The sequence below is a fragment of the Amycolatopsis sp. NPDC102389 genome (assembly GCF_044765885.1).
GTDB lineage: Bacteria > Actinomycetota > Actinomycetes > Mycobacteriales > Pseudonocardiaceae > Amycolatopsis.
Genome location: NZ_JBIWKX010000028.1, coordinates 1 through 57,359, shown reverse-complemented (window position 1 = coordinate 57,359; position 57,359 = coordinate 1). Strand labels below are relative to the sequence as shown.

Here is a 57,359-nt window from a genome sequence, read left to right as displayed (position 1 = left end):
CGTGGACAGCGCGGTGAGCACGGCGTGGGTGGTGTCCTCGCCGAGGTCGATCCGGTGGTGCCGCGCGGTCGCCACGGTGTCGCGCGCGGGATCGAGCCGGGTCCGGCCGAGTGTGGTCACCGGCGCCGCGGCGACACCCTGCCAGTACCGCATTTCGTCCTCTCGATGCGGCGCGGCGGCACGCAACGACCGCGCCCAGCCCAGGAACGACTGCCCGCGCCGGTGCAGGGTATTGCCATGGAAGGCCTGTTCGACGTCGTCGAGCAGCACGCGCCAGGTCACCGCGTCGGCGACCAAGTGGTGCGCCACCAGCAGCAAACGTCCGGGACGATCACCGGCGTCCACCAGCACCGCCCGCAGGAGCGGTCCGGTGCGCGGGTCCATCGTGGCGACGATCCGCTCGACCTGCGCGTCCAGCGCCGCGCGCGGATCACCGGAAACGCGGACGGCCGTGAGCACGTCCCCACCGGTCACGGCGCCGACGTCCGGAATACGCAGCGCGTCCTCGACCAGGTGCGCGCGAAGGACGTCGTGGCGGGCGAGAACGGCGTCGAGTACCGCGGTCCAGCGAGGGACATCGTCCACCGAAGGCACGCAGATCTCGGTCCACTGGCAGAACCCGTCTGCCGCCTTTCCCGCGCGCCGCAGCAGATCCCGCATGATCGGCGTGAGCGGGGCGTCACCGACCGCGTGGGCTTCCTCGGCCCGTTCGGGTTCACCACAGCGCGCGGCGATCCCGGCGACCGTGCCGCCTTCGAGGACGTCCCGCGCGGTCAGGTGCAGTCCTTCACGGCGGGCACGGGAGACCACCCGCAGCGACGCGATGCTGTCCCCGCCCGCGTCCAGGAACCCGTCGTCCAGGCCGACGTCAGGACCGAGCAGCTCACGCACCACCCGCAGCAGCACCGCTTCCGCCGGGGTGGCTGGTTCCCGGCCACCGTCGGAACGGGCTTCCAGCGCGGGCAGCGCGGCTCGGTCCAGCTTGCCGCTCGGGCCGAGCGGAAGCCGGTCCAGCGGCACGAACGCGGTCGGCACCATGTACGCGGGCAACTCCGCGGCGAGGTATTCGCGCAGTTCGGCTGGGTCGGGTTCGGCTCCGTCCACGGGGACGACGTAGGCGACCAGCCGGTCCTCGCGGACGATCACCGCGGCGGCGCGCACGTCGTCGTGCGCCGTCAGCGCGGTCTCGATCTCGCCGAGTTCGATCCGGAATCCGCGCAGTTTGACCTGGTGGTCGGCGCGGCCGAGGAAGACGATCTGCCCGTCCGGCCGCCAGCGGACCAGGTCCCCGGTGCGATACATCCGCTCCCCCGGCGGGCCGAACGGGTCGGCGACGAACCGTTCGGCGGTGAGAGCCGCCCGGCCGACATAGCCCTGCGCGAGCTTCGGCCCGGCCAGGTACAGCTCGCCGGTGACGTTCGTCCCGACCGGGAGCAGCCCGCCGTCGAGCACGTACGCGCGGACCTCCGGGTCCGGGCGGCCGATCGGCAGCGGACCGGGATCGGCCGGGTCGTAATGCCAGGTGACCGAGTTGATGGTGACCTCGGTCGGCCCGTAGGCGTTGAACAGCGCGCGCCGGTTCCCCCAGCGCCGCGCCAGTTCCGGGTCGAGCCGTTCGGCGCCGACGACGAAGAACACGTCCGGGTCGACGGTCGCGTCGTCGGGCATCGCGGAGAGGAACGAAGGCAGCAGGTTGAGCCCGGTGACACGGTGTTCGGCGGCGTAGGCCAGCAGGTCGTCGCCCGAGACCCGCACCTCCTCCGGCGCGATCACCGAGGTGCCGCCGGACAGCAACGGCAGCATGAACTGCCAGAACGCGACGTCGAAACTCGTCGAGGCGAAATGCAGGTACCTCTCGGCGGTCCCGATCCCGACGATGTCCTCCTGCAGCGCGATCAGGCTCGGGACGCCGCGATGCGGTACCGCCACGCCTTTCGGTTTGCCGGTGGTGCCGGAGGTGTAGATGACGTAGGCGATCGCGTCTTCACACGACGGCACGGCCGGGTCCGAGTCCTCAGTGGACAGTTCGGCCGGGTCGATCACCGGGAGGCCTTCGACGTCCGAAGTGGACACGACGGCCGCGGGCCGGATGTCGCCCAGCATGTAGGCCAGCCGGTCCGCCGGGTAGTCCGGGTCCATCGGCACGTGCACCGCACCGGCCTTGATCACGCCGAACAGCGCGACCACGAGGTCGACGTCGCGGCGCAGCAGGACCGCGACCGGATCCTGCGGTTTCACCCCGGCGTCGATCAGGGTGTTCGCGAGCCGGTTGGCGCGGCGGTCCAGTTCGGCGTAGGTCAGGCTCCGGTCGCGGCACACGACGGCTTCGGCGTCCGGGGTCTCCCGGACCCAGCGCCCGAACTCCGCCAGCATGCCGCCGCGTTCGCGCTTCGGTTCGGGTCCTTCGCCGAGCCGCAGCATCGCGCGTTCTTCCTCAGCGTCGAGCGCCCGCAGCCGGGAGACCGGCCGCGCCGGATCGCTGACGATCTCGTGCAGTACCGCGCGCAGCCAGCGGCCGTAGGACTCGGCCTCTTCGCGAGTGAACGCCTGGGGTTGATAGCCGAGGCCGACGGTGAACTCGTCGCCCGGCAGCACGATCACCGTGAGCGGGTAGTGCGTCGCGTCGGTGATGTCGACCCCGACGAGGTCGAGGCCGGGCGCCAGCGTGGTGCGGGCGCGGCTGGAGAGCGGGAAGTTCTCCATCACCAGCATGGTGTCGAACAGGTCGCCGACGCCGGCCGCGCGCTGGATGTCCGGCAGCCCGGCGTGATGGTGGTCGGTGAGCCGGACGCTTTCGGTGTGCACACGCTCCAGCACGGTGGCCGCGGTGTCGGCGGCGTCGAACCGCACGCGCACCGGGATCGTACTGCCGAGCTGGCCGATCATCCGCTCGACGCCGGGGACGTCGGCCGGGCGCCCGGAGACCGGGCAGCCGAAGACCACGTCGCGACGCCCGGTCAGCCTGGCGAGCAGCACACCCCAGGCGGTCTGGAACACCGTCGTCGGGGTGATCCCGCGTTCACGGGCGAAGCCGCGCAGCCGCTCGCTGAACTCGCCGCCCAGTTCCACGGTGACCCGCTCCGGACGCTCCACAGTGGACTCGACACTCGCCGGGGCGAGCCGGGTTCCTTCGTCCAATCCGGACAGTGCCTCGCGCCATGCCTCCAGTGCCGCGTCCGGGTCGCGTTCGCCGAGCACGCGGTGGTACTCCGAGAGCGGCGGCGCGACCGGGGCCGCCGGGCCGCCGCCGAGTTCGGCGTAGGTGGCCAGCAGGGTGCGGCCGACCAGCGGCATCGACCAGCCGTCGAGCAGCGCGTGGTGGTTGGTGAGCACCAGGCGGTGCTCGTCCGGGCCGAGGGTCAGCAGCAGGAAGCGGATCAGCGGCGGGGTGGCCGGGTCGAACGGCCGCGCGAGTTCGGCGCGGCATTCGTCCGCGACCTGCTCCGGTGACACGTTCGCGTGCCGCCAGTCCAGCGTGACCTCGGCGGGCACCACCTGGACGACCTCGCCCGCGTCGGTGGTGTGCAGGTGAACGCGCAAGGCGGGGTGCCGCCGCAGCACCTCGGCCGCGGCCTCGCGCATGCGGACGGCGTCGAGCGCCCCGCTGAGCAAGGTGACGGCCTGCACCACGTAGACGTCGGTATCTTCGGTGCCGCGTGCCAAGGTGTGGAAGGAAAGCCCGGTCTGCAACGGGGTCGCGGGCAGGACGTCCTCGACCCGCCCGAGGCGTTCGAGCGTGTCGATTTCGGCCTGATCGAGGTGGACCAGCGGCAGATCCGACGGCGTGAGCCCGCCGCCGTCCGGACCGATCCGGGCGGCGTGCGCGGCCATCGCCTCCAGCGCTCGCGACCACGCTTCTTGAAGCGCCGCAACGCTTTCCTCGTCGAGCACCTCGCCGGCGGCGGTCCATTCGACCGCGAGCCGGGGACGGCCGTCCTCGCGCACGAAGCAGTTCAGCGCCAGTACCTGTTCCAATGACTTGGCGTCCGGTTCGGTGACCGCGAACGGGTCTTCCTCCGGCAGCCGCCAGCCGGTGCCGGGCAGCGCCGCGAACCGGCCGAGGTAGTTCAGGACGACGTCCGGCGGCGGGACGGCGGCGAGTTCGCCCCGGGTGAGCGGGTCGAGGTACCGCAGGACGCCGAAGCCGACACCGTTGTCCGGGATGGCACGTTTGGCCTCTTTGACGGCCCGCAGCAGCTTTCCGGCCGCCTCACCGCCGTCGAGCGCGCTGTCGAAGTCCGTGGTCGCGGCTACCGCTCCGGCCGGTACGCGCAAGGGATGTTCGGCGGTGAACCAGCCGACGGTGCGCGAGAGGTCCAGGCCGTCCTGATCCCGGCCGTGTCCTTCGAGGGACACAGTTTCGGCCTCGACCGAAGCACCTCGCCACGCTCGGAGAGCGAGCACGAGCGCGGCGAGCAGGACGTCGTCCGGTCCGGCGCGGTAGGCCGCGGGCAGGCCGTTGAGCACCGCGTCGGTCTGCTCGGGTGAAGCGAGCGTGACCGAACGCCGCGCGGTCGCGACCGTGTCGGCGGCGCGGTCGAGCGGCCGGTGGCCGAGACGCGGGCCGTCGAGAGCGTCGCGCCAGTGTTCGAGTTCGCCGCGCCGGGCACCCGATTTCCCTTGCTCCGCAAGAAGAAGCGCGTGCCGTCGCCACGACGTCCCGACCGGTTCGAGCGGTTCACCGGCACAGGCCGCACGCAGATCCGGCAGGAGGATCCGCCAGGAGACACCGTCGATCGCCAGGTGGTGGAGCACGATGACGACGTGATCCGGCAGCAACGCGACCTTGAGCACGCCAGCTCGGAGATCGAGGGACTCCGCGAGTTTCGCCGCGACCTCGGCCGGTTCGCCGGTCGTCTCGATGACGACGTCGGACGCCCTCACCGCGCCGCGTTCCCGGACCCGCATTTCGTCCTCTAAATGCAGGCGGAGGACGTCGTGATGGTCCAGGAGCGTTTGCACGCCTTCGGTCAGCAGAGCGGGCGGAAGGTCCTCGTCGAGCCGGATCGCGGTCCATTGGGTGTAACCGGCGATCGCCGTGACGTCCGGATGCGGGTCGAGCAGGGCGCGGACGATCGGCGGAGCGGGCACCTCACCGGTGGGTTCATCCGGCGCGGCCGGGCCGCCGATCTCCGCGCTCGCCGCGGCCAGCGCCTCGAAGCTGCGGCGGGCCAGCAGATCACGCGGCCGCAGGTCGAGGCCGTGCGCGCGCAGCCTGCTGCTGACGCTGATCGCGGTGATGCTGTCGCCGCCCAGCGCGAAGAAGTCGTCGTCGACGGCGACCTCGTCGACGCCGATCACCTCGGCGATGGTCGCGCACAGCAGCCGTTCGCGTTCGGTGGCCGCGGCGCGCCCGGCCGCCGCGCGCGGGGCGGGCAGCGCGGCTCGGTCGATCTTCCCGTTGGGAGTCAACGGAAGCGTGTCGAGGACGACCACCGCGGCGGGCACGAGATGTTCCGGCACCCACCCGGCGAGTTCGGCGCGGACCTCGTCCGGGACGACCTCGCCGACGACGTAGCCGACGAGCCGCGGTCCGCGCACGGCGGCGGCGGCCGCTCGCACTCCGGGAACGGCGGCGAGCGCGGCCTCGACCTCGCCGAGTTCGACGCGGTGGCCGCGCACCTTCACCTGCCCGTCGCGGCGGCCCAGGTACTCCAGCCCCCGCCCGGGTACCCAGCGGGCGAGGTCCCCGGTGCGGTACATGCGGTCGCCGGGCGCCCCGAACGGATCGGCGACGAACCGCTCGGCGGTCGCGCCGGGACGCCCGAGATAACCGCGCGCCAGATGCGGTCCCGCGAGGTACAGCTCGCCCGGGGTTCCGGCGGGCGCCGGACGCATCGCGGCGTCGAGCACCCGGACCGCCGTGCCCGGTACCGCGGTGCCGATCGTCGGCTCCCCGTCGTCGAGCCAGGATCCGGCACCGTCCACAGTGGCCTCGGTCGGGCCGTACATGTTGCGGGCGCGGACACCGGACTCGGCGACGCGGCGCCACAGCGCGGGCGGCGTCGCCTCTCCGCCGAGGACGAGCAGCGCGGGCGGGGCGGGGCCGTCGAGCAGCCCGGCGTCGATCAGCGGCGCGGCCATCGAAGGCGTGGTGTCGACGACGTCGATCCGGTCGCGGGCGAACGCGGCCAGCAGTTCGTCGGCGTCCCGGGCGACGTCGGTGCCGTAGACGTGGAGTTCGTGCCCGAACAGCAGCCACATCAGCTGGTCGAGCGCGGAGTCGAAGGCGAACGAGTAGGTGTGGGCGACGCGTAGCCGCCTGCCCGCGGCGCGTTCGGTCTCGGCCACCGTGGTCGCGCGGTGATGGCGCAGCAGGGTCGCGAGCCCGCCGACCCGGCCGAGGACACCCTTGGGGCGACCGGTGGAGCCGGAGGTGAAGATGACGTAGGCGAGATGTTCCGGATGACGCGGAACATCCAGGGGCGAAGAGTCCAGAGTGGACAGATCAGTGCCGCCGAGCAGCAAGTGGGGTCCCGGCACGATTTCCGGATCGTGAGTCACCGTGAGCACCGCACCGGCTTCGGCGGCGAGTTCCCGCAAGCGCTCGACGGGATGCGCGAGATCCAGCGGCAGGAAGGCGGCCCCGGCGTCGAGCACCGCCAGCAGGGCGACGACGAGATCCGCGGACCGCGGCAGGGCCAGCGCGACGACGTCGTCGGCTCCGACGCCGCGACCACGCAGCACCCGGGCGAGGCGGTGTACACGCGTGACGAGTTCGCCTGCGGTCAGCCGTTCGTCGCCGAAGACCAAAGCGGTCTGACCTGGGTCAAGCCGGGCGATAAGTTCAGGTACACCAAGGAGTTCTGAGGACGGAGCGGGCGTGGACCACGCCGCCAGCAGGGTGTCCCGCTCCCCCGGCGGCACCAGATCCGCACCGGCGACCACCGGGCCGCCCGGTTCGGTCAGCGCGGTGATCAGGCAGCGCAACGCGGTCAGCTTGGCGTCGACGGCGGCTTGGTCGTGTGTGCGCGCGTCGACCTCGAAGCCGAGCAGCAGCCCACCGTCCGAGGTCGGGAGCACGGACAGGCCCATGTCCTCGGGCGGCCCGCCCGCGACGTTGCGCATGGTGCCGCGCGAGCCCGCGAAGTCGAGCTTCAGGTCGAACGCCTTGAGGTTGATGCCGCGGCCGTGCAGCAGCGCCCCGGCGCCGGGCACCGCCAGATCCTGGGGCAGGTCCTCACCGCGGTACCGCTGGTGGGTGCGCATTTCCTTGAGCGCACCCGCGACCCGTGCGGTCAGCTCGGCCCCCGAGTCCTGTGGGAACACCGAAACCCGCAGCGGCAGCACGTTGACCGCCATCGCCGGGGTCCGCAGCGCCGCCCCTTCGCGGCACATCAACGGCATCGCGAACACGACGTCGGTCCAGCCGAGCACGCGGTGCAGGAAGGCGGCGTAGCAGGCGATCAGCGCGTCGCCCCACGTCGTCCCGGCGCGTTTGCCCAGCTCGCGCAACCGGGCCACGTCCGAAGCGGGCAGGACGGATCGGGCGGTCACCGTGTTTCCGGGAGGCCCCGACGCGCTGCCGCCGTCGTCGATATCCGGCAACGGCGTGAACCGCTCGCGCCAGTACTCGCGGTCCTGGTGGAACCGGTAACTGGTGCGGTACTCGCGATCGGCCTCGACGAGATCGGCGAACCGTGCGAACGTCGAAGGCGGCACTTCCTTGCCCTGGACCGAAGCGGTGTAGTGCGCGGCCGTCCGACGGGCGAGCATCGCCGCGGTGTAACCGTCGAACACGAGGTGGTGCCCGAGCTGGGTGAACCACACGTGCGAATCGGAAAGCCGCAGCACGAGATGGGCGAACAACGGCCGGTCCACCATGCCGCGGCAGGCCTCGGCGACGCGGCGTCGTTCGGCCTCGACCCGCGCGTGCGCGGCGGCCACCGGATCGGCCTCACCGCGGAGATCCACGACCTCGGGAGACGGCACCGCGTCGTCCGACACCACCTGACGAGGCCCGTCCGCCGTCTCGAAGACGCGCAGCCGCAGGCTGTCCGCCTCCTCGGCGGTCGCCCGGATCGCCTCGGTCAGCACGTCGACATCGACCGGCTTCTCGCCGACGATTTCGATGACATCACCGACGACGTAGTAAGGCGAGTCCGGTTCGAGGCGCTGCGCGGTCCAGATGCCCAGCTGGGCACCAGTCAGGTTCAGCATGAGGGCACCACCATCGGGGTTCCGGTCACCGGGTCGGGCACGACGACGCTGGGGAGATCGAAAACCTCCTTCATCAGCTCCGCGTCGACGATGTCGGACGGCGCGCCCTCGGCGACGATCCGGCCGTCCCTCAACGCGACGAGGTGATCGGCGTAGCGACAGGCCTGGTTGATGTCGTGCAGGACGGCGATCACCGTGCGGCCCTCGTCGCGCAGGCGCGCCAGCAACCCCAGCAGCTGGTACTGGTGCGCGATGTCGAGGAACGACGTCGGCTCGTCCAGCAGCAGGTACGGCGTCTTCTGCGCCAGCACCAGCGCCACCCACACGCGCTGCCGCTGCCCGCCCGAAAGCTCCTGCACCGGCCGGTCGGCCAGCCCCGCCACCCCGGCCGCGGTCATCGCCTCGATCACCGCGCGTTCGTCCTCTTCGGACCAGGTGGCGAACAGCGACTGGTGCGGGAACCGGCCGCGCGCGACCAGCTGCCGGACACGGACGTCCTCCGGCGCCACCGGATCCTGCGGCAGGAACCCGAGTTCCCGTGCCAAACCCTTGCCGTGGAAGGAGCCGACGTCCTTGCCGTCGAGCAGGACCTCGCCGTCCGCCGGACGCAGCAGCCGGACGAACGCGCGCAGCAAGGTCGACTTGCCACACGCGTTCGGTCCGACGACGGCGGTGAACGCGCGGTCGGGCACGTCGAGGCTCAGCCGGGTCGACACGACCCGGTCGCCGTAGCGCAGGGTCAGTTCCCGAGCGGTCAAGCGGGCACTCATGTGCGCCGAACCTCCTTGGTGAGCAGCCAGATCAGGTAGCCGCCGCCGATCACGGTGCTGACCACACCGACCGGCAGCGCTTCCGGCGCGAGCAGCATCTGGGCGGCCAGGTCGGCGGCGGTCAGCAGCACGGCGCCGGTGAGGGCGGCGGGCAGCAGCGCGATACCGGGCGTGCGGGCCAGCCGACGCCCGATCTGCGGGGCTGCCAGCGCGATGAACGCGATCGGTCCGGCGACGGCGGTGACCGTGGCCGTGCAGCCGACCCCGATCAGCACCAGCACCAGCCGCAGCCGGTCCCAGCGCACGCCGGTGGTGACCGCCAGCGCGCCGCCGAGCGCGGCCTGGTGCAACGCCGGCGCCTGGGTGAACAGCACGCCGAACAGCACCGCGAGCACCCCGAACGGAATGGCGACGTCGTCCCAGCCGATCCCGTTGAGGGAACCGGCGTTCCAGCCGACGGCCGCGATCGCGATCTCGAGTTCGGCGCGCAGCACGATCCACGAGTTGAGCGCGGTCAGCATCGCGTTGATCGCGATCCCGATGACGATCAGCCGCAGCCCGGACAGGCCGCCGCCGAGCGACAGCGCGTACACGATCGCCGCCGTGATCACGCCGCCGAGCACCGAACCGACGGTCAGCTGCGTCGACGTCCCCGAAAGGACGGTGATCGCGAACAGCGCGCCGGTGTAGGCACCGGCGTCGAGGCCGATCACGTCCGGGCTGCCGAGCGGGTTGCGGGTGACGTTCTGGAAGATCGCGCCCGCCAGGCCGAGCGCGGCGCCGAACACCAGCCCGGCCAGTACGCGCGGCAGGCGCCATTCGCGGATGACCACGCCCGGCCCGCCACCGGATCCGGTGAGCGCGGCGAACACGCGGGCGGGACTCGCCCACGCCGCGCCGTAACAGAGACCGAGCAGCGTCAGCCCGGCGATGACCACGAGCATCGCCACGAAAAACCAGAGGGTGCGGCGTTCGAGCCGAGCGGAGAACCGCCCCCGCCGCAGGACGAGTGTGCTCACAGTGGCGCCGCCCCGTATTTCCGGACGGCCCAGATCAGCACCGGCCCGCCGAGGAACGCGGTCACGATCGCGACCGGGACCTCGCCGGTCGGCAGCAGGACGCGGGAGCCGACGTCCGCTGCCAGCATGAGAACCGGGCCGACCAGCGCGGCGAACGCGATCAGCCACGGGATCGACGCGCCGGCCACCCGCCGGGCCAGATGCGGCACGATCAGCCCGACGAACAGGATCGGCCCGGCCAGCGCGGTGGCCGCACCCGCCATCAGCGTGATCAGCAGCAGCGTGATCGTCCGGACGCGGGCGACGTTCGCGCCGAGCGTATGCGCGACCGTCTCGCCGAGCGCGATCGCGTTCAGCTGACGGCTCACCGCGAAGGCGCCCAGCAGGGACAAGCCGATGATGATCAACGGGACCGTCGTCGGCGCCTGTTCCCGGCCGGCCAGCGAACCCACCGACCAGAACCGGTAGACGTCGAAGGTCTCCGGGAACAGCAGCCGCAGGCCGAGGGTGAGCCCCAGCAGCACGGCGCTCAGCGCGGTCCCGGCGAGCACCAGCCGCAGCGGCGACTTGCTGCCGACCGCGTACACCAGCGCCGAAGCGCCGAGCGCGCCCAGCACCGCCAGGCCCAGTTCGGCGGGCGCCGACGCGGCGAGGCCGAACGACGAACCGACCGCGATGGCGAACCCGGCCCCGGCGGTCACGCCGAGTACACCGGGTTCGGCCAAAGCGTTGCGCGACAAGGCCTGCACGAGCACGCCGCCGACGGCGAGCGCCGCGCCGACCCCGATCGCCAGCACCGCCCTCGGCATCCGGATGTCCAGGACCACCGCCCGGTCACTCGGATCGCCCTCGCCCAGCAGGGCGCGCACGACCTCGCCCGGGGCGATGGCGTGCGCGCCGATGCCGACGCTCAGCACGGCGACCAGGACGAGCCCGAGCAGTGCGGCGCCGAGCAGCGCGGACCGCCCGGTGGTGGTCACTGCTTGAGCAGCGGCGCGAACGCCTGGTCGACGGCGTCCAAAGTGGACGTCGCGGCCCGGTAGGTGGCGGCCTCGGTGAAGCGGAACGGGTAGACCTTGCCCGCCTTCACCGCGGGGAGTTCCTTCCACAGCGGCGAGTCGAGGACGTACTTGACCGGCGCGGGCACGGAACCGTCGGCGCTGACCGAGTACGTGATCGCGTCGGCCTCGGCGAACGCCGTCGGCAGCTCTTCGATCGACGGGTACTCGCTGACGTCCTTGGAGCCGCCGCCCTTGACCTTGACCTGGCCGTAGTAGGTGGCGCCGAGGTCCTGCGCGATGTTGGTGCCCCAGGAACCGTTGAACTCACGCTGGAAGTTGCCCTTGGCGACCTCGCCGTAGGCACCGACGTGCCCCAGCTTCAGCTGCGGCACCACGGCCTTGTACTTCTCGGCCAGCGCCTTGGCCTTGGTGTCGTACGCGGACTTGAGCGCGTCGAACCCGGCGGCCGCGCCGGCGGCGTCGGCCTGCTTGCGGGACAGCTCACGCCACATCGACGGCACCGACGGGCCGATCGCCACGACCGGCGCGATCGCTTCGAGCCGCTTGATATCGATGTCGGCGAGCACCGGCTTCGGCACGCCGATGACGATGAGGTCCGGATCCGCCTGCGCGATCGCCTCGTAGTTCGTCTCCGCCGCCGACTCGCCCGCGACCTTCGCCAGCTCGTCGTACTTCTTGCGCTCCTGCTCGTTGAACAGCGGGATCCCGCGCTTCCAGCTGGACACCCCGACCAGGGGCGCGCCCGCTTCGAGCAGGGCGGGGACCGCGTAGCCGGTGGCGATGACCCGCTTCGGCGAGACCGGGATGGTGATCTGGCCGTTGTCGGCGGCGAACACCCGGGTCTGACCGCCGTCGGCGGCCTTGCCGCCATCGCCGGAACCGCAGGCGGTGGCCGCGGTCGCGACCGTCAGCGCGAGCGCGATCGCTCCGGCGAGGCGTCGGGTTCTGGTGGTGCGCATGGATTTCCTCGTTCTTCTTGGTGGGGATCAGTGATCGTGCTCGTCGTCGAAGTCCGCGACGCCGCGTTTCCAGTAGCCGGTCACGTCGTGGTCGTCCTTGCCGAGGCCGAGGTCGTTCTTGAGCCAGCGGCGCAGCGGTTTGATCTGCCCGGCTTCACCGGCGACCCAGGCGTAAAGCCGTTCTCCGGCGGGGACCTCGATCGTCTGAACCGCGCGGGCGAGCAGGTCCGAGGCGCCCGGTGCGGCGTCGCCTCGATGCAGCCAGTGCACCTCGACGTCTTCGGGCGCGGACAGCTCGATCTCCTCGCTCGCGTCGGTGACCTCGATGAACGCCCAGCCCGCGGCGGTGCGCGGCAGCTCTTCGAGCCAGCGCGCGATCGCGGGCAGGGCGGTGACGTCACCGGCGAGCAGGTAACGGTCGTAGGTATGCGGCACGATCAGCCCGCCGGGCGGACCGGCGACGTGCACCGGGGTGCCGGGAGTGACCTTCTCGGCCCAGCCGGAACCGAGCCCGCCCTCGTGCAGCGCGACGTCGAGATCGAGTTCCCCGGAAGCCGGGTCGTACCGGCGGACCGTGTACTCGCGCGACGTCGGCGAGGGCTTGGGCCAGCGCAGCATGTCGCCGTCCTGCACCGGCAGCCTCGGCTCGGGATCCAGTTCGGGGAACAGGACCTTCACGTGTTCGTCGGGCGAATGCGCCTCGAACCCCGCCGTTCCAGGACCGCCGAGGGTGACGCGGAGCAGTCCGGAGCCGACCATCTCGGTACGAACGACCTCGGCCTGCCGGATGCGGATCGGGTACGGCACCTTCTCCGCGTGCTGCCCTTCGCGGACCTCGGCGATGCGCTCCAGGTGCCGGTGGCGATGGTCGGCGCGGCTCACGCGGCGCTCCCGGTCAAGACCCGCGTCCAGTGGCCGAGGGTCGGTTGTTCGGCGAGGTCGGCGAATTCGAGGTTGTCGGCGCCCTCGGCGCGCCACTGCTCGACCAGGCCCATGATCCGCATCGAGTCGAGGCCGAGGTCGGTGAGATCGGTTTCCGGCTTCAGTTCGGCCGGGTCGCAGCCGAGCAGTTCGGCGACGTCGGCGTGGATCTTGTCGACAGTGAGGCTCATCAGCGCGCTCCGGCGTGGATCGGGGCCAGCGCGGCGAGGGCGGCGGCCGTGGTGGTCAGTGCGCCGCAGCGCTGGGCGACGTATTCGCAGGCCTGGTCGTGGCGCTCACGGGAGAAGTCCGCGACCGCGTCACCGACGAGGAACGGCTGGATGTCGCGCATGAACGCCTCGACGGCGGTGGCTTGGCAGCCGATATGCGCGTAGACGCCGGTGATCAGCAGCTGGTCCCGGCCGGCCTCGGCGAGCTGTTCGGTGAAGGTGCTGCGCTGGAACGCGCTGTAGCGCCACTTCGTCAGGACCGTGTCCCCCGGTTTCGGGGCGAGCTCGGGCACCACGTCCGCGGCCGAGGGATCGTCCTCGATGACCGCGCCGATGCCGTCGCCCCAGAACTCGGTGAGCAGGCCACGGTCCTCGGCGGCCTGGTGACCGGGCTGCGCGGTGTAGAACACCGGGACCCCCGCGGCGCGGGCGGCGTCGGCCAGCGCCGCGATGTTCGCGACCATCTCCGGGATCGGCGCCCCCTCGTACGGCGCGAGGAAGTAGCGCTGCGCGTCGTGCACCAGCAGCGCGGCACGGGCGGCGTCGGGCTTCCAGCCGACCCGGCCGTCGGGCAGCTCGGCCTCCGTCGGCAGGGCGTAGGGCTCGATCTTGGGTAGCGACACGTTCACTTCTCCTTCGCCAGGGCGGCCAACGCCGCCCGCAGCTCGCGTTTGCTGGTCTTGCCGACGCCGGTCACCGGGAACTCCGGCACCACCTGGACCAGATCGGGCACCTTGAACGCCGCCACTCCGCGTTCGCGGACGAACCGGCGCAGCTCCGCGGCGGCGGGCTCGGCACCGGCCGCGGGGACGACGTAGGCGCAGGTCCGTTCGCCCAGATACGGATCCGGCACCGCGACGACGGCGGCGTCGAGCACGCCGGGGTGGGCCATCAGGTGGTTCTCGACCTCTTCCGCGGCCACCTTCTCGCCGCCGCGGTTGATCTGTTCCTTGGCCCGGCCGACGACTTCGAGGTGTCCCGACGGATGCTGCCGCACGAGATCCCCGGTGCGGTAGAAGCCGTCCTCGGTGAACGCGGTCTTGTTGTGCTCGGCGGCACGGTAGTAGCCGCGGATCGTGTACGGGCCCCGGGTCAGCAACGCGCCGATCTCGCCCGGCGTGACGACGTCGTCCGAAGTGGACAGTGGATCGTCCGGGTTCACGAGGCGGATCTCGTCGTCCGGCGAGATCGGCCGCCCCTGCGTGGCGAGGACATACTCGTCCGGGTCGTCGAGCCGGGTGTAGCAGACCAGCCCTTCGGCCATGCCGAACACCTGCTGCAGACGGCAACCCAGCGCGGGCCCGATCTTCTCGGCCAGCTCGCGAGCGCATTTCGCGCCGCCGACCAGCAAGACGTCCAAAGAGGACAGATCGCGCGTGGTCCTCGCGGCGGCTTGCGCCCAAGCGGCCGCGAGCGGTGGCACGAGGCCGGTGATCGTCACGCCTTCGGCCTCGATCAGCCGGAACGCGGTGTCGGCGTCGGGCCGCGGTGCGAACACCGTGGCCGCGCCCGCGTGCAGGGCCCCGAGCAGGCCGGGCGAGCTGAGCGGGAAGTTGTGCGCGACCGGCAACGCGGCCAGGTACACGCTTTCCGGGCGCAGCCCACAGATCCTGGCGCTTTCCCGGACGCTGTAGAGGTAGTCGTCGTGCGTGCGCGGGATCAGCTTGGGCAATCCGGTGCTGCCGCCGGACAGCTGGAGGAACGCGACCCCGGCGGGATCCGGATCCGGCAGGGCGCGCGGAGTCGCCGCTTCGAGCACGGCGAATTCCTCCGTGCCGACGACGAAGACGTTCCGCACCGAGGGGATTTCGGCCGCGACCGCGCGCGCCATGGCCGCATGGTCGAACCGTTCGTGTTCGCCGACGGTCAGGATCGCCGCCGCCTCGCTCTGTTCGGCGAAGTGCCGCAGCTCGCTCGCGCGGTGCGCGGGCAGCGCGAACACCGGCAGCGCGCCCGCCCGCCACAGTCCGAACACGACGGACGCGAACTCCGGCACGTTCGGCAGCTGGACGACCACCCGGTCACCCGCACGGATCCCGGCTCCGGTGAATCCAGCGGCGAGCCGGTGCGCCCGTTCGTCCAGTTCGGCGAAGGTCCAGCGGGCGGTTTCGCCGATCACGGCGAGCTGTTCGGCGTAGGCCTCGGCGAGGCTGGTCAGCAGTTTTCCGAAGGTCTGGCCGCGCCAGTATCCCGAAGCCCGGTACCGCGCGGCGGTTTCCGGCGGCCAAGGCACGTGGTCGGTGTTCATGCCCCTCCCTCCAGGCCGAGCGCCCGCAGCATGGTGCCGAACTTCGCGCCGGTCTCGGCGAGTTCGGCCTCCGGATCGGAGCCCGCCACCACTCCCGCGCCGGCGAACAGCCGCACGGTGCGGTCACGGACCTCGGCGCAGCGGATGGTGACGACCCATTCGCCGTCACCGTCCTGGTCGGTCCAGCCGACGAGACCCGCGTAGTAGCCCCGATCCTCGGGTTCGAGCGCGGCGATCGTGTCGCGGGCGAGCGAGGTCGGGACGCCGCAGACGGCGGGTGTCGGATGCAGCGCTTCCGCCAGTCCGAGCGCCGACGAACCGGCGTCGCCCGGGTCGGCCAGCCGTCCGCTGATCCTGGTGGAGAGATGCCACATCGTGGGCGTGCCGATCACCTCGGGCTCAGCGGGGACGTCGAGGTCGACGCAGAACCGGCCCAGCACCTCGGCCACCTGAGCGGCGACGTGGGCGTGTTCGGCACGGTCCTTTTCGGACGCCAGCAGATCCTTGATCCGGCGGGCGTTTTCGGCGTCGTCGGCCACGCGCGGCCGCGATCCGGCCAGCGGGTTGGCCGTCACGATCCGGCCGCGACGGGAGACCAGCAGTTCCGGGCTCGCACCGATCAGCGTGCGCGGCGCGGGATCCCCCGGCGCGCTGACGTCGACCGCGAAAGCGTGGGCCCCCGGGTCCGCGTGGACGAGACGCGCCAGCAGCCGCGGCACGGCGACGGGGTCGCCGCCGGTGACGTCGAGGCAGCGGGCCAGCACGATCTTGCGGAGGTCACCGTCGCGGATCTCCTCCAGCGCCTCGGCGACGGCGGTGGTGTAGACCTCCGGCGCGGGCCGCGGCGACACCTGCCAGTCCCCGCCGAGCGGGGCGACCGGACCACTCGCCTTCGGTGGTCCTGCCCGGCGCACCAGGGCGGGCACCACCAGGCTGCTCGGCGCGTCGGGCCGGAATCCGATCGCGCCGGCGACGACGGGTTCGGCCACTCCCGCCACGAGGGCTGCGTCGAGGACTTCGGCGGCGGCACGGGCCCGCCCGCCCGGCGTCGCGTGGACCGGGGAGTACACCCCGTCGGCGAGCAGCGATCCTCTGGCGGACGAGTAGTAGAACGATCCGGGCAGGTACGCCGCCAGCAGATCTGCCGCCTGATGGACCGGCCTTGGCCGGGCCGGTGCAGGTGAGGACACGACTGGATTCCCTTTCGCGAATACTACTGACCAGGTCGGCACTCTTGTGCTGCCGCGGTGCTTCATGCCGGCGCGGAACGCGACCCCCGGACGCGCCTTTTCGGTTAGCCTAACCTAATCGTACGGGTCCGAAAAGTCTTCGTTGCGTCATCGAGATCACGCGCGGAGCGTGGCGCCGCCGTCGACGTAGAGGTTCTGCATCGTGATGTGCCGCGCGCGATCGGAGGCCAGAAACAGGACGGCGTCGGCGATATCCGCGGGCTCGGCTATCCGGCCCAGCGGTATGCCGACACGGTATTGCTCCGGATTTCCCGCGATGACACGGTCCGCGCCGTTCTCGTCCGTCCACAGTAGACGTTGCATGTCGGTGTCGGTCGAGCCGGGCGAGACGATGTTGCAGCGGATACCGGAACCGGCGAGTTCGAGGCCGAGACAGCGGGTCAGCATCGTCGCCGCGGCCTTCGAAGCGGCGTAGGCGGCCATCCCGGTGCGCGGGACACCCGCGGCGTTCGACCCGACCGTCACCAGCGCGCCGCTCCGTCGGGGCAGCATCCGGCGGGAAATCTCGCGGAGCACGGTGAAGACACCGGTGGAGTTGACCGCGAAGGTCGCCGCCCAGTCTTCGTCGCTCGTGTCGCAGACGGACCCGGGCTTCAGCACCCCCGCGACGGACGCCCCGATCCCGATCGGCCCGAGTTCGCGTTCGACCTCGTCGACCACTCGCGCGACGGCGGCGGGATCCCCGACGTCCGCGACGAACGAGGTCACCCCGTCCCGGGAAGCGCCTTCCGCCAGGTCCACCGCCGCCACGATCGCGCCCGCCCCGGCGAGCCCGTCCACGACGGCCGCCCCGATCCCGCGCGCGCCTCCGGTGACGAGCGCGACCTTGCCCTCGATCCCTTCCACGCCACAACCACCCTACGTCCCATTTGCTTAGCCTTGCCTAAGCTAGCGGGCGAATCCGGACAAAGCGAGGGACCGACACCGGTGATTCAGGCCACTCCCGACCCAGCCGCACGTGGGCCAAAATGCCGTGGTGCGCATGGACCGGATGTGCGATTCGTGTCGCGTGGGGGGGGGGGGGGGGGGGGGGGGGGGGGGGGGGGGGGGGGGGGGGGCCGCCAACCCCCCCCCCCCCCCCCCCCCCCCCCCCCCCCCCCCCCCCCCCGCGACGCTAGCCAGGCAGCGGGCAAGACAGCGGACCGCGCACGGTTCCCTCGCCCCGCAACGTGATCTGCGCGCTTCCGCCGAGGGAATCCCTGGCAGTGCACACGATCTGGTCGACTGCCCTCGCCGACAGCCCGGCGACGCCGACCGAGAGCGTCACCGTGACCCCGTTCGGCGCGGGCGTCTGGTCCAGCACCGCGGTACCGGGCGGGACTTCGGTGGTATAGCTCCGTTCCCGCTCGCTCTCGTCGGGCCCGGCGGCCAGCAGGTCGACGGGACTCGCCGGCGGCAGTTCCTCCGCGAGCGGGCGCAGCACCCGGACCGGCTGCCCGCCGGACAGGAAGTAGAGCACCGCGCCGTTGGCCGGTCCGGACGGCGCGGGCGCTCCGGAGATCACGGCGCTGGGCCGGACGCCGCAGCCCGCGACCACCGAAACCAGCAGAAGCGCCACGAGCCAGGACTTCCTCATGCCCTCACTCCCTGTCGAGGCAGGCGCAACGTGAACACCGCACCACTGTCGGCGCCGTTGGCCGCGCTCAAGGTGCCGCCGTGCAGACGGGCGTTCTCCCAGGCGATCGCCAGCCCGAGCCCGCTGCCACCGGACCTCGCCCTGGCCGAATCCGCCTTGTAGAACCGGTCGAACACGTGCGGCAGCACTTCGGGCGCCAGCCCGGGACCGCGATCCGAGACCTCCAGCGTGAGCCACTCCCCCGCTTCGGAAAGCCGCAGCGAGACCGGCTTTTGCCCGTGCCGCAACGCGTTGCCGACCAGATTCGCCACGATGACGTCCACCCGCCGCGGATCCCACTCGGCGAAGATCCCGGAGGGCAGGTCCCCCTCCACCTCGCCCGTCCAGCCCCGGATGCGCAGGCTCGCCGCGATCACCTCCGCGACGTCGACTTCTTCCGGTGCCAGCGCGGCGGCCCCGGCGTCGAACCGGGAGACCTCGATGAGGTCGTTCACCAGCCGCGTCAGGTTGTGCGTCTCCTCGATGCTCATCTTCGCCGCGCGCCCGGCGTCCCCTGGCAGGCTCGACGCCTCCTGCTCCAGCACGTCCGCGACCGCGGTCATCGCGGCCAGCGGGGTGCGCAGCTCGTGGGAGACGTCGGCGACGAACCGCCGCGCGTCGGCTTCCATCCGTTCCAGCTCACCGACATGACGCTCCAGCGATTCGGCCGTCTCGTTGAACGTCCGCGCCACGCCGGCGAGTTCGTCCGAGCCGCGGACGCTTATCCGGGCCCGCAGGTCACCCTCGCCCAGGCGCCGCGCCGCGTCACCCAGCTCCCGCACCGGCCGCAGGACCCCGCGCGCGGCCAGCAACGCCAGCCCGATGGCGAAAACGAGCGCCAGCCCGCCGATCAGCCAGGCCCGGGTGGCGAGTTCGTCGATACTCTTCGCCTCCGGCGCCATGCTGCGCGAGATGTAGGCCTCGATCCCCGAATCCCGTTGCTGCCCACCGGGAAGCTGCACCGTGAACCGGGTACCCACCACCAGCATCGGTGTGCCGTCGGACTCGACCCGTTGCCAGGCGACGTTTCCCGACCGGACCCGCTCGCGAAGCTCGGGCGAGATCAGCGCCCGCATCTGCGCGTTCCCACTCGCCTTGTCCGCGTACAGGACCAGGGAACTCAGATCGCGGTCGGACAGTTCGCCGCTGATCCGGCTCAGCGTCCCGTCTCCCGGCGGCAGCGGGCCGAGCGGGTACAGCGCGGTGGCCTTGTCGACCAGGACGCGGGCGGTGGCGTCCTGTGCCTGCTGGAGGATCACGGTGCGGGATTGGACGTAGGCGCCGCCAGCGACCGTGGCCGCGGTGATCACGACCAGCAGGCTGAACGCCAGGAGCAGCCGGGTGCGCAGGCCCCCGAGCTTCACAGGGGCCCGAACCGGTAGCCGAACCCGCGGACCGTCTGCACGTACACCGGCGCGGACGAATCGTCCTCGATCTTCGCGCGCAGCCGTTGCACACAGGCGTCGACGACGCGGGAATCGCCGAAGTAGCCGTGCTCCCATACGCTTTCCAGCAGATACTGGCGGCTGAGCACCCGGCCAGGGACCTGGGTGAGTTCGAGCAGCAGCCGCAGTTCGGTCGGGGCGAGGGCGACCGGCTTGCCCGCCTTGGTCACCGTCAGCCCGGCACGGTCGATGCCGAGATCGCCGTGGCGCTCGATCTCGGCCGGCGCGGGCACCGCGGGCGCCGGTTGCCCGGTGCGGCGCAGCACCGCGCGGATCCGCGCCTCCAGCACCTGCGCCCTGGCGGGTTTGACCACGTAATCGTCCGCGCCGGCGGCGAGTCCGGCCACCACGTCGATGTCCTCGTTCCGCGCGGTGAGCATGATGATCGGCAGATCTCCCGCCGCCCGGATCCGGCGGCAGACCTCGAAGCCGTCGAGTCCGGGCAGCATCAGGTCCAGCACGACGATGTCCGGCGGCCGGGACGCGAGCCGGGCGAGGCCTTCCTCGCCGGTGGCCACCGCGTCGACCGCGTGGCCACGTCCGCCCAACGCCATGCTCAGCCCGTCACGCACGGCTTGGTCGTCCTCGATGAGCAGCACCCTGGGCATGCCGACGACTATCGCAGCGCCGGACGGAATCCGCTCGTCCATGACACGCCATGGTGCCCATTCCGTTTCCGCGGAACGTTCGCGGAATGTCCGCGTTCTGTCACGGCGTGTTCCGTGCGGAACGGTGACATTTTCGTCGGCGTCCGCGCACGTCGCCGCGATCGGGTTCGGACAGGCGGCGGCGAGGGTCGACGGCATGAAAGAACTCGTGCTCGCGGCGATCACCCGCGTCCTCGCGGTGCTGTTGCTGATCCCGGCGTGGCTGGCCTCCCCCGGCCGGGCCCGGCGGCTCGCCTGCGGATGGGCGCTGTCGCTGCGGTTCCCCGCCGAAAACCTCGCCGGGCTCACCCCCGGCACGCTCGCCGCGTTCACCGACGCCAGGACCGAGGCGTTCTGGCGGCATCGCACGCTCCTCGGTGTCACCTCGGGACATCGGGACGCCGCCGAGCAGCACCGGCTGTACCTCGCGGAGGCCGGGCGGAAGCGGGTCCTGCCGCCCCAGGATTCCGCGCACGTCAGGGGCACCGCGCTCGACGTCCGGCCGCGCGAGGGCGCGCAGTGGCTGGAGGACCACGGCGCCCGGTTCGCGCTTTACCGGATCTACGACAACGAATGGTGGCACTTCGAATACCGGCCCGGTGAGGCCCCGCCGGCGCGGCTGCCGCATCCGGGCTGGCGGGCGGGTGTCAGCCGGTGACGGTGATCCGCGGTGCCAGCGCCGCCAGGAAGCCGGCCGCGTCGAAGACCTCGCCCGCCGACACGACCCCGGTCGCCTTGGTTCGCCCGTCGAGCACGCGCTCGGCGGCCTCCACCACCAGCGGCGCCGTGATCGCGTAGATGTCCTGCCCCCGTGCGACGATCCGCCGTTCCTCGCCGCCGGACCGCACAACGACGTCGACGACGAACTCCTGCGAGGACGGGCCGTCCGCGGGCGGCGCGGGTGTCTCGGCGGTCACCACCTCGCGGGCCGCGTTCACCGTCATGTACGTGGTCACTTCGGGAATGTCGAGGTGGCTCGGGACGGTGACGACGTCGGCCATCGTGAACTCGCCGAGCACGGCGCGCGTGCCGAGCGGTGCGGGGAAGTCCCAGTCCAGCGCGGGCAGCGCGTCCTCGCGGTATTCGATCCGGCCGCCGGAGAACCGGATCCGCTTGCCGTCGCGCCGTTCCCGCGAGACCTTGCCCGCCGCGCGGGTCCCCTCGGTCGGATGCCAGCTGCTCAGCGCGTAGGCGATATTCGCTTCGTCCGCCGACGTCCAGTCGCCCATCGCGGCCGTGACCATCAGATCGCCGAGTCCGCCGAAGAACGCCATCGCCGGGACCACCAGCGCTCCCTTCGCACGCTCGCCGAACTCCGCGAAGGTGTCCATGTTCGCTTCGAGTTCCGCGGCCACGTCCAAGTACGGGACACCGGCCCGCAGCGCCGCTTCGATCACCGGGGCCGCGGTGTCGGCGAACGGTCCGGCGGCGTTGATCACCGCGTCCGCCCCCGCGAACGCGCGGTCGAGCGAAGCCGGGTCGTCGACCGACGCCTGCCGGATGTCGAGATCGGTCCACGGCAGGGCACGCAGCTTGGCTTCGTCGCGCCCCACGGCGAGCACACCGAACCCGCGCTCGCGCAACTCCGCCACCACGAACCGCCCGGTGTGCCCGTAGGCCCCGAACACCGCGACGTCGTACGTACCCATGATTTCTCCTGCCCTCGGTTGATCCACTGTGGACCATCCTGTCTGCGGATCCAGCCGATCGACAGTGTCCGGAACGCCATCATGCGTACACTTTCGGACATGAGCACGGTCGCCCTCGCCGCCACCGACGGCATGCTGTCGTTCGAGCTGTCCATCGCCCACGAGGTCTTCGACACCGGCCTGTACGAATTCGGCGTCTACGGCTCGAAGCCGGTGAAGGTCGGCAGGTTCCTTCTCGAACCGGATCACGGGCTCGAGGACCTCGCCCGCGCCGGCACCGTCATCGTCCCCGGCTGGGCCGACATCGACGTCGATCCGCCCGCGGACCTGGTCGAGGCCGTGCGTGCCGCCCACGAAGCGGGCGCGCGGGTCGCCTCCCTCTGCACGGGCGCGTTCGTCCTGGCGGCCGCCGGCCTGCTCGACGGCCGCCGCGCGACGACGCACTGGGCGCACACCGACGTCCTCGCCGCCCGGTATCCCTCGGTGGAGGTCGATCCGGACGTCCTCTACGTCGACAACGGCAGTGTGCTCACCTCGGCGGGCAAGGCCGCCGCGATGGATCTGTGCCTGCACCTGGTCCGTCGCGACCACGGTTCGGCGGTCGCGAACACCGTCGCCCGCCGCCTGGTCGTCCCGCCGCACCGCGCGGGCGGGCAGGCCCAGTTCGTCACCACCCCGGTGCCCGACCAGGACGACCACCCGCTCGGCGGCCTGCTCCCCTGGGTCACCGAACGGCTGGACCGGCCGCTGACCGTCGAAGACCTCGCCCGGCAGGCGAACATGAGTTCCCGCAACCTGGCCCGGCATTTCCGGTCGGCGACCGGGACGACCCCGCTGCGCTGGCTGCTGACCCAGCGCATCCGCCGCGCGCAGGAGCTCCTGGAGCGGACCGACGACAGCGTCGACCTGATCGCGGAGGCCACCGGGATGGGCACCGCCGCGACCTTGCGGCGGCATTTCAACCGGACCGTCGGCGTGCCGCCGGACAGCTACCGGCGCACCTTCCGCTCGGCTAGCGCAGCCGCGCCATGATCAGGTCCGCGACGGCCGCCATCCCGGCTTCGTTCGGGTGATACGGCACGCGGCCCGGCGCGGTCACGTACCGCTCCATCCAAGGGATCGCGGCGCAGGCGTCGTGGTCCCCGCTGACGGTGGCCGCCGGGATCAGCGTGGCCCGTTCGTCGCGGGCGGCCTGGCGGGTCGCCGCCGCGAGCCGGTCCGCGATCTCGCGTTCGAAGGCCAGCTGCGCCGGGGTGAGCGGAACACCGTCGCAGGCGGGCCGGACGCGCGGAACGATCGTCAGGTAGTCGATGACCAGCACCCGTGCCCGCGGCGCGCGCCGATGGACCGCCGCGATGACGGCGCCGATCTTCTCGTGCACCGTGGTGAGCGCCGTGCGGACGGCGTCCTGGTCGACCTGGCCGCAGTTCGCGCCGCCGGTGTTCTGACAGCCGTAGGTGAACAGGCTTCCGACATAGCCGACGTCGTTGCCGCCGATGGTGATCGTCACGAGCCGGGTGTCCCGGGTTACGGCCTCGATCTGCGGTGGTTGCCCGGCCTGCCCGGCGGTGAGGATGTTCGCGGTGGTCGCGCCGCTGCAGGTGACGTCGGTGAGAGCCAGACCGCGTTCCGCGGCAACGAGACTCGCGTAGTTCTTCGTCGAACGTCCGCACGCCGCCGGGGTTCCGGGCCGCTGCGGCGGGATTCCCGGCCCTGCCGCGAAGGAACTGCCCATGGCGACGTAGCGGGCAGGCGCGCTCGCCTGCGCGGGCGGCGTGGCCAGGAGCGCGACCGAGGCTGCGGCGAGTACCGCGGCGGATATCCGCTTGAACATGTCGAACCCCTTATCTCGTAAAGGTGACCGGTTCCGGTCCCGCGATGCCGTCGATGGCACCGAGGGCGAGCAGATCTTCGGGGCGTGGCTTCAACGCGTCGGCGAGGGCGGGGACGTCTTCGGGGCCCTGCTTGAGGATCCCGGCCGCCAGTTCCGGGGCGATGACGGAGAAACAGGCGTCCGGGGTGAGCCAGATCCGGTCGGCCGAACAGAACGCGAGCGCGCCGCCCGATCCTCCTTCGCCGATCACCAAAGTCGTGATCGGCACCGCCGCCGCGGCGATCGTGCCGAACAGTTCGGCGATCGCGTTCCCTGCACCGCCGGTCTCCGCGGCCGGGTCGGCGGCCGCGCCCGGGGTGTCGACGAGCGTCAGTACCGGCAGGCCCAGCCGGTCGGCGAGGCGGATCAGCCGGGTCGCCGTCCGGAAACCGCCGGGTGTGGTCGCGGTCCCGGTCTGCGCAGCGAACGCGATCGGCCGTCCGTTCCTGCGCCCGATCCCGCAGAGGACACCGTCGTCGACGCCGCCGCGGAGAGCGACGCGGGTGTCGAAGTAGTCGTCGAGATAAGCGTCCGCGCGGGGCCGGTCCGCCGACCGGGCGCGCTGAACGGCTCGCCAGCCGTCCGGCGCGGGATCGAGGGCGCCGAGCGCGCGGGGCAGATCCGCCGGGCGGTCCCGGGACGCGGCGGTCAGGAGACCGAGCCAGATCTCCAGCCGGCCGGTGATCGCGTCCTCGGCCACGAGTTCGTCGACATATCCGGCCGCGTACTGGTTTTCCGCCGTATAAGCGGGATCGTCGGCGTACCGCCGCGGCCGCACCCGTCGTCCGGCGAAGCCCACCTGGGCACCGGGCACGGCGAGCACCACATCGGCGTCGGCGCCGAGGGACGCCCACACTCCGCCGGTGGTGGGATGCCTCGCGACGGTGATGTGCGGCAGCCCTTCCGCCCGCAGCAGCGCGAGACCCCGCGCGATCCGCTGCAGTTGACGCAGCGCGGGAACACCCTCCTGCATTCGCGTGCCGCCCGTGGACAGCAGCGACACGACGGGCAGCCGGTGCGCGCGGGCCTGATCGAGCGCCTCTTCGAGCAGCGCGCCGGTGCCGGTGCCGACCGAACCGCCGAGGAAGCCGAACTCGAAGCGGATCGCCACGACCTCGTGGCCGCCGATCTTCGCGCGTTCCCAGACGACCGACTCGTCCGCGCCCGTGCGTTCCCTCGCGCGTGCCAGGGCATCGGCGTAACCGTCCCAGCCCAGCGGGTCAGCCATGGAGCGCCCGCTTGAGGACCTTGCCCATCTCGTTGCGGGGCAACGCTTCCAGGTAGTGGACCACCCGCGGCCGCTTATGCGGGGACAGCAGCCCGGCGACGTGGTCGGCGAGTTCGCCAGCCGTCGGTCTGTCCGCGGTGGGCACGATCCAGGCCACGATGCGCTCGCCGAGGTCGTCGTCCGGTTCCCCGGTGACGGCCGCCTCGGCGACCCCCGGATGCTCCAGGAGCGCGTTCTCGATCTCGCCCGCGCCGATCTTGTAGCCGCCGCTCTTGATCAGGTCGGTGGCGCGGCGGCCCACGATCCGCACGTAACCGTCCGGATCGCGCATCGCCATGTCGCCCGTCTTGAACCAGCCGTCGCGCAACGCGGCTTCCGTGGCGTCAGGGCGATTCAGGTAGCCGAGGAACAGGTTCGGGCCGCGGACCTCGATCTCACCGACGGTCTCGCCGGTGAGCGGTTCTCCGGAGTCGTCGACGAGCCTCAGCTCGACGCCCGGCACCGGCGGGCCGACCGCACCGGGCCGCCGGTCGCCCGTGGCGCGGACACCGCAGTTCATCAGCGTCTCGGTCATCCCATACCGTTCGACGACGCGCTGCCCGGTCACGGCGGTGATCCGCTCGTGATCGGTCGCGGGCAGCGCCGCGGACCCCGAGACGAGCAGCCGCGCCGCGCCCACTCCGGCGGCCAGCGCGGGATCGGCCTCGCAGTCGGCCGCCAGCCGGTGGTACATCGTCGGGACACCGAAGAGCATCGTGCCCTCCCCGGCGAGTTCCTTCGCGGCCGCCTCACTCGAGAACCGCCCGAGGTGGTGCAGTGAACCGCCCCTCCGCAGCGGGCCGACCACGCCCAGGATCAGGCCGTGCACGTGGAAGAGCGGGAGGGCGTGCACGAGGACGTCGGCTTCGGTCCAGTCCCAGATCTCGGCGAGCGCGTCGAGATTCGAGGCCACCGCCCGGCGCGGCAGGAGGACTCCCTTCGGCGGCCCGGTGGTGCCGGACGTGTAGATGACGAACGCCGGGGCCTCGGGGTCCGGTTCGTCGCCGCGCCACGGCGTGCCCGAGGCGTCCAGCTCGATCGGAACCCGCCGCAGCGCCTCGAGTTCCGGCGGCAGCGCGACATCCGGCTCGACCAGGACGAGATCCGGCTCGCTGTCGGCGACGATATGCGCCAGTTCGCGTGATCCGGCCTTCGGGTTGATCGGCACCACCGGGACTCCGGCGGTCAGCGCCGCGACGATCGCGACGCACGTCCGCAGCGTCGGCGTCGCCCACACCGCGACCCGCGTACGACCGGCCAGCCCTTCGGCGAGGGCGCCCGCGACGGACGCGAGTTCGCCGTAGGTCAGGGATTCGTCGCCGAACCGCAGGGCGACGCGGTCACTCTTCCCGGCAACCAGCATGGATTCCTCCTCAGCCCCAGTTGGGCACGACGAACACGAGCCAGGCGACGAGCGGCACGACGGCCACCACGAGCGCCCCGTACACCAGAAGCTGCTTGAAGAACTTGTCACGATCGACGTCCTTCGCGTTGGCGAGGACGAGCGCACCGTTGGTGGAGAAAGGACTGACGTCGACCATCGTCGCCGAGACCGCGAGGGCGGCGATCATGCCGACCGGCCCGATCGTGCCCTGCGCCAGGAACGGGACGGCGAGCGGGATGAGCGCGCCCATCAGCCCGACCGAGGACGCGAAGGCCGAGACGACACCGCCGATGTAGCACAGCAGAAGCGCCGCGAGCAGCGGGATCCCCACGGTGGTGACCGCGTTCCCGACGTAGTCGATGGTGCCGATCTCCTTGAGGACCGCCACGTAGGTCAGCACGCCGCAGATCAGCAGCACCGTCGGCCAGGTGATCTCGGAGACCGCGGAACGGCTGGTCTTGGGCCACGCGACGCTCAGCAGGACGGCGACGGTGATGGCGGTCAGACCGGGGTCGAGGTCGAACACCAGGGTGCCGACCACCAGCGCGACCAGGCCGGTCAGTGTCACGATCTTGGGGCCGTCCAAGGGAATGCGCTGTTCGTGCGGCAGCGGTTCCTCGTCGGTCCCGGCTTCGCCCGCGCCCGCCGTCACGAGCTGGCGGCGCCGCAGTTTGGTGCCGCCGAGGACGACGAAGAGGACGCCCGCGATGGCGAGGTTCATGCCCAGGCTCGCGAAGAACAGCACCACGGGGCTGCCCGCGATGTGGTTGCGCTCGACGATCCCGTTGACGATGGAGCCGTAGACGCTGATCGGCGAGAACCCGCCGCCCTGCGCGCCGTGCACCACCATCGCGCCCATCAGCAGCGGGCTGATCTTGTAGCGGGCGGCGAAACCGAGCGCGATCGGCGCGACGATCGCGCAGGCCGCCGGGCTCACCGCGCCGATCGCGGTCAGCGCGCCGGTGACCACGAACATCACCCACGGGATGAGCGCGATCCGGCCGCCGACCAGCCGGACGGCCGCGGCCACCAGCCAGTCCGTGGTGCCGTTGGCCCTGGCGATGGCGAACAGATAGGTGACCCCCACCAGCACCACGAAGATGTCGCCGGGGAATCCGGCGAAGATGCCGTCGGTGTCCAAGCCACCGGCGAGGGTGCCGACAAGAAACGCGCCGGCGAAGGCTAGCGCCCCCATGTTGATCGAGCGGGTCGTGGCGAGGGCGAAGATCACCACGAGGACGAGGATCGAGATCAGCTGGGCGGACATGACCGTCCTCCTTGACGGCGGGAGCCCCTTGGCGAGTGGCCGAGTGGACTAGTGGCTGAGCCACTTTCCCTGTGACGGCGACCACCTGTCAAGGGACGAGTGGTAAATTGGCTGAGCCACTTGTCCAGCACGAGCGAGGGGGACCGAGTGCCGGAGGCGCTGAGCCGGTTGAACCGGGCGAAACTCTACGAGCAGGTCGTAGAGCGGATCAAGGCGCACGTCGAGGAGTCCGGCCTGCATGCGGGAGACAAGCTCCCCAGCGAACGCGACCTCGCCGAGCGGCTCGGAGTGAGCCGCGCGTCGATCAAGCAGGCGATCGTCGTTCTCGAAGTGCAGGGGCTGCTCGAGTCCCGCCATGGCGGGGGCACCTACCTGCGCAACGATCACCTCGACGTCGAACCGGTCGACGAGCTCGTCGCCCGTCGCAGCCGCCTTCCGGAAGTGCTCGAAGCCCGCGAGGCGATGGAGACCAAGCTCGCGGAACTGGCCGCACTACGGCGATCCGACGAGGATCTCGCCGCCATCGACGCGGCACTGGAGTTCATGAAGACCGAGATCGAGGACGGTGGGCACGGCGCCGAAGGCGACCGCCGGTTCCACGAAGCGATCACCGCCGCCGCGAACAACGCGCTCCTCGCCGAGTTCATGCGCTCGATCGACACGCAGATCGCGGAAAGCCGGAACGAGTCGCTGCGGCAGCCCGGCAGGCCGTGGCGTTCACTGAGCCAGCACCACAAGATCGCCGAGGCCATCCGGGCCGGCGCCCCGAAGGCGGCCGCGAACGCGATGCGGCAGCACGTCCAGACCGTCAGCAAGGTCCGGCTACTGACCTGGGACCCTCAGGCCGACTAACGCACGAGCAAGCCTTTCGTGGCGGCCGACATCCGCTTGACGCGCACCGAATGTCCACAAGGGACCGTTTTCGACTGCGCGGCGTCCGGTTTATAGCACGATCCTGGCCGAGGCCGTGAGTGGCAATGAGGGTTATTGAGCGGAAAGTCAAACGTGTCGTGGCGAGACCGCGGACAAGGAGGCGGTTGACACGAGGCATGGGCGCCAACGGCGCCCTGCTGCGCCTTGAGTATCCACATAGGACCATTGCTGACGCACGAATGCCCGCTTGGTGCTCGATTGACCGGTTTTCCGTGGGGTCGTGAGCGGCAAGTGTCGTTATTTGAGGGGTAAGTCAAATATGGCGTGCCGCGCACCCTTTACGCCTTGGGTTCGCACTGACCGACGAGGGCCAACCGCGCCACGAATGTCCACAAGGGACACTTTTCGAGCCGCAGGTGTCCGATTTGGGTAGTATGCACGGTGCCGCAAGGGGGTCGTGAGTGGCAAGTGGGGTTCTAACCCTCATTACCACTCACGACCTCGGTCAGTATCGTACAAATGGATATAAAACGGACGCCGCGCAGTCGAAGAATGTCCCTTGTGGACACTCAGCGGCGATTAGGTGTCAGCGAAGAGGGTCCACGCCACGTTTGACTTACCCCTCAATAGAACCTCACTTGCCACTCGCGACCCCTCGTGAAACCGCGCAGAACACCCAAGTCGGACACTTGCGGCTCGAAAAGTGTCCCTTGTGGACAGTCACGAGACACACCAGCGGCGTCGTGAAGGACCCCTTCCCCACCATCACGAAGACAGGGCTTTACCCAGCCGCCGCAACCCTTCGGTGATCGTCTCCGGCCCGTGCGCGGCGAACGACAGCCGCAACACCGACCGGTCCGGCTCCCCCGCCTGGAACGCCGAGCCCGGCACGAAAGCGACGTCGTGACGCAGCGCCTCGGGGAGCAGCCTGTCCGTGTCCGCGCCACTGGGAAGGTTGACCCAGACGAACATCCCGCCGTCCGGGTCGGTCCAGGTCGTTCCGGGCGGGGTGATCGCGGGCAGTTCGGCCATCATCGCGTCACGCCGCACGCGGTAGGTCGCGCACAACCTCCGCACGTGCGCGTCGAGATCCGCGACGGCCAGATACTCGGCGGCGGCCGCCTGATCGACGGTCGAAGTGTGCAGATCGGTCGCCTGCTTGAGGATCGCGACGCGGCGCAGGAGCTCACTCGGCGCCCGGAACCAGCCCAGCCGCATTCCCGGGGAGATCACCTTCGAGAAGCTGCCGAGGTAGATCGTGCGCCCGGCGAGTTCCGGACGGGCCGACAGCGGTTCCTCGCGTTCGCCGCGATACCGGAGCTCGTGATACGGGTCGTCCTCGACGAGCCAGAAACCGTGACGCGCGATCACTTTCGCGAGCGCACGCCGTCGCTCCGGGCCGACCGTACGCCCAGAGGGATTCGAGAACGTCGGGACGAGGTACAGCAGCGAGGGCCGTTCCCTGGCCGCGATCTCGTCCAGCGCCGCCGGGTCGATCCCTTCCTCGTCGCCGGGAACGGGCACGATCCGCGCCTCGGCGAGCTGGAAGCACTGCAGCGCCGACAGGTACACCGGTTCTTCCACCAGCACGGTGGCGCCGGGGTCGAGCAACGCGGTGCTCAGGAGTTGCAGGCCCTGCTGTGAACCCGTGGTGATCAGGAGATCGTCCACAGTGGTCGGGAGACCGCGACCGGACAGCCGCTCCGCGAGCAGCTCACGCAGCCGCGGATTCCCTTCGGTGGGCGAATACTGCAGAGCGCGCCGGGCGGGACCGTCGGCGAGTGCCCGGTCGAAGGCGGCGCGGAGGCCGTCCACATCGAACAGTTCCGGCGCGGGAACGCCGCCGGCGAACGAGATCACGCCCGGGCGGGCGGTGAGCGCGAGCAGGTCGCGCACGGGAGAACTGGTGACGCCGTCCATACGACGGGCGAGGGGAAGAGACATGAAGGCTCCTCGGGAGAAACGTGCGGCTCCAGTGCAGCAGCCGGGGATCTTCCCGCGCGAGCAAGCAACTGCCGCCACGATAGCAGTTTTCACCTGTCCTACGCTTGTGCCGTGCCTCTCGTGGAAATCACCTACGCGCCCCATCTTCCCGATGCCAAGCTGCACGAACTCGGCTCGGTTCTGCCGCATCTCGTGTCCCTCGCGGTGGAATGCCCCGAGGAGCCCTACGACGGCGACCTCCAGCCGGGCGACGTGGAACTGCGTTTCCGCACGCCGGGACCGTTCGACCGCTCCGGCCTGGACCTCTTGGTCGAGGTCCGGTCGAAGTGGTTCCCGAGCCGGGCGGACAACCGCCAGGAGCGGGTCGACCTGCTGCGGACGAGCATCGAGTCCGCGACCGGGATCGACGACGTCGGCGTGTATCTCTCACTGCCCGTCGCGGCGTGGTCGCAGTCGGACTAGCGTTCGCCGAACACGTGCCGCCGGACGAACGGGCTCCGGAACTTGCCGTCCGGGTCCAGTTCGGTGGCCAGCGCCCGGAAATCCGCCAGCCGCGGATAATCCGCCGCCCGGTCGAAGAGCTTCCCCCAATGCGGCCGGACGTCGAACGGCGCCAGCAGTTCCTCCATGACGGGCAACAACGCTCGGACCGCGGCCTCTTCCGGCAGCCAGGTGAAGTGCAGTGCCATCCGGTCGCCGCCGTGGAACGGGCTGAGCCAGAGATCGTCTCCCGCGACCGTGCGGATCTCCGAGGTGAGCAGGAGGGGTGCCAAGCGGTCCCCGATGGCGCGCATCGCCTCCATCGCCGCGACGGCGTGCCGGACGGGCACGAAGTACTCGGTCTGGAGTTCGTTCCCGATGCTGGGCGTGAAATCCAGGCGGAAATGCGGGATCCGTTCGTGCCACGGCCCCGTGATCCCGAGCTGCGGCGTGCAGTTGTCCGCCGGGATGCCCGCCGCGCGGGCCGGATGCCGTGGCCCGTCCGCCGCCTTCGCGCCGAAGAAGTCCGCGCCCGGCCGGCCCGGTCCCTTGACCCAGACCTGGTCGACCTCGTCGCGGGCCCAGTTCGTGAACAGGCTGACGCTGTACCCCGCGTCCTGAATTTCGTCGAAGTGCTCGTACACCGACTCCCACGGCAGCCCGTCGAAGACGTCCTGGCGGAGGTCGAAGGACGGCACCAGGTCCAGCGTCAGCCGCATCACCACTCCCAGCGCGCCGAGCCCGACCACGACCCCGTCGTGCCGGGAGCAGGTCTTCACCGCTCCAAACCGGACACGGCCGAAGCCAGGCTCTGATTACGCCGCCCGGAACCGTGGGTCGCCGTCGCGACGGTGCCCGCGACGGTGCAATGAGGCAGCGAGGCGAGGTTGGCCAGCGCGAACCCGGCCGCGTGCACCTGGACGGCGACGTCGCCATAGCGCGCCGCCGCCGGCACCGTGACCGTCGCCGACTCCGTGTCGAGGACGACTTCCGCGTCGAGTGCGGCCAGGTCGAGCAGCGTGCCACCCGGACAATCCGCGATGTCGTTGAAACAGTGCCTGCTGCCGAGCGCCTTGACCGCGCTCGCCCCGGCGACGGCCTCCTGAACCTGCTCGATGGTGCGTGGCCGGAGGATCCGCTCCGCGGCGAAGGTCTGATTTCCCGCCCAGTTCGTCTCTCGCACCAGGCCCAGCCTAGATTGCCGACATCGGCTTCAGCCTGAGGAGGTTCGCACTGACAGGAATTGTCGGCGAGATGGTGTCCATCGCGCTCCTGCTCGTCGTCCTGGCCTTCGCGGTGATCCGGCCGCGCGGCCTCCCGGAGGCGGTCGCCGCCGTCCCCGCCGCGGGAATCGTGCTGGCCACCGGGACCATCTCGTTTCCCGACGCCCTCGACGAGGTGACCAGGCTCGCCCCGGTCGTCGGCTTCCTCGCCGCGGTGCTCGTCCTGAGCAAATTGTGCGACGACGAAGGGCTGTTCCAAGCGGCCGGGACGCTCATGGCCCGCTTCAGCCGGGGAAAGCCGCGACGGCTGCTGCCCGCGGTGTTCGTCGTCGCCGCGGCGGTCACCGTGGTGCTCAGCCTGGACGCCACCGTCGTGCTGCTGACCCCCGTCGTGTTCGCCACCGCCGCGCGGATGGGCGCGCGGGCCAAACCGCACGCCTACGCCTGCACGCATCTGGCGAACTCGGCCTCGTTGCTGCTGCCGGTGTCCAATCTGACCAATCTGCTCGCCGTCGCCGCGACCGGGCTCTCGTTCCTGCGGTTCACCGCGCTGATGACCTTGCCCTGGCTCGCGGCGGTAGTCGTCGAATACGTGGTGTTCCGCCGGTTCTTCGCCGCCGACCTGGCGGCCCGGCCGCGAGGCGGGAAGGTGGTCCCGGCCGGGAAGGTCCCGGCGTTCGTCCTGGTGGTGCTCGGCCTGACGCTGGCCGGTTTCGTGATCACGTCGCTGCTGGACGTCAGCCCCGCGTGGGCCGCGTTCGCCGGCGCCGCCGTCCTGGCCTGCCGCGCCCTCACGCAGAAGCGGACCTCCCCCGTCACGATCGTCCGCTCGGCGAACGTTCCCTTCCTCGCTTTCGTTCTCGCGCTGGCGATCGTGGTCCGCGCCGTCGTCGACAATGGACTCGACGCGGCGCTCGGTCACCTGGTGCCGACGTCCACCTCGTTCCTCGCCCTGCTCGGCGCCGCCGCGGTGGCGGCCGTACTCGCCAACCTGATCAACAACCTGCCCGCGGTGCTCGTGCTGCTTCCGCTGGCCACCGCGGGCGGGACACCGGTGGTGCTGGCCGTGCTGATCGGGGTCAACCTCGGCCCGAACCTCACCTACGTCGGCTCGCTGGCCACGTTGTTGTGGCGGCGGATCCTGCACCGGCACGACACCCGCGCCGAGCTGGGCGAGTTCACGCGGCTCGGGCTGCTCACCGTTCCGGCGTCCATCGTGCTCGCCGTGGCCGGTCTGTGGCTCGGTCTCGCCCTGACTTCCACTCAGTGAGAACATGAGCGAATGCCCGGCAATCTGTCCACACCCGGCGCCGGTGTCGTCTCGCGGGCGTTCGCGCTGCTCGGCGCCTTCGACGTCGACCATCGTGAGCTGTCGCTGACCGAACTCGCGGGCCGCGCCGGCCTGCCGCTGCCCACCGCGCACCGGCTCGCCCGCGAACTCGTGGGCCTGGGCGCGCTGGAGCGACGCGAAGATCGTTACGCCGTCGGCAGGCGGCTGTGGGATCTCGGGCTGCTCGCGCCCGTCCAGTTCGAACTGCGACAGGTCGCCGCTCCCTTCCTCCAGGATCTCTACGGCGCCACCGGTGCCACCGTGCACCTCGGCGAGCGGGACGGTCTCCAGGTGCTCTACCTCGACCGGCTCTCCGGCAACGCGTCCGTGCCGGTCGTCAGCCGGATCGGCGGACGGCTGCCACTGCACGCCACCGGGGTCGGGAAGGTCCTGCTGGCCTGGGCCCCCGAGGACGTCCAGCGTCAGGTGCTCGCCTCGCTGACCCGCGTCACGCCGTACACCGTCACTCAGCCCGGCCGCCTGCACGAACAGTTGCGACGCGTCCGGCGGGAGGGCTTCGCGCAGACGGTCGAGGAGATGAGCCGGGGCGCCTGTTCGGTCGCCGTCCCGGTCCGGCCGTCCGGCGGCGACGTCGTGGCGGCGCTCGGCCTGGTCGTCCCGGACCTGAGCCGCGGCCGGGCGCGGCTGATCTCCGCGCTCCAGGTCGCGGCCGCCGGGATCGGCCGGAGCCTGCGGGTTTCACTGAGTGGAAGCGAGCGCTAGCCGTCCGGCCGCGGCACGACCAGACTCCGGTCATGCGTACCCCAGTCGCCATCGTCGGCGCCGGCCCGGCCGGACTGCTCCTGTCGCATCTGCTCGATCTGGCCGGAGTCGAATCGGTGCTCGTGGAGACCCGTTCGCGTGAGTACGTCGAGGCGCGGATCCGCGCGGGGATCCTCGAACAGTCCACAGTGGACCTCCTCCGCGAGGCCGGCCTCGGTGACCGGCTCGACCGGGAAGGCGACGAGCACCGCGGTATCTACCTGCAGTGGCCGGAGGAAAGGCACCACCTCGACTTCGTGGACCTGGTCGGGCGAAGCGTCACCGTGTACGGCCAGACCGAGGTGACGAAGGACCTCGGCAAGGCGCGTGCGGCGGCCGGGCAACAGATCCACTACGAAGTCACCGGCACCGCCGTGCACGACATCGAGACCGATCGGCCGTACGTCACTTTCACCGACGCGGAGGGCACCCAGCAGCGGCTGGACGCCGACGTCGTCGTCGGCTGCGACGGCTCCTTCGGACCTTGCCGCACCGCGATCCCCGACGCCGCGAAGCAGACTTGGGAACGCACTTATCCGTACTCGTGGCTCGGCGTCCTCGCCGATGTCGCCCCGTCGACCGACGAACTCATCTACGCGTGGCACCCCGACGGTTTCGCCATGCATTCGATGCGTTCGGCCACCGTCAGCAGGCTGTACCTGCAGGTGCCCAACGGCACCGACATCGGCACCTGGTCCGACGAGCGGATCTGGGAGGCACTCGCGGCCCGGCTCGGCCACGGCCGGCACGGATGGACCCTCACGCCGGGGCCGATCACCGACAAGAGTGTGCTGCCCATGCGCAGTTTCGTGCAGCAGCCCATGCGGCACGGCCGTCTCTTCCTCGCCGGCGACGCCGCCCATATCGTGCCGCCCACCGGCGCCAAGGGCCTCAACCTGGCCGTCGCCGACGTCGCCCTCCTCGCCCCCGCGCTGGCCACTTTGGTGCGGGACAAGGACTTCACCCTCGCCGACGCCTACTCCGACACCGCGCTGCGCCGGGTCTGGCGGTGTACGCATTTCTCGTGGTGGATGACCACGATGCTGCACCGCTCGGACGATCCGTTCGACCGGCAGCTGCAGCTTTCGCAGCTGCGGTGGCTGGCGCGGAGCGAGGCGGGCCGGGCGGGACTCGCGGAGAACTACGCGGGACTGCCCATCGGATTCTGACCCCACGAGGTGTCGTCACCGCATAGGATCGCCCGGCGTGGCCGGACGTCCCGATCTCCGGCGGAGAGCTGTGGAAGGCAGGCATGTCACCCTTATCGTTCGCGAGCATCGAGACCGTCCCCCTGGTGCTGCAACTCGCGGTGGGCCTACTCGGCCTGATCGTCTCGGTCAAAGGACGCGCTCGGGGAGTCTCCGGCCTGATGGTGGCCGCCTTCGCCGTCATGCTCGTCACGACGGTGTTGAGCATCGCGTGGCAGTTCTTGGCGTTGAACGTGCCCGACTGGAGCGAGTCCGGCGGCCTCTCCATCGACGGCATCCGGTGGATCTACCTGGCGGTCGGCATGGTGTTCGACGCCGCCTGGCTGCTCTCCTGGCTGCTGGTCGCGATCGCGGTCGTCAAGAGCGGCCGTGCTTCCCGGCAGGCGGGCTTCGCGCCGCACGCCGGCTACCCGATGGCCGCCCAGCAGGGTTACCCGGCCGCGCAGCCCGGCTACGCCCAGCCGGGTCAGCCCCAGCCCAACCCGCCGGCACAGCCGAACCCGCCGACGCAGCAGCCGCCGAGCTAGGCGCCTCCGCAGACGTTGCGAAAGCCACTTTTGCCTTACCCCTCAAGAAAAGCGCCACTCACGAGGTGACGTGAAGCCGCAGCAGGTCTTCGACTCCCTCGTGGAAGGTTTCACAGATCGGCGCGGGGTCGGTCAGACAGCCGGTGGCCATCGCGCCGTCCCGCAGCAGGACGAAGCGCCGGGCGGCGAGTTCGGATCGCGCGCTTCCCAAGTGGGCCAGCACATCGGCGATCACTCCCGCGAACCACTGGCGGTGGGCGAGGACGGCTTTGTGCACCGGGTGGGCCGGATCCGGATACTCCGACGCGGCGTTGAGGAAGGCGCAACCGCGGAAGCCGGGTGACCGGATGCCTTCCGTGATGTTCGCGGCGATCGCCCGCAGCGTGTCGGGCGCGGCCGCCCCCTGGGCCACGATGGCCTCGATCTGGCCACGGATCGCCTGGTCGGCTTCCTTCAGGTAGTAGACGATCAGGTCGTCCTTGCCCGGGAAATGCCGGTACAGGGTCGCGCGGGTCACCTTCGCCTCGGCCACGATCCGGTCGATGCCGACGGAGTGGATGCCCTCCGTGTAGAAGAGCCTGGTCGCCGTGGTGAGCAGCCTTGTGCGCGCTTCGGACGCTTGACCTTTCGTCATTACGGTCATCTTACGGGATAGAACGTTCGGTCTTGACGGGACCGCACCTCACTGCCAAAGTCGCGGTAGACCGAACGTTCTCCTCACTCCCTTAAGGAGCTCTTGTGAGCAGCGGTACCACCACCGTCGCGCCCGCCTTGCGGCGCTTGTATTTCGTTCGTTTCGGCTTCGCCCTCGTGTGGGCGGGCCTGCTGTTCACGAGTGCGTCGAAACTCGGGCCGGTCAGTGTCGCGCTGCTCGTGCTTTACCCGCTGTTCGACGTCGTCGCCGCCGTCATCGACCTTCGCTCGTCGCAGGACGCGAAACCCGCGCCGGGCCTGTACGTCAACATCGCGATCAGCGCGATCGCCGGCCTCGGCCTCGTATTCGCCGCCGCCTCGGGCATCCCCGCGGTGCTGCGCGTATGGGGCGCTTGGGCGATCGTGTCGGGCCTCGTCCAGCTCGCCGTCGGTATCGGCCGCCGCGGGTTGGGCGGCCAGTGGGCGATGATCGCCAGCGGGGCCATCTCGGCCCTCGCCGGCACCTCCTTCATCCTGCAGGCCACGCAGCCGGACGCCTCACTGGTCAACCTGGCCGGATACGCCGCCCTCGGCGGGTTGTTCTTCCTCGTCTCGGCGATCCGCCTCCGCCGCTGACGTCACCAGCGAGACCTTCAGGACGTCGATGCCGACCGGGGTGCGATGGGTGTCCAGGTCCGTGATCGACCACGAGCGGTCCAGCAGGGCCTCGAGGGCGATGCGGACCTCCATCCGGGCGAGATGGGCACCGAGGCAGAAGTGGACGCCGTGCCCGAAGGACAGGTGGGGATTGGGCGTCCGGCCCGGATCGAAGGTGTGCGGGCCGGGGAAGATCGCGGGATCACGGTTGGCCGCCGTGATCATCGCGACGACCCTCTCGCCCGGATGGAGTTCCTGGCCACCGAGGACGGTGGGCCGGGTGACGAACCGGTCCGTCCCACCGGTGGGCGGCAAGTAGCGCAGCACCTCCTCGACGGCCAGCCGCATATCGGCCGGTTTCGGTTGGGACGCAAGGCGAAGAACGGCGTTCACGAGCAGGGTCTTGGTCGTTTCGTGGCCGTTGATCAGCAGCAGCGCGCAGAAATCGATCACCTCGTCCTCGGTGAGGTCCGACGCCAGCAGGGTCGCGATGACACCGGCCGGGCGCGCGAATTCACCGCGGAAGTACTCGTCCATTTCGGACAGTGCCGCGTGGAAGGCCACCTGACGGGCCTCGTCCGCGGTGAACGTGCCGAAGAACGACGTGATCGCCTCGGTCCATCGGACGAAATCCGGCCACCGCGAGGGCCGCACGCCGAGAAGGCCCGCGATCGTGTGCACCGACAACGGGTAGGCCAGTTCCCCGATCAGGTCGAACCTCGCCCCGGCCGAGGCGAGCAGCGCCTCGACCCGCGCCGTGATCTCCGGTTCCAGTGACGACACGGCCCGGGGTGTGAAGACCTGGCCGACGATCCGGCGCACCGCGTGATGCCGGGGCGGATCCATCGCCTGCAGGCCGCGCAGCAACGGGTTCGAGCCGTGCGGGACCGGCCGGGCACTGTAGCGCAGCTCGTCGGAGGAGAACACCGTGTGGTCGGTGAGCACTCTGTCCACTTCGGAATACCGGGTCACCACCCAGGCCCCGAACGATGCGGCGAACCGGATCGGGCCCACCTCTTGTGCATGGAAGGCGAAGATCTCCTCGACGGACATACCCCAGAGCGTGCTATCCGTCCACCGAAGCCGCTTGGAAGAAACGGACACACGGCGATCCGACCGCGCGCCGGAACTCCGCGATCATGTGCGGCTGGTCGTAGAACCCGCTGCGGACGGCGATATCCGCCCAATCCGGCACCGGCGACGACCGCGCCAGCGCCATCGCCCGGTGCAACCGCACCACCCGCGCGTACGCCTTGGGGCTCAACCCGACAGCCACCGAAAACCGGCGCCGCAGCTGCCGCTCGGACAGCCCGGCCGCGGCCGCGTGGTCGGACACCGGCGCCCCGGGCGTCACGCGCATGGCCTGGAGCACCTGAGCGACCGCCAGGTCGGCCGGGCGGGCCGGTGCCCGCAACGCCCGGAACGCGGCGTCGAGACCGGAACCGGGGAGCGGTATCCCGGCCAGGGGCACCTCGTCCGCGGCGATCCCCAGCACCGCGGCGCACGTCCCCGGCCTCAACCGCACGCCCGTCAAGGGTTCGGCCAGGCTCCCGGTCCTGGCTTCCGTTTCCGGCCCGGTCAACCACAGGGAACCGTCCGCGAACACCAGCAGATCCACATACGGCTGCGGCAACGCGGGTGGGAGTTCCCCGGTGCGCCGCCACACCCGGCTGACGCGGCGGGCCAGGTCGGCGGGCGGAGCGGAATCGCTGGTCACCCCCTCATTCAACACCGGCCAGGCTGAGGCGCCGCTCCCGATGCGCGGTCATGTACACCGGCGTGTCGACGACCCCATAGCCGCGATACCCGCCGATCCGTTGCACCACCTCGAAGAACACCCGGGACCCGGCCAGCTCGGTGCAGAAGTGCAGGAATTCGCCGTACTCGTCGCGGTCGTACAGCACCGAGTTCTCCCGCAGCTCCGCGGCGAACGGCAGATCGAACCGCGCTTCGAGATCGTCGTAGTAGTTCCCGGGAATCTCCAGCACCGGCGCACCACCGTCGCGCAGGGCGCGCGCGACGGCGATCGCGTCATCGCAAGCGAAAGCGATGTGTTGCGGCGAAGGCACTCCCGGCGCCCACTCCCCTCGCCTCACCAACGCACTGTCCAACGTCAAACGGACGGCCCCGTCGCCGACCGCCCGGCTGCGCACGAGCCCGAACGGCGCCGCGAACTCGGACACCGGGTCGGGCCGCAGGCCCAGCACCGAACGATAGAACAGCGTCGCCTCGTCGAAATGGTCGAAAGGCTGGGTCAAGGCGATGTGGTCGATGCCGGTGATCCCCGCCCCCGACGGCGCCGTCCCGGTCGGCACGAAGTCCCGAAGCCATTCATCGCCGCCGCAGAAGAAGATCTCGGTGCCGTCCGGCGCGGCGACGGCGGAAAGGTCCGCTTCACCGGGGCTGTGTTCGCGGGGCAGCACGGGCGCGAGCAAGGTCTCCGCGCGTCGCGCCGCGCCCGCCGGGTCCGCGCTGATCAGGCCGAGGGCGCTGATCGTGCCGTCCGCGGCGGCCTCGTTCACCAGCAAACGCGCCGATCCCTGCTGCCACAGCTGAACCGGTTTCGAGCGATGGGTTCCGACGTGCGCGAAACCGAGGTCCGCGAGCACGGTCCCCGGCACGGCGAGTTCCGCGAAGGCGTGCCCGTCGAGCCGAGGAGCCTCGGGAAGCTCAAGAGCGCCAACGGATTCACGTAAGGCCACCAGCGATCGCATGGCGTCGACGGCCGCGGGCCGCGGATCCGCCTGCCGGAACACGTCGTTGAAGACCTCCAGCGACAGCGGTCCTCGATAGCCGGCCGCCAGGACGTGCCCGGTGAACGCGGTCAGATCGAACGCGCCTTGACCAGGGAAGAGCCGGTGGTGCCTGCTCCAGTGCAGCACGTCCATGTCCAGCAAGGGCGCGTCGGCCAGTTGCAGGAAGAAGATCTTCTCCCCCGGGATCGTCCGGATCGCGCGGGGATCGCTGCGCCGGGACAGGATGTGGAAGCTGTCGAGGCAGACTCCCAAGGCCGGGTGGTCGGCCCGCCGCACGATGCGCCACGCGTGCTCGTACGTGTTCACGAACCGGCCCCACGCGAGCGCTTCGTAGGCGACGCGGATCCCGCGCTCCCCCGCCAGTTCGGCCAGTTCACGCAGCTGCGCGGCGGCGAGCTCGTCGTCGTCGACGGCGTCCGGCGAAACCGACGAGCAGACCAGCACGGTGTCCGCCCCGAGTTCGGCCATGAGGTCGAATTTCCGCCGTGCCCGGCGGAGGTTCGACCGGAGCAGGTCCGGCGGCACCGCCTCGAAATCGCGGAACGGCTGGTAGAGGTCGATCGTGAGCCCGAGATCGGCGCAGAGCCGCCTGATCTCCGACGGCGACCTCCTCGACGCGATCAGGTCGTTCTCGAAGATCTCGACACCGTGGAAACCCGCCGCGGCGGCCGCGGCGAGTTTGTCCTCGAGCGTGCCGGAAAGGCAGACGGTCGCGATGGCGGTGTCACCGGACATGGGCGGGTTTTCCTTCCAGCGCTTCGAAATGCCGGAGCATCCGGTCGGCGTCCGGCTCCGCGCCGGTGAACAGGCGGAACGAGTCCGCCGCCTGGAAGACCACCATCCCGCCGCCGTGCAGGGTCCGGCATCCCCGCTCGCGCGCCTGCTTGAGCAGCGTGGTCTCCAGCGGCCGGTACACGATGTCGGCCACCCACATCCCCGGGTGCAGCGCCTCGGCGGGAACGGGCGACCCCGGGTACGCGGCCATCCCGGTCGGTGTGGCGTGGACGAGGCCGTCGGCGCCCCGGATGTCGTCGAGGGAACCGGGAAGCGCGCGGTCGTCGCCGAAACGCCGTCGCAGCGCGGCGACCAGGGTTCCGGCTCGCGCGGAGTCGACATCGTGGACGATCAGCCGTCCGGTGCCCAGGGAGAGCAGGGCGTGGGCCACCGCCGCGCCCGCCCCGCCCGCGCCGAGGAGGACGACGGTGTCCATGTCCGCGTCCGGCAGGCCTCGGGTGAGGTTGCGGGCGAAACCGGTCGCGTCCGTGTTGTGCCCGGTCGCGAGCCCTTCGCGGAACACCACCGTGTTCACCGCGCCGAGCGCCGCGGCGTCGGGCGCGACCTCGTCGAGATACAGCAACACCCGCTGCTTCACCGGATGCGTGATGTTGAGACCGTCGAAGCCCGCGGTCCGCACGGCGGCCAGCACCTCGCCGATCGGCAGCCTCAGCACGTCGAGGTCGAGCCGCCGGTACACGTAGCGCAACCCGAGTTCGTCGGCTTCCCGTTCGTGCAGCGCCGGGCTCAGCGACGGCCCGATGCCGGTGCCGACCAGGCCGATGAGGTAGCTGGTCACCAAGATCCTCCGTTAATGTACGAACTAGTGAGTTCACTGTAGCGTGGACCGGCCGGCACGAGAAGGGCTGCGCTAGAGTGAGGCCTTCCACCAGCGGTTCGGAGGGAGTCAGGTGGCCGCACCGTCGTCCGAGGTCGAGCGCCAGCGCGACAAGGAACGCACCCGCGCCGAAATCCTCGCGGTGGCCACCAGGGAATTCGCCGACAAGGGATACGCCGGCGCGAGGGTGGACGAGATCGCCGCCCGCACGAGCACCACGAAGCGGATGATCTACTACTACTTCGGCGGCAAGGAGCAGCTCTACGTCGCCGCGCTCGAACGGGCGTACGCGACCATCCGAGCGCTCGAACAGGATCTGGACGTCGACCACCTCGAACCCGAGGACGCGATCCGCCAGCTCGCCGAGCTCACCTTCGACCACCACGAGGCGAACCCGGACTTCATCCGCCTCGTGAGTATCGAGAACATCCACCACGGCGAACACATCGCCCGGTCGGAAGTCTTGTCCGGCATGGCGAATCCGGCTCTCGACGTACTCTCCCGCATCCTCGACCGCGGCCGCGAAGCCGGCCGGTTCCGCGAGGACGTCGACGCGCTCGACGTGCACATGGTGATCAGCTCGTTCTGCGTGTTCCGCCTCGCGAACCGGCACACCTTCTCCGCGATCTTCGGCCGGGACATGCTCGACCCCGCGCGCCGCGACCACTATCGCCTGATGCTGGGCGACCTCGTGATCGAGTACCTGACCGCCTGAAATCACGGCTCTTGACAACCGGGACACAGTCTCGCACGCTGTATTAACTAACTAGATCGTACATTGCTGGATCGTCCCCTGGAGTGTCGACGTGGCCCCTCCCTCCCCTGTCACGCAAGGCATGCCCCGCAAGGCCGCACTGGCCGCCTGGATCGGCAGCGCCTTGGAGTACTACGACTTCTTCATCTACGGAACCGCCGCCGCACTGGTGTTCAACAAGGTCTTCTTCCCCGCCTCCTCCCCCGCCACCGGGACACTGCTCGCGCTGGCGACCTTCGGCGTCGGCTATCTCGCCCGCCCGGTCGGCGCGTTCGTGCTCGGGCACGTCGGCGACCGGCTGGGCCGCAAGAAGGTCCTGGTGTTCACGCTCCTGCTGATGGGCGCCACGACGTTCCTGGTCGGCTGCCTTCCGACGTACGCCTCCGTCGGCGTGCTCGCGCCGATCCTGCTGGTGATCCTCCGCCTGCTGCAAGGACTTTCGGCCGCGGGCGAGCAGGCGGGCGCCAACTCGATGTCCCTGGAGCACGCGCCGTCCCACCGGCGCGGCTACTACACGAGCTTCACCCTCAGCGGCACACAAGCCGGGCAGATCCTCGCCACCGCCGTCTTCCTGCCGATCGCCGCGCTCCCCCAGGACCAGCTGCTCACCTGGGGCTGGCGGATCCCGTTCTGGTGCAGTGCCGCGGTGGTGGTCGTCGGTTTCGTGATCCGCCGCAAGATCGACGAAACCCCGGTCTTCGAACAGAACCGGTCCGACGTCGCGAAACTGCCGGTCGCCGTGCTGTTCCGGACGCACTGGAAGGACGTGCTCCGCGTCGTCGTCGCGGCCACCATCGCCTCCGTCAGCACGATCTTCACCGTCTACGCGCTGAGCTACGCGGTCAACACGGTCGGGCTGGACCGTGGCCCGATCCTGTGGGTCGGCGTGCTGGCCAACGTCGCCGCGCTGCTCGCGATCCCGTTCCTGGCCGGGCTTTCCGACCGGATCGGCCGCAAACCCGTGTTCATCGCGGGCTGTCTCGCCTGCGCGGTGCTGATCTTCCCGTATCTGTGGTCCATTTCGGACGGTTCGTATCCGCTGATCTTCACCGTCGGCATCCTGCTGTTCGGCGTCGCCTACAGCGCCGTCAACGGGGTTTGGCCGTCGTTCTACGGCGAAATGTTCAGCGCCAAGGTCCGGCTTTCGGGAATGGCGATCGGCACCCAGATCGGCTTCGCGATCGCCGGGTTCGCCCCGAGCGTGGTGGCCGCGATCGGCTCGGGCAAGGACGATTGGCTCGGCGTCGCCGTCTTCACCGCCGCCGTGTGCCTGCTCAGTTCCGCGGCCGCGCTCACCGCGCGCGAGACGCACGACGTGCCGACCGAGGACCTCGGGGCGGACGGTCAGAACCCCGGCCAGCCTCGCCGCAGGAAGACGAACGCGGCGTCCAGCGCCGCGGCCGGATCCGCCTCGACGCCGGCCAGGTCCGGGACCTCCAGGACGTAGCGGGCCAGCAACCGCACGGAGAAATCGTCCCGACCGGACTCTTCGGCGATGACCTTCGCGAGCGCGTCTTCGCACCCTGTCCACAGTGTCCTGGCGTAGGCGCGCAGCGCCGGGGTGGCGATCACCAGCTCCGCGACCCGGCGTGACAGCGGATCGGGAGCCGGATCGAACGGGCCGCGGGTCGCGAGGAAGTCCCGCAACGCGTCCAGGATCGAGGTGCCCTCGGCCCGGTCACGCACCGCGGCGGCCAAAGCCGCTTCCCGTTCGTGGCCGTGGCCGAGGATCAGCGCCTCCTTGCCACCCGGGAAATGCGCGAACAGCGTGGACACCGCCGTGTCGGCGGCGTCGGCGATCTCCGCGACGGTGACGTTGTCGAAACCCCGTTCCAGGAACAGTTCTCGCGCCGCCCCCGACAGGGCCTGGCGGGTCGCCGCCTTCTTGCGTTCACGCCTGCCCGGCTCTGTCGCTCCCATGCGACCACAATACATCGAAGTGACTCCGAATTCGAAGTGAGTGTATGTTCGGAGTGACTTCGACTTTGAGGAGCACGCCATGGGCCACTGGGACGTCCACCACCTGCCGCGTGCCGACGGCAAGACCTTCCTGGTCACCGGCGGCAACGCGGGGATCGGTTACTTCGTCGCCGAACAGCTCGCCGGCACCGGCGCCACCGTGCTCCTCGGCAGCCGGAACGCAGCCAAGGCGGAGGCGGCGATCGCTTCGATCCGCTCCCTGGTCCCCGACGCGAGACTCGGGCACCTGCGGCTCGACCTTTCCGATCTCCCCTCCCTCGAGTCCTCAGTGGACACTCTGGGGGTCGACCGGCTCGACGCCGTCGTCTGCAACGCGGGCGTACTCCTGGAAGACCAGCCGAGGCGTGAAACCCCCGAGGGGCTCGAACTGACCTTCGCCACCAACCATCTCGGGCATTTCGTGCTGGTGCACCGGTTGATGCCGTTGCTCGAAGCGGCGGAAGCCGGCCGCGTCGTCACCACGGGCAGCTTCGTCGGCAAGTCGGCGGAACTCGACCTGGACGACCTCCAGAGCAAGCGGGATTACCAGCCCAAGCGCACCTACGCGCGCTCGAAACTGGCACAGATGCTGTTCGCCTTCGAGCTCGACAGGCGGCTGCGCGCGGCCGGGAGCACGGTCCTGAGCGTCGTCGACCATCCGGGCGGCGCGCTCGACGCCCTGACCCCGCCGAGGCCGGTGCACCCGGAGGCCGCCGGCCGGAAGTTCCCGGCCGGGCTTCTGTTGCAGGGCAAGGAAGCCGGCGCTTGGCCCGCGGTACGCGCCGTCCTCGACCCCGCCGTGCGCGGCGGCGAGATGTTCGGCCCGCGCATGTTCGGGTTGCGCGGTGAGCCGAGGCGAGAGCCGGTCCGCGGGAAGCTCGCCGACACCGCGCTCGCCGCCCGGTTGTGGACGGCGAGCGCGGAACTCACACGGTGACGTCGGTGGCATCCGGTTCGGCCCGGCCACGGGAGCGCAGGCCCAGCAGCAGGTCGATCACCAGGAACGCCAGCAGGCTGAGGCCGAGCAGCGGCACGAACCAGCCGATCGCGGCGGCCAGGACGAGGAGACCCACCAGCAGCGCGGGCGGCGCCTTGCGCCACTGACCGCGCGGGATGGGCCGCCCGAAGGTCAGCCCGGTCGCGCGGGTCGGCCTGCGCTGCCACCACATCCGGTAGCCGAGCACGACCAGCGTGACCAGACCGGCGCCGAGCAGGAGCAGCACGATCTGGTTGGGCCAGCCGAACAGCACGCCCATATGCGCGTCGATGCCCCATCGGGCGAGCTTCGCCATCAGCGGGTAGTCGGCGAACCGCACCTCGCCCAGGATCTGCCCGGTGGTCCCGTCGACCGCGACGGCGTCGACCTGTGTCGGCCAGCCGCGCTCGATTTCCGCCACCTGCCAAGGAGCCCCGGGTTTCGCGGGCAGCCCGATCTCCACCGAGGCGGCGTCGATACCGGCGGCACGGGCGGAGGCCAGCATGGCGTCCACGCTCTCGGGCTTCGCGGGCGCCGGTGCGGCGGGGGCTTCGCCGTGACCGGCGTGTCCGGCATGTTCGTCAGCGCCGGTCACCTTCAACGCCGGAGTGGCCCAGCCGAGGGATTCACGCAGCGCGGAGACGTTCTCGCCCGCGTACGCCGACCACGTGAGCCCGGTCGCGGACAGGAAAAGCGCGCCGAGCAGTACCCACAGACCGACGGATCCGTGACGGCGCACCGACTTCCCGCGCGCGGACTCGGCCTTCTCGGCCCGGCGGGTACGACGACGGCTCACCCACAGCACGAGACCGCCCAGCGCCACCGCCCACAGCCAGGACGCGGCGAGTTCGCTGTAGAGCCTTCCTGGTTCACCGAGCAGCAGGTTGCGGTGCAACTGGTCGAGCGTGGTCCGGAACGGCAAGGCACCGCTCGAGCCGTACGCGACGAGATCCCCGCGCACCTGCGCGGTGGCCGGATCGACGAACACCGCGCGCCGTTCGGACTCGCCGAGCCCGTCCTCGGCGAACAGCACGCGAGTGGTGTCACCCGGTTCGGGGGCGGGCCGGACGGCGACCAGCTCGCCGCCGGGGTGGGCCGCTTGTGCCGCCTTGACCTGGTCGGCGAGTGAGACCTGGTTCAGCCCGACGGGTGCGCGGAGCTGGTCGGAATAGATCCAGGACTCCATCTGCGGCGTCGCCGCGTACAGCACGCCGCTCAGCGCGGCGATGAGGATGAACGGTCCGACGAGAACGCCGGCGTAGAAGTGGAGCCGGAGGAACAGCCCGCGCCAGCCGGTCGTGCGCGGCGGACTCGTGGTCGATTCGATTCGCGTTGCCATGGGGGGAACTCCTGAGGCGTCGGGTGGGGAGGCGTGCGCCTGCGCCGCACGCCGGAGTGGTCACGGCGCGCGTGCTGAGCCCTGCCGGGACACGGGTCTCGGCAGGGTTTCGGGGATCAGGCGAACGTCACCGGCGGGCCGCGCCGCGAAAGCACGTCTCGCAGGAGCGCCTCGGTCGCGGGGAACTCCACCGCGAGCGGGACATGGATCCGCAGCGGCGCCGTCGCCGGCCGCGGTGTCAGGCGTCGAGGAAGAACCGAAGCGATGAGCGTCGTGAGCGCGTACAGGACGTGCTCGGCACCCGCGAGCACCATCGCCACCACCAGGGTCGCGACGGCGTGCCCGGCCACCATGGACAGGCCGTTGCCCGGGGATTCGGCGTGATGGGCATGCGGCTGCCAGGTCAGGAAGGTCAGGCAGGCGTGCATCGCCAGTTGTCCGCCCGCCACCAGGCCGAGGATGGCGAGCGGGCCGCGGCGGCGTCCCGCGAACGCGTACGCCACCCAGCTCAGCAGGGCGACGAGCAGCACGACGACGCCGAGGTCGGGGAGCCGCCCGCTGGTCCCGACGTGGGCACCGGTCGCCAAGGTCCCGGTCAGGACCCCCACGGCCCCGCCGCGAAGGCGCCTGGCCGGGCCTCGGGTCGGGGTCGGCGTGCGCACGGGAGGCAGAGTAGAGCGCGAACGGGCCCGTTGTCTCTCCTTGATATCGTCGGCCCGGTGCTCCGCAGCCTGCCGTTCCTCCGGCTCTGGACCGGGAACACCGCCTCCGGGCTGGCGACCTGGGCACTGCCGTTCATCCTCGGACTGGCGGTGCTGGAACGGTCGCTTTCGGCTGTGGACCTCGGCATCGTGCTCGCCGCGCGGACGGCGGGATTCCTCGTGGCCGTCCCGGTGGCGGGGGTATTGGCCGACCGGCATTCCCGCCGCGGGGTCGTGCTCTGGGCGGGTCTCATCGCCGGTCTCGCCACACCGCTGATCGCCACCGGCATGGGCCGGTCCGTCCTGCTGATGGCCACCGCGGCCGCCGTCGTCGGCATCGGGCAGGGCGCGTGCCGCCCGGCGTTCCAGGCGCTGACCGCCGAGGTGATCACCGAAGACCGCCGCCAGCAGGCCAACGCCGCGATGACCCTCGCCGTCCGGGTCACGACGCTGGTCGCACCGGGGCTCACCGCGCTGCTCTCCCAGTTCGCCTCGACGTCGGCCCTGGTGATCGGGACCGGCGTGCTGTGGCTGGGCGCGGCGCTGATCCCGCCGCGTGGCACGTTCACGCCCGCCCCGGCCGGGACCCGCTTCTTCGGCGAGTTCGCCGACGGTCTCCGCGAAGCTCGCCGCCACCCGTGGTTCCTGGCCGGGCTCGGCGCGCTGACCGCCGTCGTCGCGACCGGCTATTCCGCCACCGGTGTCGTGCTGCCGCTGGTCAGCCGCGACCGCTATGACAGCGAAGCGATCCTCGCCGCCGGGCTCACCGCGTACACCCTCGGCGCGCTCGCGGGCGCGGTCGTCATCGCGCGCTGGCGCCCGAAGCGTCAAGGCTGGACGGCGCTGGCCGGGCTCGGCTGCTACGGCTTCGCACCGCTCAGCCTGCTGTTCCCGGTGCACCCGGCCTTCGTCGTCGCCGCGTACGCCGTCGCCGGGCTGGGCATCGAACTGTTCAACGTCCCGTGGTTCACCGCGACCCAGCGGGAGGTCGAACCGGGAAAGCTCGCGCGAGTGTCCTCTTTGGACTTCCTGTTCTCCTACGGCCTCGCGCCCGCCGGATTGGCGCTCATCGCGCCCGCGATCGACCGGTTCGGGGCGACGCCGGTACTGGCGGCGTGCGCGGTCGTCTGCTTCGCCGCACCTGCGGCCGCCGCACTCATTCCGTCCTCGCGTGACTTTCGGGCCACCGCACCGATCAAGAGTGTCTAGTTTTTGCGCTCGCTTGCGGTAATGTTTCAGCCATGACGCGTCGTCTTGCCGAAGTAGCCCGCAAGGTCGGGGTCAGTGAAGCCACGGTCAGCCGGGTGCTCAACGGCCGGTCCGGGGTCTCCGCGAGCACCCGGGCCGCCGTCCTCACCGCGCTGGACGTGATGGGTTACGAACGGCCGACCCAGCTCCGGGGCGACCGTGCCCGCCTGGTCGGGCTGGTCCTTCCCGAACTGCAGAACCCGATCTTCCCCGCGCTGGCCGAGATCATGGGCAACGCGCTGGCCCAGCAGGGTTTCACCCCCGTCCTGTGCACCCGCACCGCGGGCGGCGTCTCCGAAGCGGAGTACGTCGAACTGCTGTTGCAGCAGCAGGTCTCGGGTGTCGTGTTCGCCGGCGGGCTCTACGCCCAGGCCGACGCGGTGCACGCGCACTACCACCATCTCGCCGAGCGCCGCCTGCCCACGGTGCTGATCAACGCCGCCGTCGACCACCTCGGGCTGCCGCAGATCTCGTGCGACGACGCGGTCGCCGTCGAACAGGTCGTCGGCCACCTGAGCTCGCTCGGCCACGAGAAGATCGGCCTCGTCCTCGGCCCGACCGACCACGTCCCGTCCCAGCGCAAACTCGAGGCGTTCCGCGCCTACGCGGGCAAACTCGGCCTCCCGGTCCTGGACGAACTCGTCGAACACGGCATGTTCTCCATCGAAGGCGGGCACGCGGCCGCGGCCAGGCTGTACCCGCGCGGCGCGACCGCCGTCCTGTGCGCGAGCGACCTCCTCGCACTGGGCGCGATCCGCGCGGCCCGGCGACAGGGATTGTCGGTACCCGAAGACATCTCGGTGGTCGGCTACGACGATTCCGCCCTCATGAACTGCACCGACCCGCCGCTCACCACCACCCGCCAGCCGATCGAGGCGATGGGCCGCGCCGTGGTGGAACTGCTGGTCAAGCGCATAAACGGTGGAGAGGTGGCGGCCGAGGAGCTGCTGTTCGCGCCCGAACTCGTCGTCCGGGGCTCCACCGCGCGCCGCATCTAGCCGACTACTTGCGAGGTCGTCGAGTCGCGAGCCTCCCGAACGGTCCGTGAAGGCCTCCTTGAGGGACTCTGGGTCCCTCAAGGAGGCCTTCACGCGCTTGCGGCATCCTTGCCGACGGTGACTGTCGAAAAGTTGCAAGTTCTCATCCAGTTATTGCGTTAATCCGGGGCTTCACTTTAGAGTGACCGCAATCACGTGACAGCCGTCGCGATCCCGAGATGAGGCTTGAAGATGAGCAGCACTTGGTCCCCCACCGTGCGCCGCCGGATGTTCTGCCTGCTCCTTGCGGGTGGACTCACCCTGGGGACGGCCGCCTGCGGTGCCGACTCCGGCGAGAGCGCCGGGGGCAAGGTCAAGATCACGGTCACCGGGCAGCCCCCGACCAGCCAGCCGTTCGAGCGCGGCGTGTTCGACGCCGACGTCAAGGAGTTCGAGGAGAGCCACCCGGACATCGACATCGAGCCCCACGAAGGGTTCATGGACCCGAAGACGTTCTCCGCCAAACTCGCCGGCGGGCAGCTCGAAGACGTCTACTACGTCTACTTCACCGACCCGGCGCAGATCATCGCGCGCCGTCAGGCCGCCGACATCACCGAAGCGGCCAAGGGCCTGAAGAACGTCGGCGACATCAAGCCGGAATTACTGGACAACTTCCGGGACGCCGACGGCAAGCTCTACGGTCTGCCGACGATGAACTACAGCATGGGCCTGCTCTACAGCCGCCCGCTGTTCCAGAAGGCCGGGCTGGACCCGAACAAACCGCCGCGGACCTGGGACGAAGTCCGCGCCGCCGCGAAGAAGATCGCCGCGCTGGGCAACGGCACCGTCGGATACGCCGACTACAGCAAGAACAACCAGGGCGGCTGGCATCTGACCGGCTGGCTCTACTCGATGGGCAGCGAGGTCGCCCGCAAGGACGGCGGCAAGTGGGTCGCCGCGTTCAACAACGACAAGGCCAAGGCCGCTCTCAACCAGCTGCGCGCCATGCGGTGGGACGACGACACCATGGGCAGCAAGCAGTTGCTCGAAGCCCAGGACGTCCAGCGCATGATGGGCGCCGGCCAGCTCGGCATGTACATGGCCGCCCCGGACAACGTGCCCGTTCTGGTCAAGCAGTTCAACGGCAAGTACGAGGACTACGGCGTCGCGGGAATGCCGGGCGGGCAGGGAACGCTGCTCGGCGGCGAGGGCTACATGCTCAACCCCAAGGCCTCGCCGGAGAAGATCAAGGCCGGCTTGGAATGGGTCCGCTGGAAGTATCTCAACCCGGAGCGCTTCGAGAAGCACGTCCAGCAGTACGTCGACGGCAAGCAGCCGGTCGGGCTGCCGGCCGAGCCGACCCCGGACGTCTGGCAGGGCGCCGTCCGTGATCAGCAGCTCGCGGTCAAGGCCAAGCACGCCAACGTTCCCGCCGAGAACTACCAGTCCTATGTGGACTCCGGTTCGCGGATCAAGGGCAGTATCGAGCCGCCGAACGCGCAGCAGGTCTACGCCATTCTCGACAGCGTGATGCAGGCGGTGCTCACCGATCGGAACGCGAATGTCGATCAGCAGCTGTCGTCGGCGGAGTCGAAGGTCAACAGTGTCCTCGCCCAGGTCAAGTAGCGTCCTCGACTGGCCCGCGACAACGTCGTCGCGGGCCGGTCGGCCGGTCGCCCCGGCCGCCGAACGCCGCCGGAACCGGTTGCGCCGCAAGCTCAAGGAGAATCTCACCGCGTACGGCCTGTTGTGCGCCGCACTCGTGGTGTTCGCGCTGTTCTCCTGGTATCCGATCGTGCGCGGGGTCCTGCTGAGCTTCCAGCAGGTCGACTTCGTCAACCCGCCGACGTGGGTCGGGTTCGACAACTTCACCCGCCTGTTCGAAGACCCCCTGTTCGGCGTCGCCTGGCGCAACACGCTGTTGTTCACCGGGCTCGCGCTGGTCTTCGGGTTCGTGGTGCCCTTCCTGACCGCGGTGCTGCTCAACGAACTGCGGCACGCCAGGGCGTTCTTCCGGCTCGCGGTCTACCTGCCGGTGATGTTGCCGCCGGTGGTCACCGCCCTGATGTGGAAGTGGTTCTACGACCCGGGTGCCGGCCTGTTCAACTCCGCGCTCGGCGCCGCCGGCCTGCCCGGCGGGCAATGGCTCGACTCGAGCGACACGTCGATGCTGTCGCTGGTGTTCGTGTCGACGTGGGCGAACATGGGCAGCACCACGCTGATCTATCTCGCCGCGCTCGGCACCATCCCCGGCGAGCTCTACGAAGCCGCGGAGCTGGACGGCGCGGGGCTGTGGAAACGCCTGATCCACGTCACCCTGCCGCAGACCAGGTTCGTGTTGCTGGTGCTCTTGCTGCTGCAGGTGGTCGCGACCATGCAGGTGTTCACCGAGCCGTACGTGATGACCGGCGGCGGGCCGGACGACTCCACCGTCACCGTGCTCCTGCTGCTCTACCGCTATGCCTTCGTCTACAACGACTTCGGCTCGGCCAGCGCGTTGAGCCTGCTGCTGTTCGTCGCGCTCGGGGTGTTCTCCGCGTTGTACGTGCGCCTGACCCGGAAGGCGGATGAGTCATGAGAACGCTCGTCTCCCCCGGCACGCTCCGCAGCCCCGGCGGCAAGATCGGGTATGCCGTGATCTTCGGCTGCACGCTGCTCCTGTTCGTCATCGCGTTCCTGTTCCCGCTGTACTGGGCGGTGACCGGCGCGATGAAGTCACCGCAGGAGCTGGCGCAGACGCCCGCGACGTTCATCCCGAACGAATGGCATCCGGAGACGTTCGCCGACGCGTGGGACCAGCTGAGCCTCGGCAAGTACTTCCTCAACACGGTCATCGTCGCGGGCGGCGCCTGGCTGGCCCAACTGGCCATCGACGTCCCCGCCGCGTTCGCGTTGTCGAAGCTGCGGCCGAAATTCGGCAACGTCGTGCTCGGCCTGATGCTCGCGACGTTGATGCTCCCCGCCGCGGCCCTGCTGGTGCCCACCTACGTGACGATCACCGACCTGCCGTTGCTGGACATCAACCTGATCAACTCGCCGGCGGCGGTCTGGCTGCCCGCCGCCGCGAACGCGTTCAACATCTACCTGCTGAAACGGTTCTTCGACCAGATCCCGGACGAGCTGATCGAGGCCGCGCGGCTCGACGGCGCGGGGCCGGTGCGCACGCTGTGGCGGATCATCCTGCCGATCTCCCGGCCGATCCTGGCCGTGGTCTCGATCCTCGCGGTGGTGGCCGCGTGGAAGGACTTCATCTGGCCGCTGCTCGTGTTCCCGGACACCGAGAAGCAGACGCTGTCGGTGATGCTGCAACGGGTGGCCATCGACATGCCGCTGAACGTGCTCGTCGCCGGGATGGTGCTGGCCAGCCTGCCGATGGTGGCGCTGTTCCTGGCGTTCCAGCGGCACATTCTCGCCGGGCTCACCGCCGGCAGCCTCAAGGGCTGAATTCTTCGCCGCATTCGGGGTATCCACGAACGACTGAGGAGGGCATTTCCGTGACCGCATTGGGGCAGGCCGCCGGATGGTGGCGCAGCGCGGCGATCTACCAGGTCTACATCCGCAGTTTCGCGGACGGGAACGGTGACGGCGTCGGCGATCTCGCCGGGGTCCGCGCACGGCTGGACTACCTGGCCGAACTGGGGATCGACGCGATCTGGTTCACCCCGTGGTATCCGTCACCGATGGACGACGGCGGCTACGACGTCGCCGACTTCCGGGAGATCGACCCGCTCTTCGGCACGCTCGCCGAAGCGGAGGACCTGATCGCCGAGGCCCACGCCAAGGGGATCCGCGTGATCATCGACATCGTGCCGAACCACTGTTCCGACGAGCACCGCTGGTTCCAGGACGCGCTCGCCACCGAGCCCGGATCTCCGGAGCGGCAACGGTTCTGGTTCCGGCCGGGCCGCGGGCTCGACGGGTCCGAGCCGCCGAATAACTGGAAGTCACGCTTCGGCGGCTCCGCCTGGACCCGGGTCCCGGACGGCGAGTGGTACCTGCACCTGTACAGCTCGCGCCAGCCGGATTTCAACTGGGACAACCAGGACATCCGCCAGGATTTCGGGGACATCTTGCGGTTCTGGTTCGACCGCGGTGTCGACGGCTTCCGCATCGACGTCGCCGACGGGCTGGTGAAGGATCCGCGGCTGCCCGATGTCGACCCCGGCGACGAGACGCCGTTCTCCGATCAGGAGGGGCTTCACGAGATCTACCGGTCGTGGCGCAAGATCGCCGACAGCTACCCGGGCGACCGCGTGCTGGTCGGCGAGATGTGGCTGCCGGAGATGTCGCGGGCCGCGCGGTACCTGCGCCGCGACGAGCTGCACGCGGCGTTCAACTTCGATTTCCTGGTGTGTCCCTGGGATTTCGCCCGGTTCAGAGATGTCATCGGCCGCACGCTGGCGGCGCACGAGGAGGTCGGCGCGCCCGCGGCCTGGGTGCTGTCGAACCACGACGTCACCCGGCACGTGACCCGGTACGGCCGCGAGGGCGACACCGGTTTCGCGTTCGCGGACCGGCTGCACGGCACCCCGGTCGACCGGGAGCTCGGGACCCGCCGGGCACGGGCGGCGGCGTTGCTGACCATGGCGTTGCCCGGCGGTCTCTATGTCTACCAAGGGGAAGAGCTCGGTCTGTGGGAGATCGAGGACATCCCCGGCGAACTCCGTCAGGATCCCGTGTGGACCCGCACGAACGGTGCCGACCCCGGTCGTGACGGCTGCCGTGTCCCGCTCCCCTGGTCCGGTGACGCGCCGCCGTTCGGTTTCGGTGCGGGTGGGACATGGCTGCCCCAGCCCGAGGAATGGCGCGCCAGCACGGCGGAGGCGCAGGCGGCCGAGCCGGCGTCGATGCTCCGGCTCTACCGCTCCGGCCTGCGCCTGCGGGACGAACTTCCCGCACTCGGCCCCGGTGATCTGGAGTGGCTGGCGCTGGGCGACGGCGTGCTCGCGTTCACCCGGGAGCCGGGCTTCACCTTCGTGCTGAACTTCTCCGACGAGCCCGTACCGCTGCCGCCGCATCGCGAGGTGCTCCTGGCCAGTGGCCCGGTCGACGGTGAGCTCCCGACGGATACGGCGGTGTGGCTGCACACCTGATCAACGGCCGGTCGTGACCCGGCTGATCCGGCCGCGCATCCGTGCGTGGCCGGCCGGGTCACGCCACCGGAGGTGCCTGTCGAGCGCCTCGCGGAGCACACCGCCGAGGACGAGGCCGTGAGTGGCGGTCTCGACGCAGGGGTGGTCGCGGAGCCAGTCGAACAGCTCAGACGACCGTCCTCCCGGCAGCACGGACCGGAGGAGGTCTTCGGTGGTGTGATCCGCTTGCGCGCACACGTACAACGCCCAGCGATGCGCCTCCGTCGGCGGGTCACCGGCCAGCTGCGCGTAAACGGTGTCCACCACGTAGCGCGCCGCGTCCGCTCGCGGCGACCTGCTGACCTCGGCGGCCAGCGAGAGCGCGAACGGGTTCCCCGCCGCGAAGTCCACAATGGACCTCCGAAGGTCTGGGCCGACACCGCGCGCTTCGAGCAGCGCAGCGGACTCGTTGTCGCTCAAGGGTTCGAGCTTCCTGATGCGGATCCGGCCCGACCATGCCGGATCGACCAGCAATTTGGCGTCCGGACCGCTCCGGCCCGCGATCACGACCGTGACGTCTTCGGGCAGGCGGCGCAAAGCCTCCGCCGGATCATCGAGCCCGTCGAAGAGGCGTACGGGTCTGCCCATGGCCGCCGCGTCGTCGGCGAACTTCCGCAGCAGGGTCGACTTTCCGATGCCGGGCGGTCCGGTGAGGAACAGGACCTCGACGCCCTTGGCCGGGTCTTTCGCGAGCAGCCGCCGGAACTCCGCGCGTTCACGGTCACGTCCGACGAACAGCGGGTCCGGTTCGCGGAGTGCGGGCGTCCGCTCGTCCTCGGCGCGTAGCACCTTTTCGTGCAGTGCCCGCAGTTTCGGCCCCGGCCGGACCCCGAGTTCTTCGTCGAACAGGTCGTGGACCGAGCGATAGAGTTCGAGCGCCTCGGCCCGGCGCCCGCCGCGATGAAGGGCGAGGAGATAGATCTCGTACAGCGGTTCCTCGAGGCGGTTCCGTTCGATCAGCGCGGGCACTTCGGCCATCACCTCGTCGTGTTCCCCGAGTTCCAGGCGCAGCCGAAGCAGCTCTTGGGTGGCGGTCAGTTTCAGCCGTTCCAGGCGCGAGCGTTCCTGTTCGGCCGCTTCGCCGGGGACGCCGGCCAGCGCCGTTCCGGTCCAGAGGCCGAGCGCGCGTTCCAGCAGCTTCGCCGCCGTGTCCGCGTTGTGCGCCCGGCGCGCACTTTCGATCAGCCCGGCGAATTCGACCGCGTCCACCTCGAAGCGATCCGGCTCCAGCCGGTAGCCGCCGGACCGCGAGATGATCGCCGAACCCAAGCCCTGCAAGGAGAGCAGCCGCCGGAGACGGGAGATGTAGGTCCGGATGACGGCCTCGCCGGTCGCGGGCGACCGCTCGCCCCAGAGCCCGTCGATCAGCTCACCGGTCCGGACGAAACTGCCCGCGTTGGCCAGCAGCAGCATCAACACCGCCTGCTGTTGCGGAGACCCGAGATCCAGCCGGATGCCGCCGCTGGTGAAACCCGGCGGGCCGAGCACGGTGAAGCGATACCGGACTTCCTGCGGCAGGGAGGACATGCGCGGAACGGTAGGCGGGCCCGGCCCGCGTCGGCGACCGTCGGATGACGTCGTCGGCGTACGTCGTCCGCCCATGACGTACAGGACTGACGTCGTCCGACGGTCGCCGAGGTCAGGGACGGATTCCTACCGTTGCGGCATGTCTGAAACCACGTACACCGCCGTCGCCACTTCGACCGCGGAAGGCCGTAACGGCGGCCGCGCGACCTCCGACGACGGCGTGCTCGACGTCGGCCTCGCCGTCCCGAAGACCTTCGGCGGCTCCGGCGATGGCACGAACCCCGAGCAACTGTTCGCAGCGGGCTGGGCGTCCTGCTTCGTCGGCGCCGTCCGCCGCGTCGCGGGCGTCAAGAAGGTGAAGCTGGAAGACCTCGCCGTCGTCGCCGAGGTGACGCTGCACCACGACACCGACGCGGGCGAGTTCCACCTGAGCGCCGCGCTGCACCTGGAGGCCACGGGTATCGACCAGGCCACCGCCGACGAGCTGGTCCAGGGCGCGCACCAGGTGTGCCCGTACTCCAAGGCGACGCGCGGGAACGTCGAGGTCACGTTGGATGCCACAGTGGCGTGACGTACTGGGTCTCGTGAGTGGTAAGGGCGGTTCTATTGAGGGGCAAGTCAAATATGGCGAGCCGCGCACCCTTTGCGGCCTGGGTCCGCGCTGACCGACGAGGGCCGACCGCGCCATAAATGTCCACAAAGGACACTCTTCGGACTATCGGTGTCCGGCTTGGGCAGCCTGCACGGTTCCACGAGGGTGTCGTGAGCGGCAAAGAGGGTTCTATTGGGCGGTAAGTCAAATATGGCGAGCCGCGCACCCTTTGCGGCCCGGGTCCGCGCCGACCGACGAGGGCCGATCGGGCTGCGAGTGTCCACATGGGACACTTTTCGAGCTGAAAGCGTCCGGTTCGGGAACTTTGCGCATCTTCGCGCGGGGGTGGGGGGGGGGGGGGGGGGGGGGGTGCCCCCCCACGCCCCCCCACCCCCCCCCCCGGCCCCGGGGACAGGGACGAAA

General features: G+C 70.5%; 48 protein-coding genes and 1 pseudogene (1 of these 49 running past the window's edge). 19 read left to right on the top strand and 30 right to left on the bottom strand.

What is annotated here, in order from left to right; translation table 11 throughout:
• From ACIRGA_RS23190 to ACIRGA_RS23125, 14 genes are all read right to left on the bottom strand, one after another.
• A protein-coding gene (locus tag ACIRGA_RS23190; protein ID WP_400944323.1) for an amino acid adenylation domain-containing protein crosses the window boundary here: on the bottom strand, positions 1-8,160 show its 5' portion. 1,785 nt of this gene lie to the left of the window's left edge; 8,160 of the gene's 9,945 nt are visible here — the first part of the coding sequence; it begins with the start codon at positions 8,158-8,160; the stop codon falls past the left edge of the window.
• Positions 8,154-8,930, bottom strand: coding sequence for an ABC transporter ATP-binding protein (locus ACIRGA_RS23185; RefSeq protein WP_400944321.1), 777 nt, complete (start codon positions 8,928-8,930; stop codon positions 8,154-8,156). The genes ACIRGA_RS23190 and ACIRGA_RS23185 overlap by 7 nt, the downstream gene beginning before the upstream one ends.
• A complete protein-coding gene (locus ACIRGA_RS23180) occupies positions 8,927-9,949 on the bottom strand; it encodes a FecCD family ABC transporter permease (protein ID WP_400944319.1) in 1,023 nt (340 codons plus the stop codon). Before ACIRGA_RS23180 ends, ACIRGA_RS23185 begins: the two co-directional genes overlap by 4 nt.
• On the bottom strand, positions 9,946-10,929 hold the full coding sequence (locus ACIRGA_RS23175) for a FecCD family ABC transporter permease (RefSeq protein ID WP_400944317.1): 984 nt from the start codon (positions 10,927-10,929) through the stop codon (positions 9,946-9,948). Before ACIRGA_RS23175 ends, ACIRGA_RS23180 begins: the two co-directional genes overlap by 4 nt.
• Positions 10,926-11,930, bottom strand: coding sequence for an ABC transporter substrate-binding protein (locus tag ACIRGA_RS23170; protein ID WP_400944315.1), 1,005 nt, complete (start codon positions 11,928-11,930; stop codon positions 10,926-10,928). The genes ACIRGA_RS23175 and ACIRGA_RS23170 overlap by 4 nt, the downstream gene beginning before the upstream one ends.
• Positions 11,931-11,957: 27 nt before the next feature.
• On the bottom strand, positions 11,958-12,812 hold the full coding sequence (locus ACIRGA_RS23165; RefSeq protein WP_400944313.1) for a siderophore-interacting protein: 855 nt from the start codon (positions 12,810-12,812) through the stop codon (positions 11,958-11,960).
• Positions 12,809-13,042 (bottom strand): phosphopantetheine-binding protein, encoded by a 234-nt coding sequence (locus ACIRGA_RS23160; RefSeq protein ID WP_400944311.1) that lies wholly within the window; start codon positions 13,040-13,042, stop codon positions 12,809-12,811. Before ACIRGA_RS23160 ends, ACIRGA_RS23165 begins: the two co-directional genes overlap by 4 nt.
• Positions 13,042-13,710 carry an isochorismatase family protein gene (locus ACIRGA_RS23155; protein WP_400944309.1) on the bottom strand — a complete coding sequence of 223 codons (669 nt, stop codon included), beginning with the start codon at positions 13,708-13,710 and terminating at the stop codon, positions 13,042-13,044. The genes ACIRGA_RS23160 and ACIRGA_RS23155 overlap by 1 nt, the downstream gene beginning before the upstream one ends.
• Positions 13,707-15,329 (bottom strand): (2,3-dihydroxybenzoyl)adenylate synthase, encoded by a 1,623-nt coding sequence (locus tag ACIRGA_RS23150; protein ID WP_400944307.1) that lies wholly within the window; start codon positions 15,327-15,329, stop codon positions 13,707-13,709. Before ACIRGA_RS23150 ends, ACIRGA_RS23155 begins: the two co-directional genes overlap by 4 nt.
• Positions 15,326-16,519, bottom strand: a complete 1,194-nt coding sequence (locus ACIRGA_RS23145) for an isochorismate synthase (RefSeq protein WP_400944305.1) — start codon at positions 16,517-16,519, stop codon at positions 15,326-15,328. Before ACIRGA_RS23145 ends, ACIRGA_RS23150 begins: the two co-directional genes overlap by 4 nt.
• A 156-nt stretch (positions 16,520-16,675) precedes the next feature.
• Positions 16,676-17,425, bottom strand: coding sequence for a 2,3-dihydro-2,3-dihydroxybenzoate dehydrogenase (dhbA, locus tag ACIRGA_RS23140; protein ID WP_400944303.1), 750 nt, complete (start codon positions 17,423-17,425; stop codon positions 16,676-16,678).
• 268 nt (positions 17,426-17,693) lie between these two features.
• A complete protein-coding gene (locus tag ACIRGA_RS23135) occupies positions 17,694-18,155 on the bottom strand; it encodes a GerMN domain-containing protein (RefSeq protein WP_400944301.1) in 462 nt (153 codons plus the stop codon).
• Entirely contained in the window at positions 18,152-19,558 is a 1,407-nt protein-coding gene (locus tag ACIRGA_RS23130; RefSeq protein ID WP_400944299.1) for an ATP-binding protein, read from the bottom strand. The genes ACIRGA_RS23135 and ACIRGA_RS23130 overlap by 4 nt, the downstream gene beginning before the upstream one ends.
• A complete protein-coding gene (locus tag ACIRGA_RS23125; RefSeq protein ID WP_400944297.1) occupies positions 19,555-20,289 on the bottom strand; it encodes a response regulator in 735 nt (244 codons plus the stop codon). The genes ACIRGA_RS23130 and ACIRGA_RS23125 overlap by 4 nt, the downstream gene beginning before the upstream one ends.
• 154 nt (positions 20,290-20,443) lie before the next feature.
• On the opposite strand from ACIRGA_RS23125, the gene ACIRGA_RS23120 reads away from it, so the two are divergent.
• The gene (locus ACIRGA_RS23120) at positions 20,444-20,944 is read left to right on the top strand and encodes a D-alanyl-D-alanine carboxypeptidase (protein WP_400944397.1); all 501 of its coding nucleotides are present in this window, start codon (positions 20,444-20,446) and stop codon (positions 20,942-20,944) included.
• On the opposite strand, the gene ACIRGA_RS23115 is transcribed toward ACIRGA_RS23120, so the two are convergent.
• Positions 20,934-21,935: a saccharopine dehydrogenase family protein gene (locus tag ACIRGA_RS23115; protein ID WP_400944295.1), complete on the bottom strand. Its 1,002-nt coding sequence runs from the start codon at positions 21,933-21,935 to the stop codon at positions 20,934-20,936. The two genes, ACIRGA_RS23120 and ACIRGA_RS23115, sit on opposite strands and share 11 nt — an antisense overlap.
• 99 nt (positions 21,936-22,034) lie before the next feature.
• On the opposite strand from ACIRGA_RS23115, the gene ACIRGA_RS23110 reads away from it, so the two are divergent.
• Entirely contained in the window at positions 22,035-22,967 is a 933-nt protein-coding gene (locus tag ACIRGA_RS23110; protein WP_400944293.1) for a helix-turn-helix domain-containing protein, read from the top strand.
• Here ACIRGA_RS23110 and ACIRGA_RS23105 read toward each other — a convergent pair.
• From ACIRGA_RS23105 to ACIRGA_RS23090, 4 genes are read right to left on the bottom strand one after another with little or no spacing between them, the layout of a single operon-like run.
• A complete protein-coding gene (locus ACIRGA_RS23105) occupies positions 22,948-23,769 on the bottom strand; it encodes an SGNH/GDSL hydrolase family protein (RefSeq protein ID WP_400944291.1) in 822 nt (273 codons plus the stop codon). The genes ACIRGA_RS23110 and ACIRGA_RS23105 overlap by 20 nt on opposite strands.
• A 10-nt stretch (positions 23,770-23,779) precedes the next feature.
• Positions 23,780-25,036, bottom strand: a complete 1,257-nt coding sequence (locus ACIRGA_RS23100; protein ID WP_400944289.1) for a carboxyl transferase domain-containing protein — start codon at positions 25,034-25,036, stop codon at positions 23,780-23,782.
• Entirely contained in the window at positions 25,029-26,438 is a 1,410-nt protein-coding gene (locus tag ACIRGA_RS23095) for an acyl-CoA synthetase (protein ID WP_400944287.1), read from the bottom strand. Before ACIRGA_RS23095 ends, ACIRGA_RS23100 begins: the two co-directional genes overlap by 8 nt.
• Positions 26,439-26,448: 10 nt before the next feature.
• Complete coding sequence (locus tag ACIRGA_RS23090; protein ID WP_400944285.1) at positions 26,449-27,726, bottom strand: SLC13 family permease; 1,278 nt, start codon at positions 27,724-27,726, stop codon at positions 26,449-26,451.
• Between the two features lie 147 nt (positions 27,727-27,873).
• Here ACIRGA_RS23090 and ACIRGA_RS23085 point away from each other — a divergent pair, with 147 nt between their 5' ends.
• The gene (locus ACIRGA_RS23085) at positions 27,874-28,578 is read left to right on the top strand and encodes a FadR/GntR family transcriptional regulator (protein ID WP_400944283.1); all 705 of its coding nucleotides are present in this window, start codon (positions 27,874-27,876) and stop codon (positions 28,576-28,578) included.
• 786 nt (positions 28,579-29,364) lie between these two features.
• Here the strand turns inward: ACIRGA_RS23085 and ACIRGA_RS23080 are convergent.
• Positions 29,365-30,543: a PLP-dependent aminotransferase family protein gene (locus ACIRGA_RS23080; protein ID WP_400944281.1), complete on the bottom strand. Its 1,179-nt coding sequence runs from the start codon at positions 30,541-30,543 to the stop codon at positions 29,365-29,367.
• 111 nt (positions 30,544-30,654) lie between these two features.
• On the opposite strand from ACIRGA_RS23080, the gene ACIRGA_RS23075 reads away from it, so the two are divergent.
• A complete protein-coding gene (locus tag ACIRGA_RS23075; protein ID WP_400944279.1) occupies positions 30,655-31,005 on the top strand; it encodes a hypothetical protein in 351 nt (116 codons plus the stop codon).
• On the opposite strand, the pseudogene ACIRGA_RS23070 reads toward ACIRGA_RS23075, so the two are convergent.
• Positions 31,002-32,206: pseudogene (locus tag ACIRGA_RS23070) on the bottom strand (FAD-binding protein). The gene ACIRGA_RS23075 and the pseudogene ACIRGA_RS23070 overlap by 4 nt on opposite strands.
• Before the next feature lie 71 nt (positions 32,207-32,277).
• Here ACIRGA_RS23070 and ACIRGA_RS23065 point away from each other — a divergent pair.
• The 4 genes from ACIRGA_RS23065 (at position 32,278) to ACIRGA_RS23050 (ending at position 36,073) form a co-directional block, all read left to right on the top strand.
• Positions 32,278-33,516 carry an SLC13 family permease gene (locus ACIRGA_RS23065; RefSeq protein ID WP_400944277.1) on the top strand — a complete coding sequence of 413 codons (1,239 nt, stop codon included), beginning with the start codon at positions 32,278-32,280 and terminating at the stop codon, positions 33,514-33,516.
• A gap of 12 nt (positions 33,517-33,528) precedes the next feature.
• Positions 33,529-34,299, top strand: coding sequence for an IclR family transcriptional regulator (locus tag ACIRGA_RS23060; RefSeq protein ID WP_400944274.1), 771 nt, complete (start codon positions 33,529-33,531; stop codon positions 34,297-34,299).
• A 32-nt stretch (positions 34,300-34,331) separates the two neighbouring features.
• Positions 34,332-35,507: a 4-hydroxybenzoate 3-monooxygenase gene (locus ACIRGA_RS23055; protein WP_400944272.1), complete on the top strand. Its 1,176-nt coding sequence runs from the start codon at positions 34,332-34,334 to the stop codon at positions 35,505-35,507.
• 83 nt (positions 35,508-35,590) lie between these two features.
• On the top strand, positions 35,591-36,073 hold the full coding sequence (locus tag ACIRGA_RS23050) for a hypothetical protein (RefSeq protein ID WP_400944270.1): 483 nt from the start codon (positions 35,591-35,593) through the stop codon (positions 36,071-36,073).
• A 58-nt stretch (positions 36,074-36,131) separates the two neighbouring features.
• Here ACIRGA_RS23050 and ACIRGA_RS23045 read toward each other — a convergent pair whose 3' ends face one another.
• Positions 36,132-36,707: a TetR/AcrR family transcriptional regulator gene (locus ACIRGA_RS23045; protein ID WP_400944268.1), complete on the bottom strand. Its 576-nt coding sequence runs from the start codon at positions 36,705-36,707 to the stop codon at positions 36,132-36,134.
• A gap of 104 nt (positions 36,708-36,811) precedes the next feature.
• Between ACIRGA_RS23045 and ACIRGA_RS23040 the strand changes: the two genes are divergently transcribed.
• Positions 36,812-37,342 (top strand): hypothetical protein, encoded by a 531-nt coding sequence (locus ACIRGA_RS23040; RefSeq protein ID WP_400944266.1) that lies wholly within the window; start codon positions 36,812-36,814, stop codon positions 37,340-37,342.
• Here ACIRGA_RS23040 and ACIRGA_RS23035 read toward each other — a convergent pair.
• The 4 genes from ACIRGA_RS23035 to ACIRGA_RS23020 are packed head-to-tail and all read right to left on the bottom strand — an operon-like array spanning position 37,265 to position 41,692.
• Entirely contained in the window at positions 37,265-38,416 is a 1,152-nt protein-coding gene (locus tag ACIRGA_RS23035; RefSeq protein WP_400944264.1) for a cytochrome P450, read from the bottom strand. The genes ACIRGA_RS23040 and ACIRGA_RS23035 overlap by 78 nt on opposite strands.
• 13 nt (positions 38,417-38,429) lie before the next feature.
• Positions 38,430-39,080, bottom strand: coding sequence for a helix-turn-helix domain-containing protein (locus ACIRGA_RS23030; RefSeq protein ID WP_400944262.1), 651 nt, complete (start codon positions 39,078-39,080; stop codon positions 38,430-38,432).
• Positions 39,081-39,084: 4 nt separating this feature from the next.
• Positions 39,085-40,854 (bottom strand): bifunctional sugar phosphate isomerase/epimerase/4-hydroxyphenylpyruvate dioxygenase family protein, encoded by a 1,770-nt coding sequence (locus ACIRGA_RS23025; protein WP_400944260.1) that lies wholly within the window; start codon positions 40,852-40,854, stop codon positions 39,085-39,087.
• Complete coding sequence (locus ACIRGA_RS23020) at positions 40,844-41,692, bottom strand: shikimate dehydrogenase (RefSeq protein ID WP_400944258.1); 849 nt, start codon at positions 41,690-41,692, stop codon at positions 40,844-40,846. Before ACIRGA_RS23020 ends, ACIRGA_RS23025 begins: the two co-directional genes overlap by 11 nt.
• A 112-nt stretch (positions 41,693-41,804) precedes the next feature.
• On the opposite strand from ACIRGA_RS23020, the gene ACIRGA_RS23015 reads away from it, so the two are divergent.
• On the top strand, positions 41,805-42,446 hold the full coding sequence (locus ACIRGA_RS23015; protein WP_400944256.1) for a TetR/AcrR family transcriptional regulator: 642 nt from the start codon (positions 41,805-41,807) through the stop codon (positions 42,444-42,446).
• Positions 42,447-42,567: 121 nt separating this feature from the next.
• On the top strand, positions 42,568-43,932 hold the full coding sequence (locus ACIRGA_RS23010) for an MFS transporter (protein ID WP_400944395.1): 1,365 nt from the start codon (positions 42,568-42,570) through the stop codon (positions 43,930-43,932).
• On the opposite strand, the gene ACIRGA_RS23005 is transcribed toward ACIRGA_RS23010, so the two are convergent.
• Positions 43,830-44,405 (bottom strand): TetR/AcrR family transcriptional regulator, encoded by a 576-nt coding sequence (locus ACIRGA_RS23005; protein WP_400944254.1) that lies wholly within the window; start codon positions 44,403-44,405, stop codon positions 43,830-43,832. The two genes, ACIRGA_RS23010 and ACIRGA_RS23005, sit on opposite strands and share 103 nt — an antisense overlap.
• A 79-nt stretch (positions 44,406-44,484) precedes the next feature.
• Here ACIRGA_RS23005 and ACIRGA_RS23000 point away from each other — a divergent pair, with 79 nt between their 5' ends.
• Positions 44,485-45,381 carry an SDR family NAD(P)-dependent oxidoreductase gene (locus ACIRGA_RS23000; protein ID WP_400944252.1) on the top strand — a complete coding sequence of 299 codons (897 nt, stop codon included), beginning with the start codon at positions 44,485-44,487 and terminating at the stop codon, positions 45,379-45,381.
• Here the strand turns inward: ACIRGA_RS23000 and ACIRGA_RS22995 are convergent.
• Both ACIRGA_RS22995 and ACIRGA_RS22990 read right to left on the bottom strand, forming a co-directional pair.
• On the bottom strand, positions 45,371-46,759 hold the full coding sequence (locus tag ACIRGA_RS22995; protein WP_400944250.1) for a PepSY-associated TM helix domain-containing protein: 1,389 nt from the start codon (positions 46,757-46,759) through the stop codon (positions 45,371-45,373). The two genes, ACIRGA_RS23000 and ACIRGA_RS22995, sit on opposite strands and share 11 nt — an antisense overlap.
• Positions 46,760-46,875: 116 nt before the next feature.
• The gene (locus tag ACIRGA_RS22990; RefSeq protein WP_400944248.1) at positions 46,876-47,421 is read right to left on the bottom strand and encodes a hypothetical protein; all 546 of its coding nucleotides are present in this window, start codon (positions 47,419-47,421) and stop codon (positions 46,876-46,878) included.
• Here ACIRGA_RS22990 and ACIRGA_RS22985 point away from each other — a divergent pair.
• From ACIRGA_RS22985 to ACIRGA_RS22960, 6 genes are all read left to right on the top strand, one after another.
• Positions 47,329-48,669, top strand: a complete 1,341-nt coding sequence (locus ACIRGA_RS22985; RefSeq protein ID WP_400944246.1) for an MFS transporter — start codon at positions 47,329-47,331, stop codon at positions 48,667-48,669. The genes ACIRGA_RS22990 and ACIRGA_RS22985 overlap by 93 nt on opposite strands.
• A 32-nt stretch (positions 48,670-48,701) precedes the next feature.
• Positions 48,702-49,706 (top strand): LacI family DNA-binding transcriptional regulator, encoded by a 1,005-nt coding sequence (locus ACIRGA_RS22980; protein WP_400944244.1) that lies wholly within the window; start codon positions 48,702-48,704, stop codon positions 49,704-49,706.
• A gap of 231 nt (positions 49,707-49,937) precedes the next feature.
• Positions 49,938-51,311 carry an ABC transporter substrate-binding protein gene (locus ACIRGA_RS22975; protein ID WP_400944242.1) on the top strand — a complete coding sequence of 458 codons (1,374 nt, stop codon included), beginning with the start codon at positions 49,938-49,940 and terminating at the stop codon, positions 51,309-51,311.
• Complete coding sequence (locus ACIRGA_RS22970) at positions 51,289-52,263, top strand: carbohydrate ABC transporter permease (RefSeq protein ID WP_400944240.1); 975 nt, start codon at positions 51,289-51,291, stop codon at positions 52,261-52,263. The genes ACIRGA_RS22975 and ACIRGA_RS22970 overlap by 23 nt, the downstream gene beginning before the upstream one ends.
• Positions 52,260-53,129: a carbohydrate ABC transporter permease gene (locus ACIRGA_RS22965; protein ID WP_400944238.1), complete on the top strand. Its 870-nt coding sequence runs from the start codon at positions 52,260-52,262 to the stop codon at positions 53,127-53,129. The genes ACIRGA_RS22970 and ACIRGA_RS22965 overlap by 4 nt, the downstream gene beginning before the upstream one ends.
• A 50-nt stretch (positions 53,130-53,179) precedes the next feature.
• The gene (locus ACIRGA_RS22960) at positions 53,180-54,778 is read left to right on the top strand and encodes a glycoside hydrolase family 13 protein (protein ID WP_400944236.1); all 1,599 of its coding nucleotides are present in this window, start codon (positions 53,180-53,182) and stop codon (positions 54,776-54,778) included.
• On the opposite strand, the gene ACIRGA_RS22955 is transcribed toward ACIRGA_RS22960, so the two are convergent.
• On the bottom strand, positions 54,779-56,344 hold the full coding sequence (locus ACIRGA_RS22955) for a BTAD domain-containing putative transcriptional regulator (protein WP_400944234.1): 1,566 nt from the start codon (positions 56,342-56,344) through the stop codon (positions 54,779-54,781).
• Between the two features lie 139 nt (positions 56,345-56,483).
• Between ACIRGA_RS22955 and ACIRGA_RS22950 the strand changes: the two genes are divergently transcribed.
• Positions 56,484-56,915, top strand: a complete 432-nt coding sequence (locus ACIRGA_RS22950) for an organic hydroperoxide resistance protein (protein WP_400944232.1) — start codon at positions 56,484-56,486, stop codon at positions 56,913-56,915.
• Positions 56,916-57,359: the final 444 nt, after the last annotated feature.

Excerpts from the sequence above, each read along its gene's own strand:
- ACIRGA_RS23010 (WP_400944395.1), top strand. The coding sequence starts at position 42,568 with ATGCCCCGCAAGGCCGCACTGGCCGCCTGGATCGGCAGCGCCTTGGAG.
- ACIRGA_RS23185 (WP_400944321.1), bottom strand. The coding sequence starts at position 8,930 with ATGAGTGCCCGCTTGACCGCTCGGGAACTGACCCTGCGCTACGGCGAC.
- ACIRGA_RS22965 (WP_400944238.1), top strand. The coding sequence starts at position 52,260 with ATGAGAACGCTCGTCTCCCCCGGCACGCTCCGCAGCCCCGGCGGCAAG.
- ACIRGA_RS23080 (WP_400944281.1), bottom strand. The coding sequence starts at position 30,543 with ATGTCTCTTCCCCTCGCCCGTCGTATGGACGGCGTCACCAGTTCTCCC.
- ACIRGA_RS23025 (WP_400944260.1), bottom strand. The coding sequence starts at position 40,854 with ATGTCCGGTGACACCGCCATCGCGACCGTCTGCCTTTCCGGCACGCTC.
- ACIRGA_RS23160 (WP_400944311.1), bottom strand. The coding sequence starts at position 13,042 with ATGAGCCTCACTGTCGACAAGATCCACGCCGACGTCGCCGAACTGCTC.
- ACIRGA_RS23045 (WP_400944268.1), bottom strand. The coding sequence starts at position 36,707 with ATGACGAAAGGTCAAGCGTCCGAAGCGCGCACAAGGCTGCTCACCACG.
- ACIRGA_RS23000 (WP_400944252.1), top strand. The coding sequence starts at position 44,485 with ATGGGCCACTGGGACGTCCACCACCTGCCGCGTGCCGACGGCAAGACC.
- ACIRGA_RS23035 (WP_400944264.1), bottom strand. The coding sequence starts at position 38,416 with ATGTCCGTCGAGGAGATCTTCGCCTTCCATGCACAAGAGGTGGGCCCG.
- ACIRGA_RS23120 (WP_400944397.1), top strand. The coding sequence starts at position 20,444 with ATGAAAGAACTCGTGCTCGCGGCGATCACCCGCGTCCTCGCGGTGCTG.
- ACIRGA_RS23060 (WP_400944274.1), top strand. The coding sequence starts at position 33,529 with ATGCCCGGCAATCTGTCCACACCCGGCGCCGGTGTCGTCTCGCGGGCG.
- ACIRGA_RS23115 (WP_400944295.1), bottom strand. The coding sequence starts at position 21,935 with ATGGGTACGTACGACGTCGCGGTGTTCGGGGCCTACGGGCACACCGGG.
- ACIRGA_RS22975 (WP_400944242.1), top strand. The coding sequence starts at position 49,938 with ATGAGCAGCACTTGGTCCCCCACCGTGCGCCGCCGGATGTTCTGCCTG.
- ACIRGA_RS23005 (WP_400944254.1), bottom strand. The coding sequence starts at position 44,405 with ATGGGAGCGACAGAGCCGGGCAGGCGTGAACGCAAGAAGGCGGCGACC.
- ACIRGA_RS23100 (WP_400944289.1), bottom strand. The coding sequence starts at position 25,036 with ATGGCTGACCCGCTGGGCTGGGACGGTTACGCCGATGCCCTGGCACGC.
- ACIRGA_RS23095 (WP_400944287.1), bottom strand. The coding sequence starts at position 26,438 with ATGCTGGTTGCCGGGAAGAGTGACCGCGTCGCCCTGCGGTTCGGCGAC.
- ACIRGA_RS23150 (WP_400944307.1), bottom strand. The coding sequence starts at position 15,329 with ATGAACACCGACCACGTGCCTTGGCCGCCGGAAACCGCCGCGCGGTAC.
- ACIRGA_RS23050 (WP_400944270.1), top strand. The coding sequence starts at position 35,591 with ATGTCACCCTTATCGTTCGCGAGCATCGAGACCGTCCCCCTGGTGCTG.
- ACIRGA_RS23170 (WP_400944315.1), bottom strand. The coding sequence starts at position 11,930 with ATGCGCACCACCAGAACCCGACGCCTCGCCGGAGCGATCGCGCTCGCG.
- ACIRGA_RS23055 (WP_400944272.1), top strand. The coding sequence starts at position 34,332 with ATGCGTACCCCAGTCGCCATCGTCGGCGCCGGCCCGGCCGGACTGCTC.
- ACIRGA_RS22950 (WP_400944232.1), top strand. The coding sequence starts at position 56,484 with ATGTCTGAAACCACGTACACCGCCGTCGCCACTTCGACCGCGGAAGGC.
- ACIRGA_RS22980 (WP_400944244.1), top strand. The coding sequence starts at position 48,702 with ATGACGCGTCGTCTTGCCGAAGTAGCCCGCAAGGTCGGGGTCAGTGAA.
- ACIRGA_RS23110 (WP_400944293.1), top strand. The coding sequence starts at position 22,035 with ATGAGCACGGTCGCCCTCGCCGCCACCGACGGCATGCTGTCGTTCGAG.
- ACIRGA_RS23105 (WP_400944291.1), bottom strand. The coding sequence starts at position 23,769 with ATGTTCAAGCGGATATCCGCCGCGGTACTCGCCGCAGCCTCGGTCGCG.
- ACIRGA_RS22995 (WP_400944250.1), bottom strand. The coding sequence starts at position 46,759 with ATGGCAACGCGAATCGAATCGACCACGAGTCCGCCGCGCACGACCGGC.
- ACIRGA_RS23090 (WP_400944285.1), bottom strand. The coding sequence starts at position 27,726 with ATGTCCGCCCAGCTGATCTCGATCCTCGTCCTCGTGGTGATCTTCGCC.
- ACIRGA_RS23065 (WP_400944277.1), top strand. The coding sequence starts at position 32,278 with ATGGTGTCCATCGCGCTCCTGCTCGTCGTCCTGGCCTTCGCGGTGATC.
- ACIRGA_RS23135 (WP_400944301.1), bottom strand. The coding sequence starts at position 18,155 with ATGAGGAAGTCCTGGCTCGTGGCGCTTCTGCTGGTTTCGGTGGTCGCG.
- ACIRGA_RS22955 (WP_400944234.1), bottom strand. The coding sequence starts at position 56,344 with ATGTCCTCCCTGCCGCAGGAAGTCCGGTATCGCTTCACCGTGCTCGGC.
- ACIRGA_RS23125 (WP_400944297.1), bottom strand. The coding sequence starts at position 20,289 with ATGGACGAGCGGATTCCGTCCGGCGCTGCGATAGTCGTCGGCATGCCC.